We start from the raw sequence: 57,671 nt of genomic DNA on the forward strand, positions 1-57,671 counted from the left end.
CCAATCCGATTCGCCCGGAAAATCGTTATCACGACTGGGGCACGGACGGCGAGCCGAACACGTTCGATCCGGATGGTTCGGAAAACAATGGGTTGCGGGATCCCGGTGAACCGGCGGTTACCTTATCCGAACGCCGTGAATACTGGTATGAAAATGCCACTCCCAAATTTCAGATCAGTCCGCGGCTGGGAGTTTCATTTCCCATTACCGCACGCGGCGTCATTCATTTTTCCTACGGGCATTTTTTTCAGATTCCGCGGTTTGAGCTGCTGTATCAAAACCCGGATTTTGAGCTGGATTCCGGCACCGGGAATATCGGTCTGATCGGAAATGCCGATCTTGAACCCGAACACACGGTGAGCGGAGAAATCGGCTTGCAGCAGCAGATCACCGACAATATATCACTGGATGTGACCGGATATTTCCGGGATGTACGAAATCTGGCCGGTACACGCGCAGCGGAGATCGAGATTTACGGCGGTTCCGCCACTTATAGCAAAATCATCAACAGTGATTTTGGATTTGTCAAGGGGCTGATTTTGGCATTAAACAAACGATTTGCCAATCACTTTGGCTTTTCTGTGGATTATACCCTGCAGGTGGCCAAGGGAACCAACTCGAATCCCGAACAAGCACGAAATGCATTGCTGGGCGGATCTCTTCCTGAAGTGCAGTTGACGCCGCTGGAATGGGATCAGCGCCACACGGTGAACATGTCCGCCACCTATGGGTATGACACCTGGGGTGTGAGTGTCATTGGTCAGCTGGGAAGCGGATTGCCTTATACACCGCGGGCCAGTCAGGATATTACCACATTATTGACCAACAGTCAGAAAAAGCCTATGACCTATAATCTGGATCTGCGGGCGTTTAAAGATTTTTCCGTGGGTCCGGGAAATTTGAATGTATTCTTGCGGATTCTCAACCTATTGGATGTTATGAATGCTGTCTATGTGTATGATGATACCGGAAAACCCGGATTCACCCGGGACGAGGATATTGCCGCTGCCACCAATCCGCCTGAAACTGTCAATTCACTGGACCGGTGGTTCACCAATTCAACGCATTTTTCAGAGCCTCGTCGTATTGAATTAGGTTTTACTTACAGTTTCTAATTCTCCTGAAACAGGAATAGAGAGAAACAGGAGCTTGACAATGAAAAGATCAGTTTTAACATTATTTGTACTTTTATTAACCGTTAATATTGTTCGGGCACAAAGCGGCCAGGAGTTCAGACGCTCTTCCATTATGCGCGGAAATCTGGTAAAATGCGTGTTTGGAAACTGGGGTGTTCTTGGACAACCGGCGACCAAGGGGGCGCGCGGTGCCTGGATTTATGAAAATAACGGATACATCGGTGATGTCAGTCCCATGGTGGGCGCTGAAATTACCGTGGACGGTAAAACATTTCATTCCGTTGAAATCTGTCCGGCCGCCAGGCCTTCCCTGGACGCAGAAGTTTCTCCTTCCAACAAGCCCTGGGGATTTGAACCCAAGGCCGGGTATTTCAATGAATCTCAGCAGGGCGTTGCGCTTTACAGTGATCCGGCATCCTGGCCAGCGTTCTGGCCGGATAAAATGGATGATCCGGAAGATCCGGGCTGGTCCGGCTCCTGGAATGGATTCGCCGGCAAGACCACCACGGCATCCGAGGAAACCTATTTTGTGATGGATGACAATAACGACGAAGAATTTAACTTTGCCGATAATAATGTTCATAATGTGGCGTTCAAACCGGATTCCACCAATCCGAGCCGCAATGGATTGGGACTGGAAGTCCGGGTTCGGGGGATGCAGTGGTCCGATTTTCTGGCCCAGGACTGTATTTTCTGGCTGTATGAAATCACCAATACCAGTAAAACCGATTACGACAAGGCTGTTTTTGCCATGCTGGTCGGCACCTATGTGGGCGTGACCTCTACTGAAGATTTTGGCGAATACAATGATGATTATTCTTTTTTCGATGTGGAGAGGGATTTGACGTATACGGCTGATTTTGATAATAGCGCCAAGCGCAATCCCAATTGGACCGGTGATGTGGGTGTGGTCGGTTATGCTTTTCTGGAAAGTCCGGGCAACCCGTATGACGGCATTGATAATGACGGTGATGCGGCCGATAATCCGTTGGTCCCGGTTACAGCGCCTTTGTTTGGCCCCGAAGATTTTGAACCGAGAGTGATTGAGGCAGGCGACCCTATTGTGCTTATTGATAAAGACTATAACCGCACGGTCATCACCGTTGGCAGTGAAACACAAACCGTGATGACCCGCGGCGATACCATTGTCATTGAACCCGGGGTCACCGAGCTGGCCGAGGGCAATGAAATCCTGGTTGACGGGCGAAATGTGATCAATCCGAACGTTTATGACGGTATTGATAATGATCTGGACGGGTTGATCGATGAAAATTATTACCTGCATTATCGACAAATTCGCAAAGACGGGCAAGGTAATGTTCTTATTGACAAGCTGGCGCCGGTGCACCACGTGGATTATATCAATGGCGTGGGGCTGGACGATCTAATGATTGATGAACGCCGCGACGATGGCATTGACAATGACGGTGACTGGAATTCAGAGTTTGATGACGTCGGCGCGGACGGTATACCCAATACCGGAGACCGCGGCGAAGGAGACGGCATTCCGACGTTGGGCGAACCCAATTTCGACAAGACCGATGTTGAGGAATCCGATCAGATCGGATTGACCAGTTTTGAATATTTTACACCGGCCGGAGATATTAATCTTGCGGATGATGAAAGCCTCTGGGAACGTCTGCGTCCCGGTTATTTTGAGGTGCCTTCCTCAATCGTTAATAACAAACCGGAACGCGGTGAGGATGGTGATTTTCTCTACTCGTCCGGCTATTTTCCGCTGCGCGCCGGCGAAACCAAATATTTTTCACTGGCCCTGGTCTACGGCGAGGGCGGTGGTCCGGAAGTCGATATTGACGATTTATTAAAAAACCGCGAAACCGTGCAGAAAATTTACAACAGCGATTACAATTTCCCGCCGCCGCCGGAAACACCGACGTTGACCGCGGTTCCGGGTGACGGCAAGGTAACCCTGTACTGGGACCGGATTGCTGAAAAGTCGTTTGACCCGGTGTTAAAGACTTTTGATTTTGAAGGCTATAAAATCTACAAAGCCACAGATCATAATTTTAATGAAGTTTTCACCATCACGGACATGACCGGTACGCCGTCATTTTACGAGCCTCTGGCGCAGTTTGATCTCAAAAACGGTATCAAAGGATTTTTTCACCCGAGTTTTGAGTTGCTGCAGAACACCAGCGGGTCGTCCTTTGATCTTGGCAATGATACCGGACTGCAGCACAGCTATACAGATTACGATGTGGAAAACGGGCAACGGTATTTTTATGCGGTTGTTGCCTATGATCACGGAGACACGGACATTGATATTTTCCCCAAGGAAAACAGCAAACGGATCGACATTGCGCCCTCGGGCGAGGTTAGAACGTTTCAAAACACCGCAGTGGTGACGCCGAATGCTCAGGCCGCCGGTTATGAAGCGCCGGATGACAATCAGCTGTTGAGCGCCGAAACCGTGGGTACGGGCAGTGTCTCTTTTGAAGTGGTCGACGATCAGGCGCTAAAAGGTCACACCTATGAGGTCAGTTTTCTGGATACCGGAAATGACGGTCTGGACAATGATGGCGACTGGGATGTGCTAAAGCACGATGTGGGCTCTGACGGCGTGGCCGGTACAGATGACCCGGATGGCACGGAACAAAACGGCTTGCCGGACCCGGGAGAACCCAATGTCGATCAGAATGACCCGGATGAGTATTTTGTTCCCAAGACGCGTTTTTATCACGTCAAGGATAACAGCGGAGTGGAAACCACATTCCAGGCGCGTGATACGCTGTGGGTATCACTTGCGTATCAGAATATTATTCCGTCGTCCGTCGTTCTGCGTGATGAGGACGGAAAAGAGGTCTCGAAAGACTTGTGGGAGCTGAACGCAACCAGCGGACGAATCCGGGGTGTGACGTCGGGTGATTTAAAATACGGTAAACAATACACGCTGTTTTTTCAGTATTATCCGGTTTACCGCAGTCCTTATATGCAGAACAGTCCCTGGGTGAATGAAACTAAAGATACGGATGTCTTTGACGGCGTTCAGTTAGAATTTAACAATCATTGGCAAATTGTACTGGATACCACACGCACCTATTGGACAAACCGGAAAAAGGCCTATAATTTCAGTATTGAGATTATCAATACGAATATCGGATCAGAACAACTCATCGGTTATCGTCATCCGAGCAATTATCAAATAGAGTTTTATGACTCGATTGTTGATTCCTCCGCAGATTTGCCCGAGTATTTCGTAACCCCGATTCCGGTCAACTTTCGCATCCGTAACACAACCGACGATCGATATATCGACTTTGTTTTCAACGATACGGATCGCAGTGGCGGTCTGTCCCGTTTCGATGAATTGATCTTTTTAGAGGCCGGTCATAATGATTCACTTTTGTTCACCTGGGATATGTATTTCACCAGTACCAAAGACACGGTCTATACCTATGACAGTTCTGATACTCTTTTTGTCCGGTTTAAGAAACCCTTTCGGGCCTCTGATTCATTTGAATTTACAACCAAAGAACCGAAAATCGTGCAAAGCGAGGCAAAAACCGAGATGGACAATATCAAGGCTGTGCCCAATCCCTATGTGGTGGCTACCACCCAGGAACCGCCGCTTCCCCCGGCCATCACCAGCGGCAGAGGCACGCGAAAAATCGATTTTATCCATCTGCCGGTTGATGCTCAGATTCATATCTTTACCAGTCGTGGTGATCATGTGGTCACGCTGCAGCATGACGGCAGTATCTATTCCGGTACGTTGTCCTGGAATTTAAAGACCAAAGAAAATCTGGATGTGGCGCCCGGTGTGTATTTTTATGTCGTGGAATCCAATATAGGCGTCAAACGAGGAAAATTGGCAATCATTAAATAGAATGGATCGGAGTATATCTATGAAACGGTCGTCCTTTATAACATTATTAGTGATATGGATTTCGACCTTGATTGCAGCCAGTCATGTGCAAGCGCAATCCAAAGTTGGAACCAGCGCTGTTCCGTTTTTGGGAATGAGTGTTTCCGCCCGGGCTACTGCCATGGGGACAGCGTTTGTGGGTGTTGCTGATGATGCCACCAGCTTGTACTATAATCCCGGCGGAATCGTGAATTCCGGTCCTGTTTCTCTGGCAGCCAGCTATACGGACTGGATACTGGACACTCAGTTTAACTGGGTCGGTTTTATCTATAATGTAGACGGAAGCAATGCTCTGGGATTGAGTGTGACTTATCTGAATTACGGTGAAGAGCCAGTTACGACGGTTACGTCTCCCGAAGGTACAGGAGAAATGTGGAGTGCTGGCGATTTGGCGCTGAGCCTCTCTTATGCCCGCACTCTGACTGATAAATTCTCGATTGGAGGCTCTGCAAAGTATATTCAGAGCACCATCTGGAATGAAACAGCCACATCCTTTGCATTTGATGTGGGACTGCTGTTTACCACACCGTTTGACGGCATGAAACTGGGTATGAGCATTTCCAATTTTGGAACGGAAATGCAATACAGCGGACAGGATTTGATCAATCAGATCGATCTGGATCCTGACAAGCTGGGACATAATGAATCCATTGTTGCGAATTTAAAAACACAAACCTGGCCATTGCCTCTGTTTTTCCGGGTTGGTCTTTCAAAAACTATCTTTGAAACCTCTGAATATTCCTGGCTGCTTGCAATTGATGCCCTGCGTCCGAGTGACAATCAGGAGCAGGTCAATATCGGCAATGAAATCGGGATTTATGACCGCTTTTTTGTGCGCGCCGGCTATCAATCCCTGTTTGAAAAAGATCGTGAAGAAGGGCTGACCGCCGGTTTTGGTCTTTCCTGGCCCATGGCCAACGGCATGACCTGGAATCTTGATTATACTTATGCCACGTACGGCATTCTCGAAAAAAATATACACATGTTTGCATTGGGATTTGAACTATGACGATATATAGATTAAAAATCCATTTTACTAACCAATCAAGGAGGAAAAAATGAGAAACAAGCTAATGTTGACAGTTGTGGTTCTGCTGACAGTGACCGGACTGGTCGCTGCCCAGGATATGGTCACGGTGACGTTTTACGCCAATACCGCAACTGTCCCGGACACACTCAGATCCAATTCTATCGTTCAGGTTCGCGGGTCCGTGGCTCCATTAACATGGGGTGGAGACTCGCCTGTTATTCTTGAAAACGTGGAAGGCGATTACTGGATGGGAAGTTTTGAATTTCCCGCAGACACCACCGTTAATTTCAAATTCTATACCAACTCGATGCATGATTCCATTTATGCCGGAGCCGGCTGGGAACATGAAGGCTGGGAAGCCAATATCGGCGCCGGAGACCGTGTGCTGGAAACATCCGACTCTGATACGACCCTGCCGCTTCAGTTTGTAAACGGCCTGGAAAATGGATTGGATCAGTATTTCCGTCCTTTTGAGAGCAATGATTCCACGTTTGTGGTTTGGATTCGTGTGAATATGCAGGGATGGGAAGATTTCAATCCGGAGAACCATGTCGTGGGTATCCGCGGTTCCAATAATGATGACTGGGGCCAGACCGGAGAACTCGGCTGGGGAACAACCTATCCGCTGGAAGTTGAAGCCAATCATGCCAACGGCGGATCAATTCAGTACAACGGCGCCAATTTCTACAGCGCCCCGGTTCATGTGCCGAATCAATACGCGGATAATGGCATTGAGTTCAAGGTTGTTGTCCATAATGCGGGAAATCCCCTGGATGAGGACTGGGGCAACCTGGTTGCTGAAGAAGCAAACAATCGTCCCATTACCTTTACCGGAAGCGGAAATGATACCACAAATCACTGGTTCTGGTTTATGGATATGCAGCCCATTCCCACGGATCATGAGGATCAGGTGATTGTGGAATTCCGTGCGGACATGTCGGAAGCTTTGACGACAAAAGGCTTTTCTTTGGGTGACACCCTTGAAGTGAGAGCCGGTTATGCAGGTTCCGCCAATGAGACCGTCACCAAACAGATGCAGCGCCAGGGATTTTCCAATGTCTATGCTGCTGTGGAAACGTTGACCACAACAATTGGTAAAGATCTCTACTACCAGTTTTACAAAGTAGAGGATAATACCGATTATCGTGAGATTTTCTATAATTTCTACTATGAAGGAGATGATGTCAATCTGGCCGAACGCCGTGCCGTAGTGGTATCCGGTGAGGAAATGACCGTTGAAGACATAGAAGAAAGCAATGTCTCAATGCGGCGTATGCCGGTCTTCCGCAACACAGATGTGCTCGCTCAGGATGTGATGGTGACCTATACCTGTGATCTGCGTCCGGCGTTTTACACCGTTCTTTCCGGCAAGGTGCTCAATGACATTCAGGGTAATCTTGATATCTCCGATCCCGACAGTGTCATGGCCAAAGGCGTGGCGATGAACGGACCGGCTACCGGCAGCTGGAGCAACGATGTGGGCGCCGATTGGGGACCGCACCTGATGACGCTGGACAATAAACGCATGTGGGATGATGGCACACACGGCGATGCAGTGGCCGGTGACAGCATCTATACCATTCAATTCCAGTATTTCAAAGACAGCTCCGATGTGGTCGGACAGGAATTCAAATTCGGCGTCGGCGGCGGCGACAATGAAGGCGGCGAAGGCGGCTATGGAAACAATCATGTTGAAAACATAGATGATACCCAGTCCGAATTCACGATTGACGCGCAATTCGGCAGTATCAATCCTGCTTTTTATGATGCATGGGATTTTGATGCTCGCGAACCGCTGATCTCCGGTGTTGAGGAAAAAGGCCAGACTCCATTGCAGTTTGCCTTGATGAACAATTATCCGAATCCGTTCAATCCGGTTACAACCATCGAATACAGCCTTTCCAACACAGAAAAGGTTGAATTGAGTGTATACAATGTGATCGGTGAAAAAGTGGCCGAACTGGTTAATCAGGAACAAAGTGCCGGTGAATATTCCATACAGTGGGATGGTACGGATCAGATGGGCAACAAGGTAAGTACCGGTGTGTATATTTATCAGATCCGCGCCGGAAGCTTTACATCAACTCAGAAAATGGTTTTGGTTAAATAAACTATTTTCAATCTTGCTTGAAAAGGGGAGAGTTTCTCTCCCCTTTTTTTACAAAAGGGATATGGAATGAGGTTTTGGATTGTTTTTATAATTTGGGCTGCTGCTTCTCTCGCGTTCTCTCAGGACAGTGTCAATGTTGTCTTTCGCTATTCACCTTCATCTCAGGATGTAAAACGGGCGTTTGCGCCGGGAACCTTTAACAACTGGGGCCCGAACAACAATGGAAGGATTCAGCCGGACGCGCCTTCACAAATGACCTTTGTTGATTCTCTGAATTTATATATAAAGCCGATTTGGCTGGAAACCGGCGATACTCATAATTACAAATTTCATGAACAGTATGATGCAAGCGGCAGTGACTGGGCCTGGTTTACAGACCCCCTGAATCCCTTGATCAACACATCCGACAATAATAATAGTATTTTGAAGGTTGAACCGTTGATGGTTTTTCAGGTTGCGCCTCAGCCCGGAGCCATTATTCCCAAAGGTGAACGTTTTTTATCTGCCGGTATATTTGCTGCAACAGGTGATACGATTTTATTTGATCAGAGCACCGTAACGATCGATGATTCTCTGCAATTTCCACTCGCCGATTTTTATCTGCCCGACTATTCAATGCTGCATTTCCCGCTGTCAGACCTTGAAAGCGGCATGCACACCGGGTGCATCTCTGTCAAAACGACACAGGGCCGGACGCTGTCTAAAACAACATCTTTTACTCTCACCGGAGGCGAGGTGTTTTTTCAGACGCCGTCCCGCGACAGTGTGTTTGCCAGTCAAAAAACGGTTCGCTGGCAGGTTAATCAGGAACTGGATGAGCTTGAAAACGTGGTACTGCAAACGGTTGACGGACCGCCCTATGCATTCTCTCCGCGGGAGAATGGTGCCTATTCCTATACGGTTTCATTGAATCGGGGTATCAATCAATTTTTCATCCGGATTCACAAGCTCTCCGGTGACACGGTTCTCTCGGATACATTGACTCTTGTTCTTCCGGAAGCGCAGGCTCCGTCCGTCGATATTTCTATATCAGCTGATGAAAATAGAGTGATCCTGACAGGACATGCGTCTGATGTTCAGGATTCGACTTTGCATTATGCCTGGACTCAGCAGCCGTTGAATGCAGCGGCGCTGCCGGGCATTGACGAATATACAGGCTCTGCTTTGGAACGGGATATCCCTGAGCAGCCCGGACATTATTCCTTTAAACTGACGGTTACGGATTCTGATCAGAATCAGAACTCTCGGGTGCATTTTTTCACGGTGCTCCCCGACGGCAGCGTCGAAATTCCCATACATAAAACAGTTCCTTCCTGGGTGCATGACGCTCAGATTTACAGTTTGTTTTTACTCGGCTTTACGCAAGAGGGATCGCTGCAGGCCGCAATTTCCAGACTACAGCATATTCGGGATCTCGGCTGCACAGTTGTATGGGTTTTACCCGTCATGCAGGTGGAAGGGTCTCTGGATCAGCGCTATAACATCGGCTATAATATTGTAGATTTTTATTCTATCGATCCGGTGTACGGAAGCTCTAAAGATTTTAAAGATTTTGTCGATGCCGCGCATGATCTCGGATTGCGGGTTATTCTGGACGTCACCCCTAATCACAGCAGCCGTTCACATCCGATCGCCCTGGATGTCCGGGAAAAGGGCGTGTACAGCCCCTATTATGATTTTTATCAGCATGAAATTATTCCGCACAATGACAATGGGCTGGGTCAATCGGTCTCACAGGATGGCATTGTCTATTACAACGGATTTTCGGATGCGCTTTTAAACTGGAACTGGTCCGATGCGGAAGCCCGCGCTTATATGCTGGAGGTCTACAAACACTGGCTGCGGGAGTATGACATCGATGGTTATCGACTGGATGTATACTGGGGACCGCACCGTCGTTACGGCCGCAATGATTTTGATATTCCCCTGCGTCAAGCATTGCGTTCCGTGAAAAGTGATATTCTGATCCTGGGTGAAACTCACGGCACCGGCCCGGGCTCTGAAATCCAGTATGCGGATTTTCAGGGTGGAATGGATATGGGATATGACTGGTCCCTGAGCGGAAACCTTTATAATTACCCTTCTGTTTCCACGCTGCATGCCGCTTTGCGCAACGGCGGATACCGGCCGGGCGAAAGTTCATATTTTATGCGCTTTCTGGAAAATCATGATGAACTGCGTGTGGCGCACCGCTATAACAGTCTGGAAAAAACAAAACCGGTTTCATCCACTCTTTCTCTTTCCACCGGCATACCCATGATTTATCAGGGCCAGGAAGTGGGGATGGGATACAACATGCAGGGCAGCAAAGAATACCTGGCCCGGTCTGATGTTGCCTGGGAGTCCGAAGGCTCTTTTCTGCAGTCACATTATCAGTTGTATACCCATGTTCGCGATCAGTTTCCGGCGTTTCAACGTCAATATACCGACACCAACAAGGACGGGGTGATCAATCATTCTGACAAAGATGTGCAGCCCCGCCTGGATGCGTCCTCTCCTCATGTATACGCTTTTGCCAGGCCGTTTGAAAACCAAAACGGCCTGGCTTTGGTGAATTTCCGCGGCAATCCGGTGTCTGTTGCAACGCCGTTGCAATTATCCTATTGGGCGGAATTTTCCAAGGGGTTTCATCCGGATTCCCTGTATTATTTGAATCGTCTGGATCAAAACATGTCGCAGCTTTACACTGGAAGCGATCTGGATACGCTAAAAGTCGATTTGGCAGCATACGAGACTGCTGTTTATACAATCAGCAGGCAATCGGACAGCGTTCGGATTCAAAATCCGATAACCCGGGTGCGGGAGTATGGGAAAAAGCTGCCGACATCTTTTTACTGCACAGCCGGTTATCCGAATCCTTTCAATTCGTCGGTCCGATTTGAGTATTATTTGCCAATGTCAGGAACAATCGAGATTAATATTTTTAACGTTCTGGGGCAAAAAATCCGATCGCTTTTCAAAGGACAACAAGGGGCCGGCAGTTATGTGCTCCATTGGGACGGCCGTTCGAATCAGAATGAGCAGGTGCCGTCCGGAATTTACTTGATACAAACATTATATGAAGGACAGAAAAGAACACAAAGAATTTGTCTGATACGTTAACCAAGAGTTTTGGGAGAAGATATGACAGGTCTGGATTATACGATTGTGGTTGTTTATTTAACCGCGATTGTGTTTGTCGGAATGATGGCGCAGAAACGCGCATCAGCCGGAATTGATTCTTATTTTCTCGGGAACCGCGGATTGCCGTGGTGGGCGCTGGGCGCTTCCGGAATGGCCTCCAATCTGGATGTCGCCGGGACAATGGTTAATACCGCGTGGGTGTTTGCCTTGGGCGCTGCGGGCTTGTTTCTGGAAATCCGCGGTGGCGCAACTCTGATTATGGCGTTTTTGATGATTTTTATGGGAAAATGGAACCGGCGTTCTCAAGTGATGACCATGGCCGAGTGGATGCGCTTTCGTTTCGGCAAGGGCCGGGAAGGCGATCTTGCACGCTTGATCTCTGCAATCTCTACTATTGTGATTACGATTGCCATGATCACCTATATGGCGATCGGCTCGGGAAAATTTATCAGCACGTTTCTCGGATTTCCGGACCTTGGCACGGTCAAAGATTTTGTTGAACAGACTGAACGGGTGGAGCTGCAGGACTCCTGGGCAGGGCTTGAAAGCATGTATCTGAATCTGGATGAGGATATACGTGCCTCCCGGGCAGATATCCCGGAGATCGGCGCTGTGAAACGTATCTGGGAGGATACAGATCAGGCTTTTACACAGATGATGCAGGATCCTGCATCTATTCAAACGCTAAAGGATTTTAATGATGTATTGAACCGGATGGAAAACGGTTTGACCTCTTTGTCGCGTGCAGCCGAAGACACGGAGCAGGCAGCCGAACTTGTGCCCCGTATTCAGGCGGCATTTGAATTGACAAAATCCATTCGGCTTGATTTTTCCGGGATGACGGATTACAGGATTCTGTTAAAAGCGGAAACCCTGGCCGCCATGGTTATGATCTTTCTGGCCATGATATATACTGTGGCGAGCGGACTGTATGGAGTCGTTTGGACAGATGTTTTCCAGGGATTGATTATCTTTTTTACCGTTATGTTTGTATGCATGACCGCTCTGTTCAAATTTGGTCTGCCGGAGGTGTTTAATATCTCAATTCCCATGCGCGACGGTACATTTCAAATCTTTCAAATGTCAAAGTCCGCCTGGACTCATCCGCTGCCGCCCTGGAATCTGGGGTTCCCGGAAGGTTCTCTTTATTCCGTCTATAACCTGTTTGGCATTGCGATATTATTTTATCTTGTTAAAGTAACGTTTGAAGGCGCGGGCGGTGCAACCGGATATATGATTCAGCGTTATTTTGCTGCGAGAAGCGACCGGGAAGCCGGACTGTTGAGTCTGTTCTGGACGTTTTTATTAAGTTTTCGCTGGCCGTTTATCACCGCGATAGCGATTATGGGAATTTCATACGGCACGTCACAGGGCGTTATCAGTGATCCGGAGCGGGTTCTGCCGGTTGTGGTGAATGAACTCATCCCGGTGGGGATCAAAGGACTGTTGGTGGCCGGACTCATGGCAGCCGCAATGTCTACGTTTGATTCCACGGTCAATGCCGGTGCGGCGTACTGGGTCAAGGATATCTATCAGGCTTATATCAACCCAAAGGCCTCGGATCGCGCTTTGATGCTTCACAGCCGGTGGGCTTCGATTGTTATTGTTATCCTTGGACTGCTGTTCAGCCTGACCATAAGCAACATCAATGAAATCTGGGGCTGGATTACCATGAGCATCGGCGCCGGATTGATCGTACCCAGTCTGGTGCGCTGGTATTGGTGGCGGATGAACGGCTACGGCTTTGCCGTCGGCACCGCCGTGGGAATGACTGCCGCCATTGTACAGCGACTGATATTTCCGCATGTACCCGAATATGTCTCATTCAGTTTTGCATCCGGTCTATCATTCCTCGGAATGATTATCGCAACCTATGCAACCAAACCGACTTCTTCGAATGTGTTGCTGGATTTTTACAAAACCACGCGGTCCTTTGGATTCTGGGGACCGGTCAAGTCAAAATTGGCGAAAGGAACTCTGCAGGCTATCAAAAAGGAAAACAAACGCGATATTATTTCCATTTTTATGGCTGTGCCCTGGCAGATGGTGCTGTTCCTGACCTGGATGATGGTTATTATGAGAGAATGGACGTCTGTCGGCTGGCTGGCACTGCTGCTGGCAGGTCTTTCTGTCGGACTGTATTTTTCCTGGTTTCGGCATTTGTCTGCTGAGGTCAAGGTTGAGGATTAGGCATAAACCTTTCTGATTTGAAATCCAGAGTCAGAATATAACGATGTGAAACAACCGAGTAATTCTGAAAATAAAAATGTTTGAATTGACAGGATAAACGCTTAAGTTTAATAGATGAAACGATGTACAAGGATGGATAATGGATAAACGAGGAAGCGGACTACTATTACATATTTCTTCTCTGCCGTCCCCTTATGGTATCGGTGACTTTGGGCCGCGTGCTTTTGAGTTTGCTGATTTTATTAAAAAATCAAAACAACGGTTTTGGCAAATCCTGCCGTTAAATCCGACCAATGCGGGTACGGACTATTCACCCTATCTCAGTCAATCCGCATTTGCGATGAATCCTTTGTTGTTGAGTCCGGATATGTTGCAACGGGACGGGCTGCTGCTGGAACGTGAATGTGCAAAACGGCCCGAGTTCCCGGAGACAAAAATAGAGTTTGATAAAATTGTCTCGTTCAAAAAATCATTGTTCCGGAAAGCATTTGATCGGTTTAAAAAAAGAACGGATTTTGAAGAATTCCGCGGCTACTGTGAGGTTAACGGCTATTGGCTGAATGATTATGCCCTTTTTGTCTCTTTGAAAACATATTTTGACGAGAAAAGCTGGGTCGAGTGGCCAGCGCCCTATCGGGATCGTGATCCGGAAACCCTGAAAAACGCCAAGAACGATTTGTCGGATGATATTTATTTTGAAAAATTTCTGCAGTATCAGCTCTATAAACAATGGATGGGGCTGAAACATTATTGCAATGAAAGCAAAATAAAATTTGTCGGGGATCTACCCATTTATGTGGCTCATGACAGTGCTGATGTATGGGCCAATACAGACAAATTTAAGCTAAAAGAAAACAGATACCCGCAATTTGTTGCCGGCGTACCCCCTGATTATTTCAGTGAAACGGGTCAATTATGGGGAACACCGGTGTATAATTGGGACACGATGAGTCACGACGGGTACAGCTGGTGGCATAGCCGCATGGGACACAATCTGCATTTGTTTGATATCGTGCGAATTGATCATTTCAGAGGCTTTGTCGCCTACTGGCAGGTGGATGCATCCGAGGATACGGCTATAAACGGCGAGTGGATTCAGGCGCCGGCGCGTGATTTTTTCAGGCAGCTGCGCAACCGGTTCCCGGACCTTCCTATTATTGCAGAGGACCTCGGGTTAATTACCCCCGATGTGATTGATGTGATGCATGAATTCGAGTTGCCGGGAATGAAGGTCATTATGTTTGCGTTTAGCAAAGATATTGAGCATAATCCCCATATCCCCTTTAATCTCAGAAAAAACAGTTTTTTTTATACGGGCACGCATGATAACAACACGCTGCAGGGCTGGTATTATCATGAAATTGATGAGCAAGAGCGTGAACGGGTTAACCGTTACCTGGGCAAAAAGCCGAAACGCACGGAATTGCACTGGACTTTTATTCGTTGTGCCATGCAGTCAGTCGCCAATACGGTGGTGTTCCCTGTGCAGGATATTTTGGGCCTGGGCGGAGAGCATCGGATGAACAATCCGAGCAAACGCTCCGGGAACTGGCGCTGGCGCATGCCTGGCGGTCATCTTGATGATGAATTGGCTGAAACCCTGGCTGATATGGTCGAGATTTACGGGAGAACGGGTCAGTAAGCTCATATTTTATTGAAAAAAAGCCCCGATTTTTCGGGGCTTTTTTTTTATTTTGAATCACTTAGGGTCTGCTTCGGTTTTCATATTCGGGACGCTTCGGCTTGGGAGGAGCTGATTTCAATTCCTTTAACACATGTTCAACCGCACGTTTCAGTTGTGTGTCAACGCCGTTGGCCAGGGAACTTGGGTTCTCCGGCACGTGAATGTCCGGGGCCACCCCGTGCCCTTCCAGGAACCAGGTGCCGTCGGGGTTGTACATGCGGAACGTGGGTACAGTAATGAGTCCACCGTCAATCAGGCGGGGCGCGCCGGTTATTCCAATCAATCCGCCCCAGGTGCGCGTACCGACAAGCTTTCCCAATCCAGCTTTGCGGAAATAATCGGGGAATGCGTCTCCGCCCGAACCGCTCCAGCCGTTGATTAGCATGGCTTTAGGCCCGAAATGCGCCACCGGCGGCCAGGCCCAGTCTTTGCCGTCGCGTACAGCCCAGTAGGCCATCACGGGACGATCCAGTAATTCAATAAAGCGATCCGGAATTTGTCCGCCGCTGTTAAAGCGTTCGTCGATAATCAGCCCGTCCAGGTGATGCTGGGCTGCAAATTGGCGCACCAGTTCACTTTGTCCCTGTGTGCCGGTGTTCGGGACATAGATATAGCCGATTTTTCCGTCGCTTGCTTTTTCGACAAATTGGCGGTTATGCTCAATCCATTCGAGATGACGCAGACGCGTTTCCGCTTTCATCGGTTCAACGATAACCTTTCGTGCCCCCTCAAAAGTCGGACGGTCATTAACCGTTAACTCGACGGGGTGTCCCACAGCTCCCTGGAATGCGGCCCAGGGGTCCGTGTCGGTTTTGAGCGTTGAACCGTTTACCGCAAGAATATAATCGCCTTGTTCAACCTGCACACCTGATTCGCTCAACGGTGATTTGGTACTAATATCCCAGGGCGCGCCATGGATGATGCGCTTGACGCGGTACGTATCATTGTCAATATCCCAGTCGATACCCAGATAGCCCACAGCCGTTTGTTCCGGTTGCGGCTGATCGCCGCCCCATCGATAGGTATGCGATGCGTTCAATTCAGCAATCAACTCACCGATGACATAATTTACGTCCCCGCGGGTGACGGCATCATCAAGGAGTTTACCGTACTTTGCCCGCATAGCCGTCCAGTCTACACCGTGCATATTGGGATCGTAGAAAAAGTCTCTGGACAACCGCCAGGCATCATCAAAGAGCTGCTGCCATTCCTGTTTCGGATCAATGCGGGTTTCCAGCTCTTTTGTCCGCAATGGTTTTTCCAGTTTTTGATCGGCTGCTATATCAATGAGATAAAAATTTGATTCATTTTTGATCAAGAGTTTTTTTCGGTCAGCAGTGAGTTGAAAGGCATCTGCATCCTCAACGATGGTTTTTTCTTCCCGTTCCTCGAGGTCATAGTACATCAGCGGACTGTTGCTGTCATCCGGCATGCCGGTTCTGGGGGTGCGATGAAAAATAATTTTACCGGAAACCGCCTGCAATCCGGCAAAGTTTCCGTTTTTCACCGGAATGACCACAGCACGCTGTTCCAGGTTTTGCAAATCAATGTCCACGGTTATCGTAGAATCCTGTTCTTCCTTGTCTTTTTTCGAATCCGACTGAATATCGGTTTCATCATTTCTGGCTTTGAGCGGAGATTCTACATCGGTGCGCAGAGGGGCGGCGACGATCGTTGTGGTGTTGGCGTAGAGAAACGAATTGTCGACGTCACCATATATCGGGTCAAAATTGCGATTGGAAAGATAAAAGAGATACTTGCCGTCCGGATCAAAAACCGGAGAGTTGTCGCTGTAAAATCCGGATGTGACTTTTACTTTCTGTTTTTTTTGTGTGTCATAAATAAACACAGCGTTGTGTTCATTACCCAGACCGCGTGCATAGGCGAACCAGCGGCTGTCCGGTGACCAGTTGACCTGAAAGGTTTCCAGTTCCCCCTGGTATTTCCAGAGTGCCTGATCGACTTTGGTTGTTTTTCCGGACTCCATGTTGTACATGCGGATGGTCATGGCCTGGTCAATAAACACGAGTTTTTTATTGTCCGGCGCCCAAAACAGATGGTAGCGGAAACCGGGACCGTATTTTGTCAGGGTTTCGGGGGCTGATCCGTTTTGGGTATCGTATACTGTGAGCTCATATTCACCGCTTTGGTCACTCCAAAACGCCACTGTTTTGCCGTCCGGTGACCAGGCTGGAAATCGTTCGGCGCTTCCCGAGGAGCGGGTCAGGTTACGGATCACTCCGTGCTCCGCCGGTACGGAAAAGATATCTCCTCTGGCTTCAAAAAGAACCCGTTTGCCATCCGGCGCTGTCCAGAAATGCGAGATATGTTTGCTGACATTTTTTATCTTTGGTTTGAGAGTGGAGAGATCCGTCACCACCTCAATGTCAACGGGCGAGACCTTTTCAGTTTCGAGATCTAACAGATATATCTTGCCGCCGGCCTCGAAAACAATATCCTGAGGTCCCTGTTCAGGAAAATGAATATCGTAATCCGAAAAGGTGGTTACCTGGCGGTGGTTCTCGTTTTGCACATCATATGCCCAAATGTTGAAATGTTTTTCCGGTCCGCGATCGGATAAATAATAGATGGTTTGCCCGCACCACATGGGCTGTGAATCATTGGCGGGATTATCGGTTATTTTTTTTGATTGGTTACGGGTCAGATCAAAGATCCAGATATCCGGAGCCATGCCGCCTCTGTAGCCTTTCCAGGTGCGGAAATCTCTGGATATGGGAATATAGGCAAGTTTTTTGCCGTCCGGTGAAAAACTTGCATCCTCACCGTACGGGATAACCAGTTTATCCGGCAGACCGCCTTGCGGCATCGTTAAATAAAATTGATTATAGCGTTGTCTTTCGCTTTTCATGCTGGAAGCAAATAGTATTTTGGATCCATCGGCGGTCCAATCGAGCATCCGCTCTGTCATACCGTGATGTGTCACTCGCGTCAGATCGCCTCCTAATGCCGGAAGTGTGTAGATATCCGTATTTCCGTCGTAATTGGCGTTAAACGCTATGGATGAGCCGTCCGGTGAAAAGCGGGGAAACTGTTCATTGCCTTTGGGGGAACTGAGATGCTGGGCAACCCCGCCGTTTTTGTCAACAATCCAGATGTCACCGGCATATAAAAATGTAATGTGCTGTTCGGATACATCCGGATAGCGCAGCATCCGTCCGTCAATCTGAGCGTTAACAGGAAGAAAGTTAAAGAGAGAAAGTAAAAGCGCTGATTGCAGCATACGTCGAATCATGATCGACCTCCCATTTATTTGAATTTGATATCCATAAAGAGCAACAGAAAAAACGAAATATGAATTCCCGGTATATCTATAGATGATTTATGTGCTTACAACAGGTTTTGCAAATCGTCAAGTTTAAGCTTAAGCCGGCGCAGTTTCTGCGAATGGTGTTGTATTTCTTTTTCAAGTGCGTTCAAAGTGGACGCGTGTTCCCGAGTTTTCAGATCCTGAGACAGACGTAAGGAGGGCAGTGAAAAGAAAAAATATCCAGAGGTTCCGGCCAGCAGTGAAAGAGTGATCGGCCAAAACCAGGAGAACAAAGCAGGGGATCGAAATTTTATAAACAGGGTTATAAGGGCAGAGAACAGCAGCACGACAAAACTCACTGTGATGAAAATGCAAAACCGGGAAAGCCGGTGTTGGTTTTTCAAAAGATTTTCCACTTTGCCCTGGCGCTGCATCAGGTTTAACAGGATTTGCTCGTGGTGCTGTATTTGTTGATCAATTGAATTGAGCGAAACATCCCGCTTCATGGAGATGATATCACGCAGCACGAGCGCTTTTTCAAAATCGGGATTTTTACGCAGAGCGATACGATTGTAGACTGCCGCCTGCTGGAGGTCTCCTTCTTTGAGTTTATCCAGAGATTTACGATGATAAATATCTTTGGGCAGCCATTCGTATCGTTCTGCCAGTTTAGATCCCACCCGGGTCGCCGCAGAGATCACGGCGGAAGAGAATAACGGAATCATTGTTTATTTAAGAGCCAGAGCGCGTTCCAGGTATTCCACAGCTTTGGATATTTAACGCGCACCTCTTCCCATTCACCCGGTGTCAAATCGACGGGTTCCTTGCCGGTTGTTTCCAGAACGCCTGCATAGGCCTGTCGAATGCAGATCCCGGTTTGCATGCGCGATCCCCAGGGTGGCGCCTGCAATCTCCAGAACACCGTCGATAAAGTCCATCCCGGTCGCGCTTTCAAGGCCCCGTTCTACTATAAAACCGGCAATGCCGCCTATCATCCCTCTGGACGCAGATCGTCGTATTCTATTCATGTTGTTCTTTATCATTTTTTTCCTCTTTCTGTATGGATTGCAATGATTTTTTGATCAATTCATCTTTTTTTTGTACGACTTTTGTTAAACGCTTGACTTGCCGCTCAAGTTCACGCAATTTTCGATTTCCGAACAGTTTCCCCCATACTGCTTCCAGAATAATAACAATCGCGAGTGTAAAAACAACTCCAAATCCGAAACTAAACAATTCGATTTGCATAATAGTTTACTGTTTTGGTAAATATTTGATCATGACCAATTGATTACCATAGAGTGAGTTGCGAATATAATCCACTTTATCCATAGCACGGCGTATGATGTGCAGTCCCATTCCACCGCCCCGGCTCTTGGACGCCGCTTCGGTTATGTTGAATTCCGAAGCTTGTTCAGCATCAAATCCTTTTCCGTGATCCACAATGCTGATTTTGAGCATATCCTCCGCTTCATCGACGGCTACCTGGATTTTTGAATAGGGTGCGCCGCGCCGCGCGTGCTCAATGGCATTCAGGCAGGCCTCGTAAACTGCAATGTTGATGCGGCTGAGGTCGCCTTTGTTAAACCCCATCTCTTTTGCGTGTACGGCAACGAAATCGCAAGCTTTATACAGAGCGCTGTGCTCATAGGGAATGTCAATTACGCGATGCCTTTTAATTTCAGAGCTCGGGAGATTGGGATGTTCTTTTTGCGTGTCTTTTGTCTGTAGGGGCGATTCTGCAGGGGGGGGTACAGTTCGCGCTGCATGCGGCAGATGGGTTTCGAGCGCTTGAATCAGTTTTTCCTCATCCGGTGCAATTGACAGATAATCCGCCGGGTTAAATTCAGAAAGCGCTGACCTAAAAGTGCGCCCGGCGTTGACAATATAAAGATCGCCTCCCATTCTGCGGAGGGTTCCGGTGAGTTCGCACAGGAGAGCGGTGATTGCATCCGTCAGTGTGTCATTGAATCCGAAATCAATGATAAACGTATTGCTCTCTTTGCTATGGGTTTTTATTTTGTTGTAGAGAGATTGAATGAACTCGGTGTCCGAATCGATTCGGGTCGGGATTAGTTTTATGATTTCACCCTTTGGGCCCATTCGTTGTATCTGGATCGTATCTTTTTTTACCATAAATGTACTCTGGTCGATTGTCCAATAGAATATTTTGCTGCTTAAAAAATACGGTTATATCTTCTGGTTGTCAAGTTTTTTATTATGTATATGCCCGATATGACAAAAGTTAACAATATCACAGCAAAAAGTGATTGCACATTTATATAAAATTCATTATTATCTTATAGTTAAATGAATATGAGAGAATCATGGCAAAAGGCGAGCAGACGCGTCTGATTTTTGAGAACACCAACTCGACCCATCAATTGCTTGATGGTTTGGAATTAACCCGGCCACTTGTCGTGTTCGATTTGGAAACCACCGGGCTTGATATTGAACTGGATCGCATTATACAGTTTGCGTTTTTGCGGGTCAATCCAGACCGCTCTATTGAAGAATGGCAGGAATTGGTCAATCCAGCCATTCCTATCCCCCCGGAGGCTTCGAGAGTTCATGGTATTACGGATGATCAGGTAGCCGGTCAACCTGACTTTTCGCACTTTGCACCTGTTGTGCTACATTATATAAACAACAGTGATCTTTGTGGCTTTAACATTGCGCAATTTGATGTGCCGTTTCTGCAGGCCGAAATGCAGAGAAACGGATATCCTCTGGATACGGATCAAATTAGAATCATTGATGCAAAAACGATTTATCATATGAAGGAACCGCGCGATCTGGCTTCCGCCTATCGTTTTTATTGTCAGGCTGAACATAACGATGCTCATGATGCCATGGGTGATGTGCGAGTCACATTGGATGTGTTGGATGCTCAACTTAAAACATATTCTGATCTGCCCAGGACCATGAACGCGTTGGTGGCGTACTGTTCTCCCAGGGATGACCGTTTTGTCACCTCTGACCGCAAGTTTTACTGGAGACACGGCAAAGCATTGATTAATTTTGGTAAATATCGCGGCAAATCTCTGGAATTTCTTTCCTCCCATGATCCCGGCTATCTCAAGTGGATCATTGACGGAAATTTTGCCAAAGACACCAAAGACGTTTGCCGGGATGCATTGAACGGACAATTTCCCTCCCGTGAGGATATTTGACTGAATACAGGAGCAAAATCGGCAACCAAAACAGGACAAGCAACGAATTATGAAAACCAGTGTTATACTACCGCTACGGGGAAATCAGGAGCATTTGCGTAAAGCTATATTTAGTTTACAAAATCAATCATTCCAGCCGGATGAGGTGATTATCTCGGACGGGAATGCCGATGAAGAGGTGGTTGAATTCCTGAACCATGAAAAAGATAACTTTTCATTTGCGGTCCGCTATATTCGCCAATTGGAAAGCCGTGAAAACGGCGCACAGTGCCGAAACAATGCCATTCGGGCTTGCCGGGGGAGTATCCTGATTTTACTTGAAGAGTCGCTTGTTTTCAGCCGGGATTTGTTAAAGACGTTTATAGACAATGTACAGGAGAATAGCTTTGTCGTTGCTCATCCGGTCCTGCTGTCACAGGAACAAAGCGTCGGGATTACGCAGGAGGTCATCAAGGCTAATGATCTATTATCTGTGCTGAATGATAAACAGGCCAAACAACTGGACAAGGTCCTCAAAGACAAACAGTTTAAACGCTTTTTATTCCAATCCGGCTCTAGTGATATTGCTGCGGAATTGACAGAGGCTGCCTATTGCATCTGGAAACATGATTTGAAAAAGGTGAATGGTTTCGATGAAAAAATCACCGGCTGGGGAGGCGAATACATCGATTTGGGACGACGTTTATATAATGCCGGATTTCAGCGCAAGAATCCCGGGAAGAATGATTTTGCCTTGCGATTGTTTCGTGAATCACGCTCTGATAATAATCGAAATCACAACTATGAAAAACAACGTTTTGTTCAGATCAATAAAGGCGATTACGACTGTCTGTTCGGTCTGAGTAATCCCGTTAATGATAATATTACACTTTTCCTTGATATAAAGTAAAATACCATGAACGGGGCGGTTACTGCTACAATTATCACACTAAATGAAGAGGTCAATATCGGCCGCTGCCTGGAGTCTCTGAACTGGGCGGATGATATTGTGGTTGTGGATTCCGGATCCGGCGATGCAACGCTGGATATCTGCAGGGGCTTTAACTGCCGGATTTACAATATTGACTGGCGCGGATTTGGCGCCACCAAGCAATTTGCACTTGAACAGGCCGGGACCGAATGGGTGTTGTCCATTGATGCAGACGAAGAGGTCAGTGATGCACTGCGTCAGCAAATCAAAGATGTGATCAATGATCCGGCCTCTTTGAACGGATACAAAATTCAGCGCTGTTCCCGTTATCTGGGATCATTTATCCGTCACAGCGGCTGGGAACATGATCGTCCGCTTCGTCTGTTAAGGAAATCCTGCGGCAGATTCGACCTAAAGTCCGTTCACGAATCGATTCATCTGCAGGGGCCTGCTGGATTATTAAAAGCTCCGCTATATCATTACCCTTATCCGGATATTTCTACTCATATTGATAAAATGAACCGTTACTCTGAGCTGGGCGCCCAGGAACTGGCAAAAAAAGGGCGAAACAGTTCACCTGCTGCAGCTGTTCTGCATGGAACAGGCAAGTTTCTGAAAATGTATTTACTAAAGGCAGGTTTTTTGGACGGTGCGGCGGGCTTTGTTTTGGCAAAAAATTCTGCGTTCGGAGTTTATTTAAAATATATTAAATTATGGAAAATGAACCGCTGAAACTACTACATGTTGACGCCGGACGTGAGTGGCGGGGCGGCCAACAACAGATTGCCTATCTTTTAAAAGGTCTCTCTGAACGCGGATATTTACAGTATATGCTTTGTCCGGTCCAGTCCGGGCTCAACGATATTTGCCGTGAATACAGTATCCCCTGCTATAACGCATTGTTGCGCGGGGAATTTGATGTCCGTTCTATGCGAACCATTGCGTTGCTTTCACGCTTTTACGGTATCAATGTTCTGCATGCCCATTGCGCGCATTCCCTGGCTTTATGCCAGGGGTCGCGTTTTTTCTACCACAAACCGCGTTTGATTGCCGCCCGGCGTGTTGATTTTTCCGTGCGCAAAAAGGTCATCGGGGCATGGAAATACAAAAATCCCAGAGTCGATCGAATTATCTGTGTTTCAAAAGCCATTGAACGAATTTTGATACGTGACGGTGTGCCGCCCGATCGCCTCACCACCGTGTACAGTGGTGTGGACCTGCAAAAGTTTGCCGATTCTGTCCCGGTCAGGCGCGCTGAACTGGATATACCGCAACATCATTTCGTGATCGGGACCATTGCAGCGCTGGCCGATCATAAAGATTATCCCAATCTAATGCACGCAGCCAGACTTGTGCTGGATCAGCGTCGGGATATTACCTTTCTGGCCCTGGGAGACGGGCCGGAAAAAACCAAACTGGAACTCCTTGCCCGGGATCTTGATTTGGGAACACAGTTTAAATTTATGGGACATCAAACCGATGTCGGCTCGTTTCTAAAGGCTTTTGATCTGTTTGTGCTCGCCTCCAAAACAGAAGGTCTGGGAACCTCAATACTGGATGCCCAGGCCGCCGGTCTTCCGGTTGTGGCAACGCGAGCAGGCGGTATCCCGGAACTCATTCAGCATCACAGGTCCGGTCTTCTTGTCAGACCGCGTCAGCCGTTTGAATTGGCGGAAGCTCTGTTGAAACTGCTAAACAACAAGCCGCTGTGTGAAAAAATTGCCCGGCAGGGGAAAAAGCATGCCTCCCGTTTTGATTGGCGCCATATGGCCGGGAAGACGGCGGAAGTTTATCGAGAGGTACTTGACTCTGGCGATTATTAAAGATTCTATACAAATCATTCTTGTTCCGAGGTGTAGGGACTATCGAATCATTGATTTTAATATTGCTCTCAAAGACTGCGATATCAGCTGATTCTGCATGAAACAGAGTTTGATTCAGCGCAACTGGTACAGTTTTATGAAACGTACAGTCAGAGGAAAGCGTTTTAACTGGCCGCTTTTCCGATCATACCGAGAAATGTATTGTAAATGTCATCGGTAATTTTACTCTCGTTCTCGTCCAGCCCCAGCCGAACAATTACCATGTTCCAGCTGGGAATGACAAACAGATCATTGTTATTAAAACCTGAAGCGGCATAGGTATCCAAAGGCGCGTCCGGCCATTTTTTATTGCCATCCGGGCCGGTTCCGTTGATCCACCAATTGTAACCATAGGTGCCGGGACCTTTTTCCATGTACCCTGACAACGGCATATCGGCGGGAACCTGTACCTGAGTGGCCTGTGAAACCCAGGATTCATCAACGAGCTGCTCACCGCTCCAGTTTCCGTTGTTTAAAAACAACAGACCGAACCGGGCAAGGTCCAGGCTGGAAATTTTTAGCTGTTCATGATTGCCGGCACCGCAGACCACATCCCCGTCGTCTGCCGGCAGTTTTCCCCATTTCCAGTTCTCATCTGCAATACCAATGGGTTGTGCAATTCGATCGGCGAAAAGCTGATCCAGAGAGGTGTCGGAAATATGTTTTAATACATTGGCAAATTGATTCATTGCTGAATCCCAGTATGCAAAATGAGTGCCGGGATCAAACAGAGGATAGGGGTCCGGAGAAAAGGGCATCATGCTGGGTCCGTGTTTGTAACCGCCCTGAGGGTCGTCTCCAATGGCACGGTAGCCGGATGTCATGTTGGCAAAATGCTCCAGCGTGACTTGGGCATAGTAGGCATCGAGGGATGTGACGTATTCGCTTGCGTGTGTTTCCAGGGTGCATTTGCCGTCCTGAATCAGTAATCCCAGTATCGTGCTGGTAAACGTTTTGGCCACCGACCAGACACTATGAACATGATCTGCGTTCTCACCTTTCCAGAGTAGATAACCGTTTTTAACGATGACCAGTTCTTTACTGCTGTCACTGCCTGCATGTTCCGCAAGATACGATATGGCATTTTGCAGCTTGGCTGCGTCCAGCCCCAATTCGGCAGGGTCTTTAGTCTCCCAATCATTGCCTGGAAACACCTGGGCGTGAATGGATGTGGAATATATTAGAACGAGCAGGAAGAGAGTAAGTGTTTTGAAAAAGACTGAAAGTGGTTGCATGACATGTTCTCCATATTACCAAGTGTACCGGTATCAACACGGAGTAATAAATGAATCCCCGGTACAGTGCTGCGGGTCGATCAGTTGAAAGGACGCTGTAGAGTAGAAAAAATTACAAGCGGAATATAACAGGATTTTTAAACAATTGCAAAATATTCTACAAATATTTTGCATTAAAGTCAGTCCTTCGCTCTGCAATGATTATAATAGGGCTATTAAGTTGTTGAAAATAAATAGATAAAGTGCGCTTTTGGTTTTCCTGGGTGTGACAATTTTTTACACCTTGTGAAACAGGCTTGTCCACGATATGGCTAAATTCCTAAAGAAAAAAATCATTTGTTCTTTAAAATAAAACTGTTATTTTTACAATAGCTTAAAGCGGTTCAAAATTATGTATCAAGGAAAAGAGGAGAGCAAAATGAAAACATTTTCAAGGCGCGATTTTTTAACCACAGCCGGGGCTGCTGCGGGGAGCGTAATGCTATCATCTCCGGTGCATGGTTCGTCGCGTAAAAAACGTATAGTGCTGGTAGGCACCGGGGTGCGGGGAACAGGCTTTTGGGGCAGAAATATTGTGCAGCAATACTCTGACCTGGTCGAGTTTGTCGGATTATGTGATATCAATCCGGGGCGTTTAAAGTTTGCCCGGTCTTTTATGGGAATTGACTGTTCGGTTTACACGGATTTTGACACGATGATCCGGGAAACCAATCCGGATATGGTTATTGTGACCACAGTTGATGCAACACACCATCAATATATTGTCAAAAGTCTGGACCTGGGTCTGGATGTCCTGACGGAAAAACCCATGACCACAGACGAACGGAAATGTCAAGAGATACTGGATGCCGAAAGACGCAGCGGGAAAGAGCTTATTGTCGGATTTAATTACCGCTGGGCTCCGTATATGACAAAAATCAAAGATTTACTGCACAAACAGTCGATCGGTAATGTCCGGACCGTTGATTTTCACTGGTATCTGAATACGTATCACGGCGCTTCATATTTCAGACGCTGGCACGGACAGCGGGAATACAGCGGTACATTGTGGGTGCACAAGGCTACACATCATTTTGACCTGTTGAACTGGTGGATTGATTCCGAGCCTGTGGAGGTTTTTGCTTACGGCGACCTGGAGCATTACGGCAGCAACCATTCCTTCCGGGGTGATAAATGCCGGACTTGTCCTCACAAAGAAAAATGTAAATTTTTCTGGGATATTACTGAAAATGAGCATTATATGAATCTTTATGTCGCCAATGAAAAATATGACGGATATATCCGCGACAACTGTCTGTTCAGACATGAGATCAATATCTATGATAAAATGAGCGCGCAGATAAAGTATGCAAACGGCGTTATTGTCAATTATTCGTTGACAACCTACTCACCTTTTGAAGGGTGGAGGACGGCCTTTAACGGATTTGATGGCAGACTCGAAGCATGGCTGGATATTCCCTGGATCAGCGGAGCTTCGGTGGATCAAGCTGAAATGCATGCTGCAGAAATGGATCAGGGAGCCTCGGCCGCAGAACAATATGAACCGATTATTGTTCATAACAACTGGCAAAAGCATAATGTCATCAAAGTTCCGCATTCGCGCGGCGGACACGGAGGCGGCGATAAGCGAATGCAGGACCGAATCTTTTTAGACCCCAATGCTCCGGATCCGCTGGGTCACGCCGCTGGAAGTCGGGATGGGGCCATGTCTATTCTTATCGGTATTGCGGCAAGAAAAAGTATTGAATCCGGGGAAGCGGTGCGAATCGCTGAATTGACTGACCTGCAGCCGCGTGAGAAACGCTTGTAATTTATTCAACAGTGCAGCGGCTTTTGTCGCTGCACTGTTAACTTGATTTTTCCTGCTTTTTTGAATATATTAAAAACTCGTGTCGTTCCAAAGGGTTGATTGCCCCATTTGCGAGTGGTATTGCTTCGATTTGATTAAATCACTGTATAACCTTCAGGGTGCCATAAATGCTTACAACGGTAAAACGGCTATTTGTGCCTGCTGTCAATTATTGGGGTGCACGAAAAGAAACCAGACATTTTGACTATCCCCCTTTGCTGATCGGTGGATGCGGCAGATCCGGAACCACGATTCTGCTCTCGATTGTTTCCGCTCATCCCGCTCTGTTTACCATTCCTGAAGAGCTGGGGATGTTTAATCGCGCTGTAGAATCCGATGACGGCCATATTGTTCCCGGACGAATTGACAGGTTGTATCGGTACATTTTATTCAACCGAATCCCGTCTTCGTGCAGATTTTGGTGTGAAAAGACACCCAGGAATGTGCTCTACCTTGACAAGATCGACCGGTATTTTGGCGGACGGTTTAAATTTATTCATATCATTCGCGATGCCAGGGATGTCGTCCTGTCGCAACATCCCAGTGAGCCGGAGCGATACTGGGTGAGTCCCGAACGATGGGTTCGGGATGTTTCCGCCGGATTGGAGTATGATGAACATCCAAGTGTATTAACCCTTTATTATGAAAATTTGATTCTCGAATTCGAATCGACAGTCAATAAAATTTGTCAATTTTTAAATATTCCTGTAACCGAGGAGATTTTAAATTGGTATAAACATACGCAGGTCAAACAATCCCGCGCCTATTATGAAAAGGTTGAACAGCTTTTTCAAAAATCAATCGGGAAATGGAAACAGGAAAAACATCGCGAGCGGGTAAAGGATGTGCTGGGATACGTGCCGGCCAAAGAATTGCTGGAACGGCTCGGCTATTTGCAATCCTGATTTTTAACGGGTAGAGTAGATATGAAAAATAAAAAAGTGATCATTGGCCTGGGCACAGGACGATGCGGAACACAATCTCTGGTGGGACTTTTAAATCAGGTTCCTGATACGCATATTGATCATGAACGTTTTCCCATTCAGGCCACCTGGCTTGCCAATACGAAATATTTTGAAAGAATTTGCGCCTATCTGGAGCAGAGAGAGGAGAATATAGTCGGTGATGTCTCCTTTTACAATCTTCCCTATGTTTATCTGTTCATGGAACGCTACAAAAATATAAAATTTATCGGTCTCCGTCGGGATAAAGAAGCGACGTTGCAAAGCTATGACAGAAAAACCACGGGACGAAACCATTTTTCCTATCCAAATACAGATCATGAACACCGCTTGTGGGATGAAAAATATCCAAAATTTCTTGATCGGGATAAATACACTGCAATGTCGGATTATTATGATTTGTATTACGGACAAACCGCTTATCTTGAAAAACTCTTTCCCCACAAGGTGCGTGTGTTTGATATGGAGGATTTAAATTTCAGACAGGGCGTACAATCCATTTTCGACTTTTTGAAAATTAAATTCCCGCACATTGATGAGCATTTTATCAATATTCACCGGAATGTGACCGGTGAAACAAAAACCGGTTTTACTCCAGATCAGAGTTCGGTGTTCAAAAGGATGATTCAAAAATGGACCCGATAAAGGCGACCAACCATGAAGCTTTAAAAGCGTTTCAAAAGGCTCAGGAAGAGTTTCGTGCCGCAAATTTTGAAAAAGCGGAACAGTTATTGGCATTCTATCAAAAGAATATCGATGTCGATGCCTTTTCCAGAACGGATAACCGTCAACCGTGTACTGTTCTGGTTTCCGTGGTTATAGTGGCCTATGCCACAAATGAACTGCTGATTGAGTGTCTCGACTCTCTGTCCCGTCAAAGCGATCCACGTTTTGAGATTATTGTGGTCAATAACGGACAAAACGATAGAGTGAGGGAAGAACTGGACCGGAGGCCGCTGCTTCATATCCAGTGTCCCATGAACATGATTCTCTCCGAAGGCCGAAATATCGGTGTTTGTTACGCCCGGGGAACCTATGTTGCTTTTCTGGATGACGACGCGAGGGCCGGTTCAGGTTATATCGCTTCCATTATCTGTGCATTTAGCCGATACCGGATTGCCGCTTTGCGGGAAAGGTGCTGCCCAAGCAGCTTAAAGGGCATCACCGGCGTATTCGGCACTATGATCCGGGAGATGTCGCCATACCGTTTATGATCAACACTGAGGGCAACTCTGCTTTTCGCCGTCACTTGTACATCAAGATGGGAGGGATGAATCCGCTCCTTTTTGGTCACGAAGGTCAGGAATTATCTTTTAAATTAGCACAGGCTTTTGGCGTGGAAGCTGTAATATACTGGCCCGAGACGGTAATTTATCATGATTATTTTGATTCCAACACCGCGTCTGATATCAAACGCGCGCGTCATCGATTGATGAACGAATACATTGAACGAATCTGCCCGGGAATTAAAACATACCGAAAAAAGATCAAGAAACAACTTGGTAAACACCCGGATCAGCCGAATCCTGCTGCCGCGCTCAGGAAGCGCGCCGCGCATGCTGCCGCTTATGTGCACTCTGGAAGCTGGCCATCCCCTTCTCCCAGCTCGACATTCGTTATCTATAATGCCGCGGCACTGGCTCGTGTTCTGGATTCATGTTATTTATTTGTCCAGGCAGGAAGTCGCGAGCCGGTTGACCGGATTTGCCAACAGGATTTTAATATGCAGGTCCCGGACGGATTGCATATTATATCGATTCGTACGGTCTTGTCATCGCTCACAAAAAAGTTGCTCTACCAAAATTACAAACGCCATATCTGTGAGCTGGCAAACCAGGGGCTTGTCAGTGCGATGATCACTCGCCGCGAGACGCTTCTGCCGGTCCTGTTTCCAATTCAGGAAAAATATAAAATTCCTCTTTTATATGAAACGCATGATTTCTATGCTGATCTTTCCGTGCGCGATGATATCGATCCAGGCAAGTCCCGCCAGCAGACGCTGGAGCGGGAGTATATACCGCGTATTTCCGGTGTGATCGGACTACAGTCCCCGCAACTCGACTGGTATAGACGATATTTTCCACAACAGCGGTTTTTTCTGGCTCGAACCGGACTGATTCACCGGTATGAACCGGTTGATTCAGGAAAGTATGTGACCTACCTGGGATCCTGGGAACCGCATAAAGGCGTTGAAATCTTTTTGAACGCCCTGGCGCAATTAAAGCCGTGTCCGCCCGTGTTGTTCGTGGGAGGTAAAACGGAGAAAGAGGTCCAACAATTCAGGGAACGCGTCAGTCGATATATACCACTGAGCGGTGTCAAGATAACGGGTTGGGTGGGGAAGCAGCAGTTGGGCGCCTGGATGAGACAAACGGCTATCGGTGTGTTGCCGCTTATGCCGACATTTTTCAATCGCTATCTTACCTCCCCCTTGAAGCTTTTTGATTATTACAGCTATTCCATTCCGGTTGTCGCCTCGGATTTGCCGACCACACGGGATTTAATTGTTGAAAACGAAACGGGTGTGTTTTTCGATCCCGGAAATTCAGAGCAGCTTGCTGAACGTATCCGTGCTCTGTTGGAGGACAGAGAACATTTGGAGAGCATGCGGCGGCATGTGTACGAGTATGCGAAACAATTCATGTGGGCAAAACGAGCTGAAATTCTGTCAGATATAATCCACAAAGTTCAGATCCTCTGAGTCTGCGCCGGTCTGATCCTTTTGATAATTTCAGTTCCAACCGGCTCAGGATAAAGAGTTTTCATACATTTAAAATGTCCGAGGGGGCAGCGTTGGGATCCGTGTCGACTGCAGGGACGGCAGACCAGGTCTGTTTCGAATACTTTATCTTTGGAACGGAACGGATAAAATCCCAGAGACCGGTGCGTAGGGCCGAAAAATGCGATCACATCGGTTTGCACGGCATTGGCGATGTGCAGAGATCCACTGTCATTTCCCACAAACAGATTGCAGAGCTGTATGAGCGCCGCAGCCTGCAGCAGCGAGGTGGACCCGGCTGTGTTGATGGCGTTTTTGCAGTTTGATGTGTCAATGACCCGTTGACACAGGTCTTTTTCGTTCGCACTGCCGATCATGACGAATGTGACCGGCTCGCCGGCGAGCCCGGAGAGCAGGCTGACAAAATGTTCTTCAGGCCAGCGCTTGGTCGGCCATACCGATCCCGGAGCCACGGCAATGCGGTAATGCTGATCTGGAACTGCAGCCAGTCGGTCTTTAGCTGCCGTTCGTGATTGAGGATCAATTAAGATTTCGGTTTGGATGTCAAACCAATGTTGATGCAATGGAGTGAGCAGAGATAGATTGCGTTTGATTTCTGATATATCCTGTCGGTATCGGACACGGTCGGTCAGCAGAAGGCTCGGCAGTCCGGCACGAAAACCGATACGGCGGGGAATAGCGCTTTTTAAAAGTATTCGCATGCTGGTCAAAGACCGATGCGGAGAAATCGCCAGATCATACTTTACCTTTTTGAGCTTACTCACAGTCTCGGTAAACGCCTGTTTTTTGTTTTCGCGTTTGTCAAAAGTGTAAATATTCGATAAATGCGGATTGTGCCTGACAATATCACGGGTTTGCGGAATGACCAGCGCGTCTATGCGGCTGTTCGGGAACAGCTGTCGCACGGCCCGGATCAACGGGGTGGTTAAAACCAGGTCGCCCAGAAAGGCAGTCTGGACAATGAGAATGCGTTTATAGGTTGTCATGGGGTTTTTATCAGGTTTTCAAAAAATTGTTCGTATTTACGGATTGTTTCCTGAATGGAAAAGGTCTCAGTGGCCGTGTAACAACCGTTTCGGCTCAATTTTTTATACAATTTCTTGTCGTGCAAAAGTTTCTCAATAGTGCGCGCCAACCCTTCGCAGTCACCCGCTTCAAAAAAAAGACCGTTGACGCCATCCTGAATGATATCGATATTTCCCGCAGCACGGGTCGCAATAACCGGCACATTTAATGCCATGGCCTCCAGGATCGCCTGGGAAACCCCTTCTGTCACAGACGGAAGAATTTTTATGTCAAACAATTTATAGTAATACAGTGCATCTTTTTGTTCAATATGACCCAAATAATGAATCGTATGTGGTAGCGTGTATTGATTTGTGATTTGTTTATATTCCGGCCGTTCCGTGACTCCGATCAGGAATAAGGTTACCGGACGGTTCAAGTGTTTCAGCGCCTGCAGCAGCTGCTCCTGCTGCTTTTTTCGGGAAACACACCCCAGTATGGTGGTGTCGGGTTGAATATTAAAAACCGTTTTTAATTCGTTAATTCGTTCGCAATGTTCAAGTTTGTATTTTTCCGGCGGTGTCCCGTTATGGATTACGGTTATGTGGGATGGAGGAATGCCAAGCTCTACCAGCGCATCCCGGACACCGTAGCTTACGGCTACAATTTGCCGGGTGCCATGCGTGTAAAACCAGTTTTGTAGAAAAATACCCGAACTGGCAGGTATCTGGCGTCTGGTGTGAACAACCGGACAATGTAGGGCATAAAGCCAGTTGGCGAGTATTGAGGTGTAGCGGTCCTTGCCGGACTGGGCGTTGATCAATTGAATGTGTCTGGATTTGACGATATTGCGGATATGTCGAATATTGCTTCTGTCCGTTTTGCTGCGGAACCTCATACCAATGGCCGTGGCCCGGGACTGACTGACGAGTCGATATAAAAGAGATTCTTTGGGACAGCCTACATAGACCTTGTGACCGCGCTCCGCAAGGCCGGAAGCCAGATAATGGATGGAATAAGTGGAACCCGCCCCACCGCCTTGATATGTCAAAAATAATAAATTCATAAAGAATTATTTTGCCTTTAATCCATTTTTATGCTTAAATTTACGACTAAATTAAAAACTTTTGCAATGAACACAAAGGTTTTTTCTCACTAAAAGACCTGATTGAGCATGAAATGAACCTTTATAAAAGAGTATTCTCTTATCTTTTCCCTTATTGGAAGCACATGCTGCTTGCCCTGCTGCTGACCCTGGTTTATGTGACATCCAATTACGCTTCCTACTGGATATCCGCATCCTTTATAAAAGAGCTCTTTAATCCGACAAAGGTTGAATCCGTCGAACCCAAAAGCAGCGATGAAACCGGTTTAACAGAAAATGTCACTGATAATGTTTTCAAATCCGAGAAAGGTGATCTGGAAAAGCGAATAAACGATTGGATAAAATCCGTGCTGGTGGCGCCGGACCGGGAACGAACGCTGATCAATATCTGTTTTGTGATATTTATGGCGTTTTTTGTCAAAAATTTATCTGCTTATCTCAGACGGATAACTATTTTTTATATTCAGCTGAACATTGTGATTAGGTTGCGGCAGCAAATTCATGAAACCCTGATGCGATTGCCGTTGCTTTTTCTGGGAACGCGGCATACCGGAAAATACACCTCGGTTGCCTTTAATGACGTGAATGCACTGCAGCAGGTGCTGAAAGACAGTTTTATCAAACTGATCAATCATCCCATTCAGCTGATTGTAAATATCGTTCTGCTGTTTATGATCAGTTGGCGCCTTACGCTTATCTCGATCCTGATTGTTCCGGTCAGTGCCTTTATTATTGTAAAAATCGGTCAGAGCCTGAGACGAAAGAGCCGCAGAGTGTTTCGGCAGATTTCCGTGGTCATGTCCGCTTTTCAGGAATCCGTATCGGCGGTTCGAATCGTCAAGGCATTCACTTCTGAATCAAAAGAGCAGGGACGCTTTGAATCCGCGAATCATAAATATTTTAAAAAAGAATTTCGGGCCAAGCGATTAAATTTTCTGACCAGTCCTCTTAATGAGACGCTGGGTGTCGGAATTTTTGTTGTGCTGCTGTGGTATGGCGGTAATCAGGTTTATGCGGGCACCGGATTGTCTGCGGAAAGCTTTCTGCGCTATCTTGTCATGATGTTTGCGCTCTTTCAGCCGCTACGTGAATTTTCCGGATTGAATAATAAACTGCAGACAGGCATGGCAGCCGCGGAACGGATTTTCGAACTCATTGACTCGCCAAAAGAAGTTTACGATAAACCCAAAGCCAAACGCCTGAATCGGTTTAAGCAGTCCATCGAATTGAAACATGTGACATTTGCCTATGAACCGGGACACACTGTGCTCCGGGATATTCATTTAACAATCAACAAAGGTGAAATGGTGGCGTTTGTTGGACACAGCGGCGCCGGAAAATCTACTCTGGTTGATTTGATCCCGCGTTTTTACGAAATCGAATTCGGCGAGATACTTGTGGACGGGATTAATGTTAAAGAATATACACTCAACTCTTTGCGCGACAAGATTGGTATGGTATCGCAAGAGACTGTTTTGTTCAATGATACCGTACGCATGAATATCGGTTATGGGGTCAATTCCTATACTGATAAAGATATTATCGCCGCCGCCAAGCATGCCAACGCGTGGGAATTTATCAAGGACCTTGAACATCGACTGGATACCGTGATCGGCGAGCGGGGATCGAATCTTTCCGGAGGCCAGCGGCAAAGACTTTCTATCGCGCGCGCCATTATGAAGAACACGCCTATTATGATTTTGGACGAAGCCACCTCGGCTTTGGACACCCAGTCTGAAAAACTGGTTCAATCGGCTATTGATAATCTAATGAAAAACAGAACGGTTCTGGCGATTGCGCATCGGTTGTCAACGGTAATACATGCAGACAAGATTGTGGTCATGGATCAGGGGCGAATTGTCGCGATGGGCAAGCACGAGGAACTGCTCAAACAAAGTCCTGTTTATCAAAATCTCTATGAAATGCAATTCAATAATGAACCCGGCTCATAAATTGTTTGCAAATTTTCATTCTATGTTCTATATTATTGTATAACTATGGTTTAAACGAGATGGGTTGTCCAATCATAAAAATAAATCAAAAAACTCCCGAACATGGTAAAATTGAGCGCGCCGCCCAGGTATTAATTAATGGTGGTGTGATTGGTTATCCTACTGAAACGGTTTATGGCCTGGGGTGTAATGCCTATAACAGCCATGCGGTGGAGCGCATCTATAAACTGAAGCAAAGAGACCGTCGAAAAGCGTTGATTCTGATAGCCGGGGACATTATGCAGATCAGTGATATGGTGGAAACCATCCCTGAATCTGCAGAGCGTCTGATCAATAATTTTTGGCCGGGTCCTTTGACCCTGATTTTCGAATCTTCCTCCCGTATTCGTGAATTTGCGTTTGGGCGTTCAAAGACGGTTGCCATTCGCATTCCTGATTCACTGATCTGCCAGGAGTTAATCAAAGAAACAGGCTTTCCCCTGGTATCCACCAGCGCCAATCGAAGCGGTGAACCGGCGGCAACTACGGCGCAGCAGGTTAAAAAAGTGTTTCAATCAGAAATCGATTTGATCATCGACGGCGGAAAGACTTTTGAAACCACTCCTTCAACACTGGTTGATATTACCAAAACACCGGCCCGAATTGTGAGGGAAGGCGCCATTTCGAGTCTTGAAATCAATACCGTACTAGAAACCGTTTAAATTATTTTGAATATTTTATTTATTTGTTCCGGAAATATCTGCCGCAGCCCGGCGGCAAAAGCCCTTTTACAAAATCATTTGCCCCGGAGTGCAGGTGATAAGGTTAAAGTAGATTCAGCCGGTACGCTCGGGATTGAAGGACAGCCTGCCCCTGATGCCTTGATTACCCTGTTTGCAGAAAAGGAAATCGGACTTTTTCAGCACCGTTCAAAGGGGGTCACGGATGAACTGGTTGAAGCGGCCGATCTTGTTCTCGGTATGGCGCCGGAGCATTTAAAATACCTGATGAATCAATTTCCGGGAATTGAAAAGAAACTGGACCTGCTGGGGCACTATGGCAGACCGGAACCCTATGCCCGCAAGCATATCATTCAAGATCCTTACGGGGGATCAATCCAGGAATATAAACAAGCCGTGGATCGGATTGAACAGGAGGTTGCCCGAATCACGCCAATTCTCCTAAAACAACGATCTGATTAAAAAAAAGCTTGTTTCTTTTTAAAAAAATTTTAGTTTATAAGAGTCGCGACTCTTTAAATCATTTAACTATTCACCATATCTTATGGGGGCTATTATGGCTTTCGACAGCAAGGGAACAGTAAACAAGGTTATTCTGATCGGAAGATTGGGACAGGATCCGGAACTCAAGTATACCGCAAGTGGAGCTGCTGTTTTAAATTTATCCATCGCCACCAACACGTCCTACAAAGACAGAGACGGGAATTATGTTGACAACACCGAATGGAACCGGGTTGTGGTTTGGCGTAAAATAGCAGAAGCAATCGCCAATATGGCCAAGAAAGGCAGCCGCGTTTATGTGGAAGGTCGTCTTCAGACTCGTTCATGGGATGATCAAAACGGTAATAAACGTTATACGACAGAAGTACAGGCGGATCAGATTCAAATGCTGGAAAGCTCCGGAGGAAGTGGCGGCAACTATTCATCCAATAATTCAAATTCCGTCCAGGACTCCCAGCAGGCACCGCCTCCGGAACCTGATGTTCCGGAAGCACAGGAAAAGATGGAAGATGATCTCCCGTTTTAGCGGTTAGAGATTCTCCCGTTAAATGCTTTAATCCAAAACCTGGACTTTTGTTCAGGTTTTGGATTTTTTCAAGGCTGACTATGGATACTCATCGATTGATAGAGCTGGCCATTCAGGCCAGAAAGCCGGAATTGGCGCCTTACTCCGGGTTTTCGGTTGGAGCTGCTTTGTTGACGCAAACCGGTCATGTATATACCGGTTGTAATATTGAATCCAGCTCCTATGGATTAACGATTTGTGCAGAGCGTGTGGCCTTGTTCAAGGCGCTGTCAGAGGGGGAGACAAAATTTTCAGCCATCGCTATAGTCGCGCCCGGCAGCAACGGCGCACCGCCCTGCGGCGCCTGCAGACAGCTTTTAAATGATTATGCCCCCAACCTTTTTGTGCATATCGCATCGCTCAATGGTGAGGTTAATACAGAAACCATCAAAGACCTGCTGCCGCTTGCGTTCGACGGAGGGTTTTTGTCCGATGAATAATGAGCAATCTATAAAGATTATCGGGATCGCCGGGAGCTCTGGTTCGGGAAAAAGCTTTTTTGCACGTGTTTTAAGTTCCGCCTTTCCTGAGCATAATGTGATCATACTATCCCAGGATCATTATTATAAAGATTTGTCCGAGGTGCCGGAGCAGGAGCGTCAGGCTTTGAATTTTGATCAACCCGAGGCCGTAGATTTTGAATTGCTTGGAACTCATCTCTATGCGCTGAAAAATGGCGAGCCTGTCTATCAACCTCTCTATGATTTTGCGCACCATAACCGATTATCCGAAACCCGCTATGTCGAACCCAAAGACATTATAATACTGGATGGTATATTGGTTCTTTCCGTTTCATCCATTCGCGATTTGTGTGATATAAAAGTGTATGTCGATACTCCTCTTGATTTGTGTTTTATACGACGGTTGCAGCGGGACATTGTTGAGCGGGGCCGGACTGTCGATTCGGTCATTCAGCAGTATTGTAAAAGTGTACGTCCGATGTTTTTAGAATATGTACAGCCCTGCCGGGATCATGCTGATGTGGTTGTAAAGGGACAGGGGGATATGCTGGCCGATCGTGAGCGTATTTTGGAATTGATGAACCCGGTATGTATGGATAACAAGGCATAGAATGCTGATATCAGCTGCGAAAGGAAGGCGTTCGAGGAACTGAATGAATATCGGAAAATGGTTAATCCTGTCCGGGGTCGCGTTGATTGGGATCGGCATTCTGGTGGTATTGCTGCAGAAACTTGGAATTCAGCCGGGCAGGCTGCCCGGTGATATTGTGTGGCGCGGAAAACATACCACTGTTTATTTCCCAATTGTAACAGGTCTTTTGCTTTCAATTCTGTTAACCCTTTTATTCAAATTGTTTAAATAAAGGTTTTTTATGATAAGTGTCGTACCTAATGATATGGGCTGGATCGAGATGATTTGCGGTCCCATGTTCAGCGGTAAATCCGAAGAGTTGATTCGTCGATTACGGCGGGCAGAGATTGCGAAACTCAATACCGCTATTTTTAAACCCGAGATTGATAATCGATATTCCAATAATCATATTGTATCTCACAGTGAGCAACGAATTGAATCTATTTCCGTCACCGGCGCTCAGGATATTCGGGAGAATGTCGGGAATGCTCAGGTTATCGGAATCGATGAAGCGCAGTTTTTTGATATGGACCTTGTGGATGTGTGTCAGGAACTGGCCAATAAGGGCAAACGAGTCATCGTGGCGGGACTGGATCAGGATTACACCGGAAAACCCTTTGATCCGGTTCCTCAACTGCTGGCAGTGGCAGAGTTTATTACGAAAACTCTGGCCATTTGTATGAAATGCGGCAATCCGGCGGATCGGACCCAGCGATTGACTCATGATTCTCAGCGTGTTATTGTCGGGGCCTCGAATATTTACGAGGCCCGCTGTCGTTTTTGCCATATCGTGGAAAAATAACTATCCCTGTTTCGGAGGACCGGTATGCGGTTTATTGGTATTTTAGGCTTGTTGGCTTTTGTATTGATCGCTTATGCGTTTTCCACAAACCGCAAGGCGGTCAAGTTACGGATTATCCTGTGGGGTATGGGGCTGCAGATTCTGTTTGCATTCATTATTCTCAGTGAAACATTTTTGTCCTGGGCGGGGATGGGTGTGTTTGGCATCCTGCTTCTGTTTTATTTATTCTCGGACAAACTTTTGGCAAAACCCAAATGGACGGACAGTCTGATACCCGGCCTAACTGCTGCGCTGATCGCCGTGGCGGTCGCCGGACTTTCTTATTGGCTCTATCCTGTAGGCATCACCTCTGTTGTCTTTTATCTCAGCCTGTTTGCCTGGGTTGTGGCCATACTGATGAAAAAACCGGGATGGGTTCGTTATCTGTTTGCTGTATTGATGTTCACCGGTCTTGGTTTGCTTATGAGCCGCGGTGTATACGGCTATATGATTTTTGACAAACTTGCCGACGGTGTGGATCGCTTTTTAAAACTGGCGGATCTGGGGAGTACGTTTTTGTTTGGGAATCTGGCAAAACAGGAACATTTTTCCGGGACCGATACCTGGCCCGGATTTGGATATCAGTTTGCATTCTCTGTTCTTCCGGTTATCATCTTTTTTTCCGCCTGCATGTCCATTTTGTATTATTTGGGAATCATTCAGCGAGTGATCAATGTGATGGCGCATTTTATGCGCTGGACCCTGGGAACCTCAGGTGCGGAAACCCTGTCCTGTACGTCTAATATATTTGTCGGACAAACCGAAGCCCCTCTGCTGATCAAACCTTTTCTGGAAAACATGACAAAATCCGAGCTGCATGCTATTATGACCGGTGGATTTGCAACCATTGCGGGGAGCGTCTTGGGCGGCTATATTCGTATGGGGATTGATCCTCAACATCTCATTGCCGCCAGTGTATTGTCCGCTCCTGCAGCCTTGGTAATGGCCAAAATCTGGATGCCCGAGACCGAGCAATCCGAGACCGCCGGAGATGTGCAAGTGCCGGATGTCGGACGTGCCGATAATTTATTGGATGCCGCCTCCCAGGGGTGACTGACGGCCTGAAACTTGCCTTGAACGTCGGGGCCATGCTGCTGGCATTTATTGCATTGATCGGTCTGGTGGATATCGCTATGGGATGGATGGACAAGCTGGTGGATCACCGGCTGCTGGGCGGCGCTTTGAATCCCGCAAAGCAGGAATACAATGGTGTTTTCCCGGGAAGTCTCAAAACGTTGTTTGGTACACTGTTCTCTCCCCTTGCTTTTTTAATGGGTGTGCCGTGGAAAGATGCCATGGACGTGGGGAATTTGCTCGGGATTAAAATTGCTGTGAATGAATTTGTGGGATACGCCGAGCTGGCCAAACATGTGGCCGCACAGGACCTGTCTCCGCGCTCGCTGACCATAGCTACGTATGCCTTGTGCGGATTCGCCAATTTTTCCTCGATCGGCATTCAGATCGGTGGTATCAGCGCGTTAGCTCCCGGAAGACGTTCTGATCTTTCCCGGCTGGCGATGCGCGCCATGTTTGCAGGCGCGTTTGCATCATGGATGACCGCCACCATTGCCGGTATTGTACTTTGATTTCATCGATACTGAAAGTCCAGGCCAGTTGATGGTTTGGTGATTTGTAATAAACAAAGCATTTGTCCGCTTTCTGGAGGAGTCACATGAAGTTAAAAGATAAAGTTTCGGACGCCCTTGAAATAATCCGTAAACAGATTCCAGAGCCGCCGGAAACAGCGGTTGTTCTCGGCTCCGGTATGGGAGGATTTGCCCATCTGCTGGATGATGCTGTAATCCTGAACGCCTCCGATATCCCTCATTATCCGGTATCGACCGTTCCCGGGCATCAGGGACGATGGGTGTGCGGATCTCTGAATAAACGGCCTGTCCTCTGTGTACAGGGTCGCGTGCATCATTACGAAGGATATTCCCTGGCCCAGGTGACTTTTTATGTTCATCTGCTCGCCAGTATGGGAATCAAAAACTTGATTTTGACAACCGCCAGCGGTGGATTAAATCCTGATTACAAGCCCGGCGACATTATGCTGATCAAAGATCATATTAATTTTGCCTTTCGAAATCCTTTGATCGGACCATCCGATGATCAGCTCGGCCCGCGTTTTCCGGATATGAGCGAACCCTATGATGCCGGTTTGCGCCGGATTGCGGAACAGGCGGCAGGGCGTATAAATCTGCAGTTGCGGCAGGGCGTGTTTGTCTGGGTGATCGGTCCCAGCTATGAAACCGCGGCCGAGGTCAAGGCTCTGCACATGCTGGGCGGTGATTCGGTATCCATGTCCACGGTTCCGGAGGTTATTGTCGCGCGACAGCGTTCGCTGCGGCTGCTGGGATTGTCTCTGATCACCAATTTGGGCACCGGGTTGTCCGGAAAACCGCTTTCGCATGAAGAGGTTAAATTGACGGCGGAAGCGTCAGCCGCTACGCTGCAGACCCTGATCACGGAAACCCTGAATCTGATGCCCTGAACAGCCAGTGCCGGTGAACAGGGATTTTTTGGAGCTTTTGGAAAACCATCGAATAAAATCGACATAAATTCTGTTATCTGATAAAAACTGACCTTGAGGGAATATCATGCTGACGGAACGAATCAAAGTTGCCCGGGGAGAAACGAAAGCTGATCTCTTGTTCACCAACGGACGTGTTATCGATGTTTACGGCAACAGTATTGTCCAACAGGATGTTGCTGTCTGGCAGGACCGTATCATTGGCATCGGACCCGGATATCGGGCCAAACAGACGGTTGATCTTCAGGGCGCTTGTATCTCGCCGGGTTTTATCGACGCTCACGTCCACATCGAAAGCTCCATGGTGGAAATCCCTCAATTTACACGCGCTGTTCTTCCTATCGGCACCACAACCGTGGTCACCGACCCGCACGAAATCGCCAATGTACTCGGCTATGAAGGTATCCGCTATATGATGGATTCCGCCAAACACAATCCCCTGAATGTGTATTTTATGCTGTCCTCCTGTGTTCCGTCTACGCATCTGGAAACATCCGGTTCTCAGCTTCGGGCGTTTGATATTTTGCCGTTGCTGGAGAGCAAATGGATTCTGGGGCTGGCTGAAATGATGAATTATCCGGGTGTGTTGAATCGGGACCAGGATGTGATGGACAAGCTGGGTATCGTGGGTTCGAAGCGGGTTGACGGGCATGCTCCCGGATTGAGCGGCAAGGATCTGAATGCTTATATCGCAGCCGGAGTCGAATCGGATCACGAATGTACCACCGCTGAGGAAGCTGAAGAAAAGCTAAGGTGCGGCATGTATATTATGATTCGAGAAGGTTCCGGAGCCAAAAATTTGCAGGCTTTGCTTCCGCTTGTGAATCAAAACAACGAACGTCGATTTATGTTCTGCACCGATGATCGACATCCTCATGACATTCTAAAGGAAGGGCATATCAACTATATTATCAGACAGTCGGTGCGCCTCGGACTGCCGCCGATCACGGCTATCCGTATGGCGACGCTGAATCCGGCTGAATATTTTAATTTACGTCTTTTGGGCGCTATTGCACCCGGCAAGATGGCAGACCTGGTGATCTTTGAGGATTTCGAGTCCATGGCGATACAGCAGGTGTATAAAAACGGCAAATTGGTGGCCTCGAAAGGAAAGCCGGTGTACAAGGTTCCGGATTACAAGGTAAATCCGGTTCGAAGTTCTGTTAATATTAAATGGCTCGAGGGTGGAGAATTCCAAATTCCCGCAACCGGGAAAAAAGCCAGGGTGATCGAAATTATACCCGATCAGATCGTGACAAAAGAGCTGATCACGCCTGTTTCCTCTTGCAACGGATTAGTAGAATCCGATACCGAGCATGATATTCTGCACTTTTATGTGCTGGAGCGGCATCGGGCGACGGGTAATATCGGCAAAGGTTTGGTCAAGGGATTTGGACTCAAACAGGGGGCAGTGGCCACCACGATCAATCACGACAGCCATAACCTTGCGGTGCTGGGTGTGGATGAACATGATATTGAAAAAGCAGTGATTACGCTGAACAAGATAGGTGGCGGAATCGCTGTTGTTTGTAATCGCGAGGTGGTTGATGTTCTGGAACTGCCGATTGCCGGACTCATGTCGCATCAACCTCTTGAAACGATCAGCAAACGCATGCACAAGATTACAGAATCCATCAAAGCGCTGGGGTGCGAACTGGACGACCCGGTCATGTTATTGTCCTTTCTTGCACTGCCGGTTATTCCCCAACTCAAACTTACTGACAAGGGATTGGTTGATGTATCATTGTTTAAACATGTTGATCTGTTTGTTAAATAATGTTAAAATGGCCGCATCCTTCTGATATCTCTTGACTTTTTTCAAAAAAATGCTTAAACTTAACATCCTTATTGTAAGGAAAAAGATAGTGCTGGTTCGGCATTAACCTTTGTAATTAAAAGATTTCTGCCGATTTTTTTATGTATCAAAGATAATATGGAGGCTGGTAAAATGGCAACAAAAATAGCTATTAATGGATTTGGAAGAATTGGACGCCTGGTTTTCCGTGTCGCTCATGCACGAGATGATATGGAAGTGGTTCAGGTTAACGATATTACTGATTCAAAGACATTGGCACATTTGCTGAAATATGATTCCGTACAGGGAAAATTCCCCGGTGAAGTCAAGACTGATGGTGATAACCTGGTGGTTGACGGCAAGGTGGTCAAAGTATCTGCCGAACGTGATCCGGAAGCATTGCCCTGGAAAAGATCTTGGAGTTGATATTGCAATCGAATCCACCGGCGTATTCCGTAATCGTGCACAAATTGAAAAACATCTCAAAGCCGGCGCTAAAAAGGTAATCCTGACCGTTCCGGCCAAAGATGAAATTGATGGAATGATTGTACTGGGTGTGAATGACAGTGACTTGAAAGCAGCTGACAAAATTATTTCCAACGCATCCTGTACCACCAACTGTCTTGCTCCGGTTGCCAAAGTTCTGAATGATAAATTCGGGATTGAAAGCGGATTGATGACAACGGTTCACGCTTATACCAATGATCAGAATTCGCTTGATGCGCCTCACAAGGATCTGCGACGCGCGCGTGCGGCCGCTGTGTCTATTATTCCCACAACGACCGGCGCTGCAAAAGCGGTGGGTAAAGTGATTCCCGATTTGAATGGTAAACTGGACGGATTTGCAATGCGTGTTCCCACTCCGGACGGTTCTGTGGTTGATCTGACTGCTGTTCTGAGTAAAGAGGTGACAGTTAAAGATATCAATGCAGCGATGAAAGAAGCGGCTGAAGGTCCGATGAAAGGTATTCTGGAATACACTGAAGATCCTATTGTTTCCATGGATATTGTCGGTAATCCGGCCAGTCTCCATTTTTGACGCTCTGTCTACGATGGTCATGGGCGACAAAGGCAAACATATCAAAGTCTTATCCTGGTATGATAATGAGTGGGGTTACTCGAACCGTGTGATTGATCTGGCTGCCAAAGCCGCTGCAATGTAAATATTTGACATCTGGGCCGGTTTGCCGGCCCAGATTATATGAAGGAAGAAAGGATTTATTCATGAGACGTCGTATCATTGCTGGAAATTGGAAAATGAACAAAACGGTGGAAGAGTCCGTTGAATTGGCAGAGGGCATTAAAAACGCTCTGAACCATTCGGATGTCGATGTTGTGCTGTGTCCTCCGTTTACAAACTTGTATGCTGTCCATCAGGTGATAAAAAATGAACCGATCGGATTGGGCGCGCAGAATATCTTCTGGGAAGACAAAGGCGCGTTCACCGGTGAAATATCCGCTGATATGCTGAAATCGGTCGGCTGCCACTATGTCATTATCGGTCACTCGGAACGGCGGCAGTATTTTAGTGAAACTGATGAAACGGTGAACAAGCGAATAAAACAGGCTCTTGCCAATGATTTGACGCCTATCGTGTGTGTAGGTGAACTGCTTGAAGAACGTGAATCCGGTGATACGGAAAAGGTTGTGGAAACTCAAATCAAAGGCGCGTTCAAAGATATTGAAAAATCCGATGCGGCAAAGATGGTTGTCGCTTATGAGCCGGTATGGGCAATTGGTACCGGAAAAGTGGCAACTCCCGAACAGGCTCAGGATGTTCATAAAATGATTCGTCGGTTGTTGTCTGATCTGTACGGCGCTGAGGTCGCGGATGCGATTCGAATTCAGTATGGTGGGAGTATGAAACCCAAAAATGCGAAAGAGTTATTGGAACAACCGGACATTGACGGTGGTTTAATAGGCGGTGCCGCTCTGGAAGCGGAATCGTTTTTGGGCATTATAAACGCATAACGAAGGTTGGTGAACTAATATGTATAGCATCTTGATTGCTCTTTTTATACTTGTTGCACTTTTGATGATTCTTGTCATTTTAGTCCAGTCCGGTAAAGGCGGTGGATTGGCAGGTATTGCCGGAGGTGGTGATATGGGAGGCGTGTTCGGAGGAAAAGGCTCCGCTCCCTTTTTGGTAAAAGCGACAACGATATTGGCTACTTTGTTTATGCTTATAGCGTTGGTTGTGGGCATAATGACCCGCGGTTCTGCTGATCAAAGTTCTATCATGCAGAGAGAGCGCGAACAACGAATGTCTTCTCCGGCGCGCACCTTGCCGGAAGTGCCGTCTGAACAACCGGCGCCGGGCCAGATGCCGCAAAATTAATAGAGTTGCCGAAGTGGTGGAACTGGCAGACACGCTATCTTGAGGGGGTAGTGCCCTACCGGGCGTGCGGGTTCAAATCCCGCCTTCGGCACAAAACATCTTATTTGTGAACAATGTTTGGGAGAACATTTATGAACACGAAAAAAACAAAATATTTTGTATTGCCTCTTGTTTTGTTATTCATGGCAAGTTTTGTCTTTGCACAATCAAGTCAGGAGCTGCAGCAAGAGTATAATGAAAAACTCCAACAGCTGAAGCAGATTAACGCTGATATGAGTGCGCCTGATATTACCAAGGAAAAATATGATCAGCTTAAACAGCGATACGATGAGTTGCAGAAGGAAATTGCTCAGCTCAAAGAAAAGCTGAATCAGGATAAAGCCTATCAAGACCGTATGAATCGTGCAAAGTTGGCTTATAACAATGGAAATACGTTTTACAAACAAGGCCAATACGACAAGGCTTTGGAAGCCTATGATAAATCGATCTCGATTGATTCCAGCAACGCCAGAGCCTATTACGGCAAAGGTTTATCCTTTTACAGGCAGCGCAAGTATTCGGAAGCGATTGAGGCGTTTCAGAATGCAGTGGACGTGGATCCGACCTATTACAGCGCCTATTCTACGTTGGGATCCGTTTATCGCTCCCGACGGATGTATGATAAAGCCATTGAAGCTTATCAAAAAGCGATTGATTTAAACCCCGATCGTCATACTTATGTTTATAATCTGGGTACCACTTATCTCAGTGCAAAACAGCTGGATAATGCGGTCAATGCGTTTCGCAAGGCCATCCAGATTAAATCGGATTATGAAAAGGCCTACAATAGCCTTGGTGTTGCGCTCCTACAGAGAGGCGATACTCAGGACGCGATTAACGCCTTTCAGAATGCGATCAGTATCGATGATGAATATGATGAAGCGTACTGGCGTTTATCCTCTGCCTTGAACCAGGTCGGTCGTCATCAGGAAGCGTTGGAAGCTGCGCAAAATTGTCTTGAAAACACACGCCGTTTTAACGGCGCCGCCAATTATGAAGCGGGGTTGGCGTGCAAAAACCTGGGTAGAACGCAACAGGCTATCGGGTATTTTGAATCCGCGGCTCAAGACCGCAACTGGAGAAAGAATGCAGAATATGAGTTAAAACAGCTTCGCGGCGAATGATTTAGGATAAAAATGTAAAGCCCACCCAAGGGGTGGGCTTTTTTTTTATCTGAATAAATAAAGCAAGAGGTGTACTATGAAACATGTGAACAGACGTCATTTCCTGAAAGAGACTGCGGCGGCAGGGGCTGCACTTTCTCTGCTCTCGGCATCACCTGCCGTTTTTGCCCAATCCCGGTCTGATATAGTGGTTGTCAAGAATGCTTCGCCTGTAGAACTGGTCAGAACCGCTGTCGAAAAGTTAGGTGGCATGCAGAGGTTTGTGAAAAAAGGCGATCAGGTTTTGCTTAAACCCAATATCGCCTGGGACCGAAGTCCGGAGCAAGCCGCTACAACCAATCCGGAGGCTGTGGCAGAAGTTGTGAAAATGTGCCGGGAGGCCGGTGCAAAAAATGTACTGGTTTTGGATCGAACCTGTAATCAGGCGCGACGTTGCTACCGAAACAGTCAGATTGAAAAAGCGGCCAAAGAAGCGGGCGCCACAGTGCGTCACGTCATTGATGCGCGTTTCGAAAAAATGGACATTCCGCAGGGTGAATATGTGAATTCCTGGGATGTGTATCGGGATGTAATGGATTCCGATGTGATGATCAATATGCCGATTGCCAAAACGCACGGTATTTCTACGCTGACCCTGGGAATGAAAAACCTTATGGGTGTTTTGGGCGGCAATCGCGGAGGACTACACCGTAATTTTCATGAAAAAATTGTGGATATCAATACGGCTATCGTTCCTGATTTGACCATTATAGATGCTTATCGAATTTTAACAGCGAACGGACCTTCCGGTGGGAATCTGGAAGATGTAAAATTGACAAAAACTGTCATTGCCGGTACCAATACCGTGTCTGTTGACGCCTGTGCCACAGGACTGTTTGGTCTCAAACCAACAGATATCGGATTCCTGGTCACTGCTCATGAGCGCGGTATGGGGGAAATCGATTTGAATAAACTGGCAATCGAAACTGTTGATCTTTCTGCTTAAACAGACAGCCGGCGTTACAGCCGGCTGCATTTTTTATCTGCCATCTAAGCTGGGAGTGTTTTATCCATGAGAACGGCCCGTAGAATTTCACAAGTTTTCTTTTTATTGTTTTTTCTCTTTTTGTTTTTTCAAGCGCGTTATCCCTATGAGACAGCTCTTTCTTCTGATTTGTTTTTACGCGCCAGCCCTCTTGTAGCTTTTTCCACCTTTTTGGCCTCCCGATCGCTGGCTTCCAGCATGTTCATTGCATTGGGTTTGCTTTTGCTTACCATTCCTTTGGGACGTTTTTTTTGCGGATGGATCTGTCCGCTCGGTACCACCATTGATGCAACGGACAAGATGTTTAAACGGAAACATAAAAAGCCTGCCACACGTTTTCGTTCCTGGAAATTCTTTATTCTTGCATTTGTTCTGGCGGCATCCGTGTTTTCAGTTCAGCTCATCTGGTTTTTTGATCCCATTGCATTGTTTACGCGAACGATGACAACCGTGATCTATCCGGCATTTTCTTTTGTGTTGTTTGGTCTATTCAACACCTTGTTCAGCTGGGGTGTGCTGGAAAACGCGGTTTATACAACGTTTGATTTTGCTCAACGTACGGTTTTGCCCTTTGAACAACCCTTGTTCTACCAATCTCTGGGCGTGTTTGCGGTATTCGTGGTGATTATTGGTCTTGGTGTTGTGAGCCGCCGGTTTTGGTGCCGCAATCTGTGCCCTTTGGGCGCATTGCTGGGACTTTTTTCCAAGTGGAGACTGACGCAGCGTTATGTTTCCCAAGCCTGTACGCATTGCAGTCAGTGCCAAAAAAGCTGCCGCATGAATGCCATTGAAGATGATTACACAATCAACAATACGGTAGAGTGTATTGAATGTGCGGATTGTGTCGCGGTTTGTCCGCCCAATGCGGTTTCTTATCGATTCGGTAAAAATCCCGGACTCAATGAGATAGATTTCAGCAAACGGCATTTTCTTCAGGCCGGCGCAGCCGGTCTTGCCGGGGTTGCGGTGGTTAAAACCGCTCAGGCTGATGTCTATAATAAAGGCAAGGCAATCCGTCCTCCCGGAGCGATTGAAGAAAACAGGTTTCTCGACAAATGTATACGCTGCGAAGAATGCGTAAAAATCTGTGCATCCACCGGCGGCTGCCTGCAGCCTGCTTTGCTGGAAACCGGCTGGGAAGGCATGTGGACACCCGTTTCTGTTCCCCGGAAGGGATACTGTGAATTTAATTGTAATATGTGTGGTCAGGTTTGTCCGACCGGAGCGATCCAGGAACTGGCCCTGGAAAAAAAGAAAACAATCAAACTGGGTCAGGCCTATTTCGACAAAAGCCGGTGTATCCCCTGGTACAGCCAGGAAGACTGTCTGGTATGCGAAGAACACTGTCCGGTTTCGGATAAGGCGATCAAGTTTGATGAACGGGATACGGTCGGCCCGGACGGAAGCCCGAGAACTGTGAAATTTCCATACCTTGAGGAAAATTTATGTATTGGCTGCGGCATCTGCGAAAACAAATGTCCGGTTGTCGGCAAACCGGGAATTTTTGTAACCGCCTCGGGCAATCAGCGAGTTCAATTTAAAGGATAATCACGTGTTCCCTTTCCTGTACAGGCAAATAGAAAATCTTGTTTCATTTGTCTCGCCCAAAAAGCAGGAAGAAAAGGATCAGTGTGCATTTCCGTACGCACAAAAGCCCTGGTTTTCCCAATACGCGGCCGGAGTCCCAAAGTCTATCGAGATACCGAATCTCACATTGACTGATATATTTGATCAGGCCGTCCGGTCGAATCCGCAAAACGATGCGGTTGTCTACTTTGGGCGCAGATTGACCTTTGAGCAGCTTCAGGACTATGTTCTTCGGGCGGCGTTTAGTTTTGATGACTGGGGTGTTGTAAAACGCGATCGAATTGCCTTGATTATGCCCAACATTCCGCAATTTTTAATTTGCTACTGGGCCTTGCTCAGGCTGGGTGCGGTTGCGGTGCCTATTAATCCGTTTTTGGCGCCAGACGAGATCCGGCAGCAGCTTAAGATCAGCGGTTCCCGTATCGTGATTGTGTTCGACCGGGTGTCTTACAAACTACAGGCTTCCTCGCTGCAAAGAGTGATCAAGGTATGTGCCGGATCCTATATGCCGTTTTTCCCCAAGACAGTATACAAGGTTCGCAAGAAATTCATGCCCGGCGCGGCAACCGCCCGGCTGCGGGTTCCCATCAACGCCTTTCGTCGATTTCTGAAACAGCGTCGATTGGAGTATTCTACACCCGTTAATCCTGATGATGCCGCGGTTATGCTGTTTACAGGGGGTGTAACCGGTATCCCCAAAGGGGTCATGTTGACTCATAAAAACCTGGTGGCCAATACGCTTCAATGTCAGGCCTGGGTGGCGGATATTCAAACAGCCCGGGAAAAAGTGCTGGGGGTGCTTCCGTTTTTTCACAGTTACGGATTATCCGCTTGTCTGCATCTTTCGATATTTATCCGGAGCACCTTGCTGCTGGTTCCGAAATTCAGTACCGGTAAAATCATCGATTTGATCAACAAATATGAAATATCGATTTTCCCCGGTGTTCCTACCATGTATTCCAATATTGTCAGACGCTTATCCCTGTCCCATGTTTCGATACATCCGGTGCGGATCAGCATCAGCGGCGGTGCTCCCCTGTCTTATGAAATCCAGAACGAATTCGAAACCCTGACGGGCGGGCGTCTTGTGGAAGGCTACGGATTGACCGAAGCGTCGCCGATCACCCATTGCAATCCCCTGGACGGTACGGCACGGCCTCAAAGTATCGGCCTGCCCTATCCCAATACAGAGGCCAGAATTACCCGGCCTGAGAGCAATACCTGTGTTCCAGTGGGTGAGGTCGGTGAACTGCAGGTTCGGGGGCCGCAAGTCATGCCGGGATACTGGAATGCCGCAAAGGAAACCGAGCATATCATGACCGCGGATGGATGGATGCGCACCGGAGATCTGGCGAAAATGGATCAGGATGGGTTTTTTTATATTGTTGATCGTCTCAAGGATGTCATCTTGTTTGGCGGTTTTAATGTATATCCGTCCGAAGTGGAGCGGGTATTAAACCAACACCCCCATATACAAGAAAGTGCAGTTGTTGGTGAACCCGACCCGGTGTATGGTGAAATCGTCAGTGCTTTTGTGATCCCGGTCCAGGGCAAAGTCACTTTGAGTCAAGTCAAACTTTTTCTTAACGATAAACTGGCGCGATATAAAATGCCGCGCAAGCTGACCTGTGTGGATCAACTCCCGAGAAATTTTATCGGTAAAATCCTGCGTCGTCATTTAATACAGAATGAAACCTGAATCCGGATTAATAGTCAAAGGAGGTGAAATGAGCAAAGATTTTAATAAAGTACTCAAAGATGCCTTTAAGGAGCTAAGAGAAACCCTTCTGGCTTTTATCAAAGCACCAAGAGCCTTATGGGGAATCAATCTGCCCTATGTCCTGGAGGGTCTGACTTATTTTGGAATTCTCACAATTTTGGGGAAATTCTGTTCTGAAAATGTCAGCCTGAATGATCTGCACGCCGGCTGGGTGTACGGCGGTGTAACCGGAGGCATTACCTTTGCCATGCTGCTGTTCGGAGGCGTATCCGACCGTATCGGCATTCGTAAATCCCTGGCGCTTGCATTTGGCGGCATGGTTGTCGGGCGTTTATTGGTCTCACTGGCCGGAACTCTGCCGCTTGGCTCCGGAATGGGATCGCCCATGTTTCTGCTCATGTCGCTTGGACTTTTAATCATGGTTATCTCTTACGGAACCTATCAACCGGCTGCTTATGCCGGCGTTAAACGCTACACCACCCCCAAGACCGCAGCCATGGGATACGCAGTGGTATACGCTTTAATGAATCTGGGCGCCTTTCTTTCCGGCCCGATTGCCACATTTACACGACAGGCATCGGAAACCACTTTTCCACCGAATGGATTAACGGCGATTTTCTGGGTGTTCACCGGAATCACCTTGCTTTCTCTGCTGGCTACAGCCACTATTATCACAAAGCGGGTTGATCAGAGAGCGGTTGAGCGCGTGGCCCGGGAAACCCGGGAAATCGCTAAAGATCGGGAACCGCTAAAAGACAAAGACACCAAACCGGCACAATTAAAGAAGAATCCGTCAATAACGGACCGTTCTTTCTTTATCTTACCGGGACATTGGCCGTGCTGGTGGTTCTGCTGCGGTTGAATAACGCAGCATCAAGTCTGAAAATAGCGATGATTGCTCTGTTGACAGGCGGAGTCTTGCTCTCCGGGTGGGAATTTCTGCGCAAGCGTCCCGATCATCCTTTTCGGGATGTCCGGTTTGTGTTTTTTATTTTTATTCTTATTCCGGTTCAGACGCTGTTTGCACATAATTGGCTGACTATTCCCTATTATCTGGATCGGGCGTTTTACGGCGGCTGGGTGAGTGATTATTTTGAGGTACTGGCGAATCTCAATCCGATTATCATTTTTATTATTACACCGATTATCGCTGGTCTGACAGCACGCGCCAATGTATACCGCATGATGATTATCGGAACCTTTGTTATGGCCGCTCCGACCTTTTTGCTCGCTATAGGTCCAAGCGCTATATTGTTTATTATTTATATTTTGATCATGTCCGTTGGCGAGGCCATGTGGCAGCCCCGGTTTCTGCAATGGGTGGCGGAAATTGCACCGGAAGGAAAAACCGGAGCTTATATGGGGATCGGGCAGTTTCCCTGGTTTTTAACCAAACTCGTCACGTCGTTTTATTCCGGATGGTTTGTTGCAAATTATATCCCCAAACCCGGTTCCGGTCTGCCGGTGCGTTCCGGTGAAATGTGGCTGTATTATTCTCTCATTGCCATGATAACACCCTTTGCCCTGGTCCTGGCGCGAAAGTGGATGTTAAAAGCAAAGAATATGAACTGAACACAGGGATACGCTATTGAGCGTATCCCTTTTTTCTTAACAGCGTGCGTGTCAGACGCATACTTGTATACAACAAAAGAATACAAACCAGTAAAATCCCCGCATAGATATAGTTGTTTCCCACGAGTTCCTGAGTGCTTTTTAATTCATCAGGATAAAAATACCCGACCGCAAAACTGAATCCATTGGCAACAGCGTGTACCAGAACAGTTGATAATAATGATCCTGTAATATAATATAGCCATCCCATATAAAGCCCGAGACCGAAAGCGCTGATAAATTGCCAGGGGTTCAGGTGCATGACTCCGAACAGGACAGCTGACCAGATGATTGCTTTTTGAGGGGTGTATCGTTTTAAAAAACCGTCAAGAATGATTCCCCGGCACAGCATTTCTTCAAGCACAGGGGCGGCAACGACAAGCAGGAGAAAGGTGGGAACATTGTGTTTGCTCAATAGCTCTAAAAACATGTTTTCAAGAAATTCCGGCATGGGTAATAATTCAATGAGGGGATCGAGGATAAAGTAAATGCTCAGGGTTGACAAAATGATCAGCCCCGCCACTGCCGGAGAAAAAGAATTGAATGAGTATCTGTATCCAGGCTCTTTTCTTTTTTATGCGTCATGCCCCACCAGAGTGTGAGAAGAAACGGTAAAGTGTAAAGAATCAGGGTGGTCCATGAATGGGTCAAAAACGCAGTTCCCGCAGCTGGATTTCTCGATGAGAGCACCAGACTTGTGGCCATGGCTCCGATTGAAATCAGAATGGTGAACAAGATGATGAATCCCAGTAGACCAAACGATTGTTTTATAGATGGATAACTTTGTGCCTGCATGCTTTATTCCTGTGGTTAATGTTGTGTTCTTTCCATGAATTCTTGCGGTATTTTAGCAATTTTATGATTTTTTAGGTGGAAAAAAGCACCCTGCTGTTCGCCATGGCAGTGAACCGTTTCCCCGGTTTTAATATCAATAGTTATACTCCAGCGGATACGTGTCAAACGGGTTAAGGTTAAAATACCTTTCGGTTGATCATGAATGGTAAGGGGTTTATAATACTTGATGCACGTTTTAACCAAAACAGGGGAATACCCTTTTGCAATCATTTCTGAAAACGGCATCATGTTATCAAGAAACGCCATGCGCAGGTCTTCGAACCACCTCAGATAGACGACATTGTTGACGATCCCCATGACATCGATATCGTATCCCTGAACCTTGAGGGGCTGCTCAATTTTTAAATCCATTGTTTACTTTTTTAGAATCCTGACATCTCCGGATCGCTCCGTAACGTCGGTTTGATCGAAATGTAATAATAACGCCAGCGCATATTTTCGGCTGCTGCCGATCATATCCCGAAATTCACTGACCGATAAAGTGTTTTGTTTATCCAGCTTTTCCATGATATTTTTTCGCGCCGCATCGACTGCTTCACGGTGCATATAAATGCCTTGTTCGAGCTTTATAATGTGTCCGGATGTCCGGAGACTGTTCAACAGTTTACTGACGTGTTGAATGGAAAGGTTTAGCTCTTTGGCGATTATTTTTTCCGGGGGGGTGCGGTACGGATGTTGTTTAAGCAATTTGATGATCTGATCGGCCTGTTTCTGCTCTGTATCACTCAGATGAGCGCTATGACGGCTTTGTTTGAGAACCTGACCAGCGCTGATGATTTTGCCCCGGTTTTTGAGGGTCTGGATGACCGTGTTGAACAGATCAGACTGATCAGGAAAAATATTTGCCTGAATATCTGCACGTTTGACACCCGAAAGATGCGGGTATGTCCGATGAAACGTCTTTATCCTGTCCAGGACCCGCTTTAACAATATGTCAAACGTGCTCTGATGAATGTATTGATTGTCCTTCACTTTAATAACCTTGTTTTGTTGAATCAGGCCGGACAGAGTTTGCTCAATGATGTCCGGTAAAAGTCCGGATAGACGCACCAGCGTATCAAACGTTACCGGGACTTTGTACGCGTGGATCAACAAAGAGGAAAGCATGGTTTCCGGCGCACCCGAATCCAGGCATTTGAGGTGGTCAATCAGGTTGGTTTTTTTCATCCAAAGTCCGGCGGCAGGGTCGAGAATTTTGCCGCCGCCCAGCGTGTTCAAGGGAGAATATCGTCTTAGAATAAATCGGTCTCCCATTCGGACAGCGGTTTCTTTTTCCAACCGCAGACGCCCATAACAGGATTCTCCGCCTGTACAGCGCTGCATATTCAGGATACGGATACGTCCTATGATTTCTGCCGTACCCAGATGAATGCGCAGGCGCTGGTTTTGCTCAAGAGCCGGTGCCCCCGGCAAAAGTGTGAGGCGGGCGTACATGTTGCTGGCCGGAACAGCCTCCCCCGGCGCTGAAGCGATATCACCCCGCCGGATGTCTTTATAGTCAATTTGAGCCAGATTCAGAGCTGTCCGATCGCCTGCTTGTGATTTTAATGGTGATTGACCATGCACCTGTATTCCCCGAACCCGCACGCGCTGTTGCTGAGGCAACAGCTCCAGAGTGTCACCGTTGTTCACAGACCCGGAGACAACAGAGCCCGTGACCACAGTACCATGTCCTTTGATGCTAAAGGAACGGTCCACCGGCATCCAGAAGGGACGCGGGTCGTGAGACCGGGACAGGCAACGGACGCTGTCATGAATCAGTTCAGACAGAGCTTTGATTCCCTGGCCGGTGAGCGCAGATACCGGCTGTATGGGGGATGATTCGAGAAACGAGTCCTTGATCATTTCACGAATATCATGCTCCACAATTTTCAGACGCTTTTCATCCACAAGATCACATTTGGTCATGACAACGATCCCGGATTTGATGTCCAGCAGTCGGAGAATATCAAAATGCTCTTTGGTCTGCGGCATAATGGAATCATCGGCGGCCACGACCAGTAGCGCCATATCCACGGTTTGCGTCCCGGCTACCATGTTTTTGATAAAGCGTTCGTGCCCCGGTACATCAATCATGGCAATTTCATCGGATAGAAAAGCAAATCCCAAATCGATAGTCAATCCTCGTTCTTTTTCCTCTGTCAAACGATCCGGATCCGTGCCGGTCAACTTTTGCACAAGCAAGGATTTGCCGTGATCAATATGGCCGGCTGTGCCGATTATGATGTGCCGCTGCATATTACTCGATGCCCAGTGTATCCAATAGAGTGATAAACGTACCGGCGGTCCAGCCCATTACGGGTGTGTTTTCAACATCTTTTGTGTATTGGTGACGCTTGTTCTTGACATCATACCATTCCCACATTTCTCCCGTATTTTTATAAATATCATATACCATATTCAGCCAGTTTGTGCCAATGTCCGCTGCATCTTCCATAAACTCGTAATCCGACAATCCCTTGACAACAAAGTAAATATACGGTGCGCAGGTCAGCGGATAATTCCAGGGCGAAACCGACTCGGAATAGGGTTGATCGGTAATGGTTAATCCGCCCGGCGCCCAAAAGTGTTTCAGATTGGTGAACAACGCCTTGGCACGATCCTGGTCAATCATTTTGGTGAACAGCGGCATGAATCCTGACAAGGCCTTGACCGGACTCTGAGTTTTGGCTTCAAAGTTATTATCAAAATAGAATTGTTCCTGATGGTTCCAGCAGAGTATTATTAATTCTTTGATTTTATTTCCTATCTTGAGTATGGCGGCACTGCCATCGCGGTTGGCTTCTTTTTCCAGATCAAAAATGAGCCTGGCATTTCGATAAAGCAGTGCATTCAAGTCAACAGGATTGTAATGACTGACATTCTGAAAGCGTGCGGACTGCAGCCAGCATGACTCGGATTCAGCATGCTGCTCTGTTTCTTCCGCTGCGGGCGCGGCGAACCGATAAAGACCGGACGGCGAGGTATGAGGCTTTGTGGTCCAGTATTTAAATTCGTTGATCACGTCCGGCAGCATGCGGTTCAGCCATTCTTTGTCTCCGGTCGCCCGATAAATATCTCGGATGATCCAGGGGAGCAGAGGGATTTGAGAATAACCCAGAGAGGATTGATGCGTTGACGCGGGAATAAAACCGAAACGTTTCTGAAGTGAAATCAGGTTTTCAGCATTGTGACGCGCCTGTTCAAGCTTTTTGAGGCGAAGCAGACCGAGATTGATAAAATATGTGTCCCAATAGTAAAGAGCATCGTTTTTATCCGGGCCTGGTGTTGTATAGGGGTAGGGACACCCGATCAGATTGTTGGTGTCTTCTGACTGTTCACGTACCAGATCTTGAAGTTTTTTTTCCAGTTCAGGTATGATAGAACGATAGTTTGACATAAGACTTTCCTCTCGTATACAAGTTCTGATTGTATTTCTTTTATTTTTTCATATGATGTTTCTGATAATAATGCCACAGGGGCCGCATCAGCTGATATCGCAGGGTTGAGCACAAGTATTTCTGATAATGCAATGATCTTAGCGTGGTGAGATAGCTTTTGAAAAAAGCCGGAACATCCTGCAGCGTGACCGGCTGGATTTCCAGAGTCAGATAACCCTTAAAGCCGGATGACTTTATTGACTTTAGTAGTTCCTTGTACGGCATCACCCCGCCTCTGTCAAAGGGCAAATGCACATCTTCTTCCGGGTAACAGTCGGAGATGTGAATAGCTCCGATTTTGTCCTGATATTGTTGAAACTGTTCAACCGGATTTTGGCCGGAAATGAGAAAATGAGGACCATCATAGCACATACCGGCCAGCTGATCTCCCAGTTTGTCTTTGGCTCTGTTATAGATATGGTCATATTCATCCTGTTTGATGCCGGGAACATTTTCCAGGTAGACCGGCACGTTCAGCTGGCTCAAGGTGCAGAATAAATAGTCTTCCGAGGATTCCAGATTTCTATCCAACAAGTGCGGTTCCGGCGGATGTGCAATGCAATGTTGGATATGCAGTTTACAGCGGTATGCATTGATGGTTTTGATAATTTCGCGGATATCCTGTTCATAGGCCGGACATGAAAAATCCCAGCCGTTTTCACTCATAATGGGCAAATGAATGGCTGTA

Annotated in this window: 48 protein-coding genes, 1 tRNA gene and 2 pseudogenes (2 of these 51 cut by a window edge); 37 read left to right on the forward strand and 14 right to left on the reverse strand. The window is 47.2% G+C overall.

From position 1 onward, the window contains the following. From U5R06_24125 to malQ, 7 genes are all read left to right on the forward strand, one after another. Positions 1-1,115, forward strand: partial view of a TonB-dependent receptor gene (locus U5R06_24125; GenBank protein MDZ7725826.1) — the end only. It extends 1,831 nt beyond the left edge of the window; 1,115 of the gene's 2,946 nt are visible here — the last part of the coding sequence; its start codon lies beyond the left edge, outside the window; it ends in the stop codon at positions 1,113-1,115. Between the two features lie 40 nt (positions 1,116-1,155). Beyond that, entirely contained in the window at positions 1,156-4,983 is a 3,828-nt protein-coding gene (locus U5R06_24130; GenBank protein ID MDZ7725827.1) for a hypothetical protein, read from the forward strand. A gap of 19 nt (positions 4,984-5,002) precedes the next feature. Further along, complete coding sequence (locus U5R06_24135; protein MDZ7725828.1) at positions 5,003-6,031, forward strand: PorV/PorQ family protein; 1,029 nt, start codon at positions 5,003-5,005, stop codon at positions 6,029-6,031. A 49-nt stretch (positions 6,032-6,080) separates the two neighbouring features. Further along, positions 6,081-8,162, forward strand: coding sequence for a T9SS type A sorting domain-containing protein (locus U5R06_24140; GenBank protein MDZ7725829.1), 2,082 nt, complete (start codon positions 6,081-6,083; stop codon positions 8,160-8,162). Positions 8,163-8,228: 66 nt separating this feature from the next. Next, positions 8,229-11,264: an alpha-amylase family glycosyl hydrolase gene (locus U5R06_24145; GenBank protein ID MDZ7725830.1), complete on the forward strand. Its 3,036-nt coding sequence runs from the start codon at positions 8,229-8,231 to the stop codon at positions 11,262-11,264. Between the two features lie 21 nt (positions 11,265-11,285). Continuing rightward, positions 11,286-13,475: a hypothetical protein gene (locus U5R06_24150; GenBank protein MDZ7725831.1), complete on the forward strand. Its 2,190-nt coding sequence runs from the start codon at positions 11,286-11,288 to the stop codon at positions 13,473-13,475. A gap of 139 nt (positions 13,476-13,614) precedes the next feature. Beyond that, complete coding sequence (gene malQ / locus U5R06_24155) at positions 13,615-15,117, forward strand: 4-alpha-glucanotransferase (protein MDZ7725832.1); 1,503 nt, start codon at positions 13,615-13,617, stop codon at positions 15,115-15,117. Positions 15,118-15,178: 61 nt separating this feature from the next. Here malQ and U5R06_24160 read toward each other — a convergent pair whose 3' ends face one another. The 5 genes from U5R06_24160 to U5R06_24180 form a co-directional block, all read right to left on the reverse strand. Continuing rightward, the gene (locus U5R06_24160; protein ID MDZ7725833.1) at positions 15,179-18,412 is read right to left on the reverse strand and encodes a PDZ domain-containing protein; all 3,234 of its coding nucleotides are present in this window, start codon (positions 18,410-18,412) and stop codon (positions 15,179-15,181) included. Positions 18,413-18,507: 95 nt separating this feature from the next. Beyond that, positions 18,508-19,107, reverse strand: a complete 600-nt coding sequence (locus U5R06_24165; protein MDZ7725834.1) for a hypothetical protein — start codon at positions 19,105-19,107, stop codon at positions 18,508-18,510. Positions 19,108-19,148: 41 nt separating this feature from the next. After that, a complete protein-coding gene (locus U5R06_24170) occupies positions 19,149-19,382 on the reverse strand; it encodes a hypothetical protein (protein ID MDZ7725835.1) in 234 nt (77 codons plus the stop codon). A gap of 65 nt (positions 19,383-19,447) precedes the next feature. Beyond that, positions 19,448-19,675 carry a hypothetical protein gene (locus U5R06_24175; GenBank protein MDZ7725836.1) on the reverse strand — a complete coding sequence of 76 codons (228 nt, stop codon included), beginning with the start codon at positions 19,673-19,675 and terminating at the stop codon, positions 19,448-19,450. 6 nt (positions 19,676-19,681) lie between these two features. Beyond that, positions 19,682-20,563, reverse strand: a complete 882-nt coding sequence (locus tag U5R06_24180; GenBank protein MDZ7725837.1) for an ATP-binding protein — start codon at positions 20,561-20,563, stop codon at positions 19,682-19,684. A 191-nt stretch (positions 20,564-20,754) separates the two neighbouring features. Between U5R06_24180 and U5R06_24185 the strand changes: the two genes are divergently transcribed. Genes U5R06_24185 through U5R06_24200 form a run of 4 tightly spaced genes read left to right on the forward strand, consistent with a single transcriptional unit; the run spans position 20,755 to position 24,333 of the window. Further along, positions 20,755-21,600 (forward strand): 3'-5' exonuclease, encoded by an 846-nt coding sequence (locus tag U5R06_24185; GenBank protein ID MDZ7725838.1) that lies wholly within the window; start codon positions 20,755-20,757, stop codon positions 21,598-21,600. A 49-nt stretch (positions 21,601-21,649) separates the two neighbouring features. Next, complete coding sequence (locus U5R06_24190) at positions 21,650-22,489, forward strand: glycosyltransferase (GenBank protein MDZ7725839.1); 840 nt, start codon at positions 21,650-21,652, stop codon at positions 22,487-22,489. 6 nt (positions 22,490-22,495) lie between these two features. Beyond that, entirely contained in the window at positions 22,496-23,242 is a 747-nt protein-coding gene (locus tag U5R06_24195; GenBank protein ID MDZ7725840.1) for a glycosyltransferase family 2 protein, read from the forward strand. Then, positions 23,224-24,333: a glycosyltransferase gene (locus U5R06_24200; protein ID MDZ7725841.1), complete on the forward strand. Its 1,110-nt coding sequence runs from the start codon at positions 23,224-23,226 to the stop codon at positions 24,331-24,333. Before U5R06_24195 ends, U5R06_24200 begins: the two co-directional genes overlap by 19 nt. A 164-nt stretch (positions 24,334-24,497) precedes the next feature. On the opposite strand, the gene U5R06_24205 is transcribed toward U5R06_24200, so the two are convergent. Beyond that, positions 24,498-25,607 (reverse strand): serine hydrolase, encoded by a 1,110-nt coding sequence (locus tag U5R06_24205; GenBank protein MDZ7725842.1) that lies wholly within the window; start codon positions 25,605-25,607, stop codon positions 24,498-24,500. Positions 25,608-26,025: 418 nt separating this feature from the next. Here U5R06_24205 and U5R06_24210 point away from each other — a divergent pair, with 418 nt between their 5' ends. The 5 genes from U5R06_24210 to U5R06_24230 all read left to right on the forward strand — a co-directional run bounded on the left by U5R06_24210 (position 26,026) and on the right by U5R06_24230 (position 31,119). Next, the gene (locus U5R06_24210; GenBank protein ID MDZ7725843.1) at positions 26,026-27,417 is read left to right on the forward strand and encodes a Gfo/Idh/MocA family oxidoreductase; all 1,392 of its coding nucleotides are present in this window, start codon (positions 26,026-26,028) and stop codon (positions 27,415-27,417) included. 167 nt (positions 27,418-27,584) lie between these two features. Then, positions 27,585-28,361 (forward strand): sulfotransferase, encoded by a 777-nt coding sequence (locus U5R06_24215; GenBank protein MDZ7725844.1) that lies wholly within the window; start codon positions 27,585-27,587, stop codon positions 28,359-28,361. A 21-nt stretch (positions 28,362-28,382) separates the two neighbouring features. Beyond that, a complete protein-coding gene (locus U5R06_24220) occupies positions 28,383-29,063 on the forward strand; it encodes a hypothetical protein (protein MDZ7725845.1) in 681 nt (226 codons plus the stop codon). Beyond that, positions 29,051-29,632: a glycosyltransferase family 2 protein gene (locus tag U5R06_24225; protein MDZ7725846.1), complete on the forward strand. Its 582-nt coding sequence runs from the start codon at positions 29,051-29,053 to the stop codon at positions 29,630-29,632. Before U5R06_24220 ends, U5R06_24225 begins: the two co-directional genes overlap by 13 nt. Beyond that, entirely contained in the window at positions 29,554-31,119 is a 1,566-nt protein-coding gene (locus U5R06_24230; protein MDZ7725847.1) for a glycosyltransferase, read from the forward strand. The genes U5R06_24225 and U5R06_24230 overlap by 79 nt, the downstream gene beginning before the upstream one ends. On the opposite strand, the gene waaF is transcribed toward U5R06_24230, so the two are convergent. Together waaF and U5R06_24240 are read right to left on the reverse strand one after the other, a co-directional pair. Then, positions 31,107-32,144, reverse strand: coding sequence for a lipopolysaccharide heptosyltransferase II (waaF, locus tag U5R06_24235; protein MDZ7725848.1), 1,038 nt, complete (start codon positions 32,142-32,144; stop codon positions 31,107-31,109). The genes U5R06_24230 and waaF overlap by 13 nt on opposite strands. After that, on the reverse strand, positions 32,141-33,229 hold the full coding sequence (locus U5R06_24240; GenBank protein MDZ7725849.1) for a glycosyltransferase family 4 protein: 1,089 nt from the start codon (positions 33,227-33,229) through the stop codon (positions 32,141-32,143). The genes waaF and U5R06_24240 overlap by 4 nt, the downstream gene beginning before the upstream one ends. 113 nt (positions 33,230-33,342) lie before the next feature. On the opposite strand from U5R06_24240, the gene U5R06_24245 reads away from it, so the two are divergent. The 21 genes and pseudogenes from U5R06_24245 to U5R06_24345 all read left to right on the forward strand — a co-directional run bounded on the left by U5R06_24245 (position 33,343) and on the right by U5R06_24345 (position 52,670). Beyond that, positions 33,343-35,220, forward strand: coding sequence for an ABC transporter ATP-binding protein (locus U5R06_24245; protein MDZ7725850.1), 1,878 nt, complete (start codon positions 33,343-33,345; stop codon positions 35,218-35,220). 59 nt (positions 35,221-35,279) lie between these two features. Further along, a complete protein-coding gene (locus U5R06_24250; GenBank protein ID MDZ7725851.1) occupies positions 35,280-35,921 on the forward strand; it encodes an L-threonylcarbamoyladenylate synthase in 642 nt (213 codons plus the stop codon). Positions 35,922-35,927: 6 nt separating this feature from the next. Beyond that, the gene (locus U5R06_24255; GenBank protein MDZ7725852.1) at positions 35,928-36,401 is read left to right on the forward strand and encodes a hypothetical protein; all 474 of its coding nucleotides are present in this window, start codon (positions 35,928-35,930) and stop codon (positions 36,399-36,401) included. 94 nt (positions 36,402-36,495) lie between these two features. Then, positions 36,496-36,966 carry a single-stranded DNA-binding protein gene (locus U5R06_24260; GenBank protein ID MDZ7725853.1) on the forward strand — a complete coding sequence of 157 codons (471 nt, stop codon included), beginning with the start codon at positions 36,496-36,498 and terminating at the stop codon, positions 36,964-36,966. 80 nt (positions 36,967-37,046) lie between these two features. Continuing rightward, on the forward strand, positions 37,047-37,445 hold the full coding sequence (locus U5R06_24265; GenBank protein ID MDZ7725854.1) for a cytidine deaminase: 399 nt from the start codon (positions 37,047-37,049) through the stop codon (positions 37,443-37,445). Further along, entirely contained in the window at positions 37,438-38,076 is a 639-nt protein-coding gene (gene udk, locus U5R06_24270) for a uridine kinase (GenBank protein ID MDZ7725855.1), read from the forward strand. Before U5R06_24265 ends, udk begins: the two co-directional genes overlap by 8 nt. Positions 38,077-38,119: 43 nt before the next feature. Continuing rightward, entirely contained in the window at positions 38,120-38,329 is a 210-nt protein-coding gene (locus tag U5R06_24275; GenBank protein MDZ7725856.1) for a DUF2905 domain-containing protein, read from the forward strand. A gap of 9 nt (positions 38,330-38,338) precedes the next feature. Next, a complete protein-coding gene (locus tag U5R06_24280; protein ID MDZ7725857.1) occupies positions 38,339-38,899 on the forward strand; it encodes a thymidine kinase in 561 nt (186 codons plus the stop codon). A gap of 24 nt (positions 38,900-38,923) precedes the next feature. Continuing rightward, positions 38,924-40,524, forward strand: a pseudogene (locus U5R06_24285) (nucleoside transporter C-terminal domain-containing protein). A gap of 86 nt (positions 40,525-40,610) precedes the next feature. Next, positions 40,611-41,432, forward strand: coding sequence for a purine-nucleoside phosphorylase (locus tag U5R06_24290; GenBank protein MDZ7725858.1), 822 nt, complete (start codon positions 40,611-40,613; stop codon positions 41,430-41,432). A 106-nt stretch (positions 41,433-41,538) separates the two neighbouring features. Next, complete coding sequence (ade, locus tag U5R06_24295) at positions 41,539-43,248, forward strand: adenine deaminase (GenBank protein MDZ7725859.1); 1,710 nt, start codon at positions 41,539-41,541, stop codon at positions 43,246-43,248. Between the two features lie 171 nt (positions 43,249-43,419). Continuing rightward, positions 43,420-44,429: pseudogene (gap, locus tag U5R06_24300) on the forward strand (type I glyceraldehyde-3-phosphate dehydrogenase). A 61-nt stretch (positions 44,430-44,490) separates the two neighbouring features. Beyond that, entirely contained in the window at positions 44,491-45,237 is a 747-nt protein-coding gene (gene tpiA / locus U5R06_24305) for a triose-phosphate isomerase (protein ID MDZ7725860.1), read from the forward strand. 19 nt (positions 45,238-45,256) lie between these two features. Next, complete coding sequence (gene secG, locus U5R06_24310; protein MDZ7725861.1) at positions 45,257-45,604, forward strand: preprotein translocase subunit SecG; 348 nt, start codon at positions 45,257-45,259, stop codon at positions 45,602-45,604. Between the two features lie 7 nt (positions 45,605-45,611). Next, positions 45,612-45,695 (forward strand) — tRNA-Leu (locus U5R06_24315). 40 nt (positions 45,696-45,735) lie between these two features. Further along, positions 45,736-46,767 carry a tetratricopeptide repeat protein gene (locus U5R06_24320; protein ID MDZ7725862.1) on the forward strand — a complete coding sequence of 344 codons (1,032 nt, stop codon included), beginning with the start codon at positions 45,736-45,738 and terminating at the stop codon, positions 46,765-46,767. A 76-nt stretch (positions 46,768-46,843) separates the two neighbouring features. Beyond that, entirely contained in the window at positions 46,844-47,752 is a 909-nt protein-coding gene (locus U5R06_24325; GenBank protein ID MDZ7725863.1) for a DUF362 domain-containing protein, read from the forward strand. A gap of 66 nt (positions 47,753-47,818) precedes the next feature. Further along, the gene (locus U5R06_24330) at positions 47,819-49,339 is read left to right on the forward strand and encodes a 4Fe-4S binding protein (GenBank protein MDZ7725864.1); all 1,521 of its coding nucleotides are present in this window, start codon (positions 47,819-47,821) and stop codon (positions 49,337-49,339) included. A 4-nt stretch (positions 49,340-49,343) separates the two neighbouring features. Then, a complete protein-coding gene (locus tag U5R06_24335) occupies positions 49,344-51,077 on the forward strand; it encodes a long-chain fatty acid--CoA ligase (protein MDZ7725865.1) in 1,734 nt (577 codons plus the stop codon). A 28-nt stretch (positions 51,078-51,105) separates the two neighbouring features. After that, the gene (locus U5R06_24340; protein MDZ7725866.1) at positions 51,106-51,960 is read left to right on the forward strand and encodes an MFS transporter; all 855 of its coding nucleotides are present in this window, start codon (positions 51,106-51,108) and stop codon (positions 51,958-51,960) included. Beyond that, positions 51,936-52,670, forward strand: a complete 735-nt coding sequence (locus tag U5R06_24345; protein MDZ7725867.1) for a hypothetical protein — start codon at positions 51,936-51,938, stop codon at positions 52,668-52,670. Before U5R06_24340 ends, U5R06_24345 begins: the two co-directional genes overlap by 25 nt. Positions 52,671-52,683: 13 nt before the next feature. Here U5R06_24345 and U5R06_24350 read toward each other — a convergent pair whose 3' ends face one another. The 6 genes in view from U5R06_24350 to U5R06_24375 are tightly spaced (at most 40 nt apart) and all read right to left on the reverse strand, a layout consistent with a single transcriptional unit that may run on beyond the window. Further along, a complete protein-coding gene (locus tag U5R06_24350) occupies positions 52,684-53,214 on the reverse strand; it encodes a CPBP family intramembrane glutamic endopeptidase (GenBank protein MDZ7725868.1) in 531 nt (176 codons plus the stop codon). 5 nt (positions 53,215-53,219) lie between these two features. After that, a complete protein-coding gene (locus tag U5R06_24355; protein ID MDZ7725869.1) occupies positions 53,220-53,504 on the reverse strand; it encodes a hypothetical protein in 285 nt (94 codons plus the stop codon). Positions 53,505-53,519: 15 nt separating this feature from the next. After that, positions 53,520-53,915 (reverse strand): thioesterase family protein, encoded by a 396-nt coding sequence (locus U5R06_24360; protein ID MDZ7725870.1) that lies wholly within the window; start codon positions 53,913-53,915, stop codon positions 53,520-53,522. Between the two features lie 3 nt (positions 53,916-53,918). After that, complete coding sequence (gene selB / locus U5R06_24365; protein MDZ7725871.1) at positions 53,919-55,802, reverse strand: selenocysteine-specific translation elongation factor; 1,884 nt, start codon at positions 55,800-55,802, stop codon at positions 53,919-53,921. 1 nt (position 55,803) lies between these two features. Then, entirely contained in the window at positions 55,804-56,943 is a 1,140-nt protein-coding gene (locus U5R06_24370; protein MDZ7725872.1) for a trehalase family glycosidase, read from the reverse strand. A 40-nt stretch (positions 56,944-56,983) separates the two neighbouring features. After that, positions 56,984-57,671 carry the 3' portion of a sugar phosphate isomerase/epimerase gene (locus U5R06_24375; protein ID MDZ7725873.1) on the reverse strand. Its footprint extends 164 nt past the window's final position, so only the last 688 of its 852 coding nucleotides appear in the window; its start codon lies off the right edge, out of view; it ends in the stop codon at positions 56,984-56,986.

The organism is candidate division KSB1 bacterium (genome assembly GCA_034521575.1).
Taxonomy (GTDB): domain Bacteria; phylum Zhuqueibacterota; class Zhuqueibacteria; order Residuimicrobiales; family Krinioviventaceae; genus JAXHMJ01.

What these genes read in the sequence shown, in the direction of transcription:
- U5R06_24130 (MDZ7725827.1), top strand. Translation starts at nt 1,156, where the DNA reads ATGAAAAGATCAGTTTTAACATTATTTGTACTTTTATTAACCGTTAAT.
- U5R06_24135 (MDZ7725828.1), top strand. Translation starts at nt 5,003, where the DNA reads ATGAAACGGTCGTCCTTTATAACATTATTAGTGATATGGATTTCGACC.
- U5R06_24140 (MDZ7725829.1), top strand. Translation starts at nt 6,081, where the DNA reads ATGAGAAACAAGCTAATGTTGACAGTTGTGGTTCTGCTGACAGTGACC.
- U5R06_24145 (MDZ7725830.1), top strand. Translation starts at nt 8,229, where the DNA reads ATGAGGTTTTGGATTGTTTTTATAATTTGGGCTGCTGCTTCTCTCGCG.
- U5R06_24150 (MDZ7725831.1), top strand. Translation starts at nt 11,286, where the DNA reads ATGACAGGTCTGGATTATACGATTGTGGTTGTTTATTTAACCGCGATT.
- malQ (MDZ7725832.1), top strand. Translation starts at nt 13,615, where the DNA reads ATGGATAAACGAGGAAGCGGACTACTATTACATATTTCTTCTCTGCCG.
- U5R06_24160 (MDZ7725833.1), bottom strand. Translation starts at nt 18,412, where the DNA reads ATGATTCGACGTATGCTGCAATCAGCGCTTTTACTTTCTCTCTTTAAC.
- U5R06_24175 (MDZ7725836.1), bottom strand. Translation starts at nt 19,675, where the DNA reads ATGCAAATCGAATTGTTTAGTTTCGGATTTGGAGTTGTTTTTACACTC.
- U5R06_24180 (MDZ7725837.1), bottom strand. Translation starts at nt 20,563, where the DNA reads ATGGTAAAAAAAGATACGATCCAGATACAACGAATGGGCCCAAAGGGT.
- U5R06_24185 (MDZ7725838.1), top strand. Translation starts at nt 20,755, where the DNA reads ATGGCAAAAGGCGAGCAGACGCGTCTGATTTTTGAGAACACCAACTCG.
- U5R06_24190 (MDZ7725839.1), top strand. Translation starts at nt 21,650, where the DNA reads ATGAAAACCAGTGTTATACTACCGCTACGGGGAAATCAGGAGCATTTG.
- U5R06_24195 (MDZ7725840.1), top strand. Translation starts at nt 22,496, where the DNA reads ATGAACGGGGCGGTTACTGCTACAATTATCACACTAAATGAAGAGGTC.
- U5R06_24200 (MDZ7725841.1), top strand. Translation starts at nt 23,224, where the DNA reads ATGGAAAATGAACCGCTGAAACTACTACATGTTGACGCCGGACGTGAG.
- U5R06_24205 (MDZ7725842.1), bottom strand. Translation starts at nt 25,607, where the DNA reads ATGCAACCACTTTCAGTCTTTTTCAAAACACTTACTCTCTTCCTGCTC.
- U5R06_24210 (MDZ7725843.1), top strand. Translation starts at nt 26,026, where the DNA reads ATGAAAACATTTTCAAGGCGCGATTTTTTAACCACAGCCGGGGCTGCT.
- U5R06_24215 (MDZ7725844.1), top strand. Translation starts at nt 27,585, where the DNA reads ATGCTTACAACGGTAAAACGGCTATTTGTGCCTGCTGTCAATTATTGG.
- U5R06_24220 (MDZ7725845.1), top strand. Translation starts at nt 28,383, where the DNA reads ATGAAAAATAAAAAAGTGATCATTGGCCTGGGCACAGGACGATGCGGA.
- U5R06_24225 (MDZ7725846.1), top strand. Translation starts at nt 29,051, where the DNA reads ATGGACCCGATAAAGGCGACCAACCATGAAGCTTTAAAAGCGTTTCAA.
- waaF (MDZ7725848.1), bottom strand. Translation starts at nt 32,144, where the DNA reads ATGACAACCTATAAACGCATTCTCATTGTCCAGACTGCCTTTCTGGGC.
- U5R06_24240 (MDZ7725849.1), bottom strand. Translation starts at nt 33,229, where the DNA reads ATGAATTTATTATTTTTGACATATCAAGGCGGTGGGGCGGGTTCCACT.
- U5R06_24245 (MDZ7725850.1), top strand. Translation starts at nt 33,343, where the DNA reads ATGAACCTTTATAAAAGAGTATTCTCTTATCTTTTCCCTTATTGGAAG.
- U5R06_24250 (MDZ7725851.1), top strand. Translation starts at nt 35,280, where the DNA reads ATGGGTTGTCCAATCATAAAAATAAATCAAAAAACTCCCGAACATGGT.
- U5R06_24260 (MDZ7725853.1), top strand. Translation starts at nt 36,496, where the DNA reads ATGGCTTTCGACAGCAAGGGAACAGTAAACAAGGTTATTCTGATCGGA.
- U5R06_24265 (MDZ7725854.1), top strand. Translation starts at nt 37,047, where the DNA reads ATGGATACTCATCGATTGATAGAGCTGGCCATTCAGGCCAGAAAGCCG.
- udk (MDZ7725855.1), top strand. Translation starts at nt 37,438, where the DNA reads ATGAATAATGAGCAATCTATAAAGATTATCGGGATCGCCGGGAGCTCT.
- U5R06_24275 (MDZ7725856.1), top strand. Translation starts at nt 38,120, where the DNA reads ATGAATATCGGAAAATGGTTAATCCTGTCCGGGGTCGCGTTGATTGGG.
- U5R06_24280 (MDZ7725857.1), top strand. Translation starts at nt 38,339, where the DNA reads ATGATAAGTGTCGTACCTAATGATATGGGCTGGATCGAGATGATTTGC.
- U5R06_24290 (MDZ7725858.1), top strand. Translation starts at nt 40,611, where the DNA reads ATGAAGTTAAAAGATAAAGTTTCGGACGCCCTTGAAATAATCCGTAAA.
- ade (MDZ7725859.1), top strand. Translation starts at nt 41,539, where the DNA reads ATGCTGACGGAACGAATCAAAGTTGCCCGGGGAGAAACGAAAGCTGAT.
- tpiA (MDZ7725860.1), top strand. Translation starts at nt 44,491, where the DNA reads ATGAGACGTCGTATCATTGCTGGAAATTGGAAAATGAACAAAACGGTG.
- secG (MDZ7725861.1), top strand. Translation starts at nt 45,257, where the DNA reads ATGTATAGCATCTTGATTGCTCTTTTTATACTTGTTGCACTTTTGATG.
- U5R06_24320 (MDZ7725862.1), top strand. Translation starts at nt 45,736, where the DNA reads ATGAACACGAAAAAAACAAAATATTTTGTATTGCCTCTTGTTTTGTTA.
- U5R06_24325 (MDZ7725863.1), top strand. Translation starts at nt 46,844, where the DNA reads ATGAAACATGTGAACAGACGTCATTTCCTGAAAGAGACTGCGGCGGCA.
- U5R06_24330 (MDZ7725864.1), top strand. Translation starts at nt 47,819, where the DNA reads ATGAGAACGGCCCGTAGAATTTCACAAGTTTTCTTTTTATTGTTTTTT.
- U5R06_24340 (MDZ7725866.1), top strand. Translation starts at nt 51,106, where the DNA reads ATGAGCAAAGATTTTAATAAAGTACTCAAAGATGCCTTTAAGGAGCTA.
- U5R06_24355 (MDZ7725869.1), bottom strand. Translation starts at nt 53,504, where the DNA reads ATGCAGGCACAAAGTTATCCATCTATAAAACAATCGTTTGGTCTACTG.
- U5R06_24360 (MDZ7725870.1), bottom strand. Translation starts at nt 53,915, where the DNA reads ATGGATTTAAAAATTGAGCAGCCCCTCAAGGTTCAGGGATACGATATC.
- selB (MDZ7725871.1), bottom strand. Translation starts at nt 55,802, where the DNA reads ATGCAGCGGCACATCATAATCGGCACAGCCGGCCATATTGATCACGGC.
- U5R06_24370 (MDZ7725872.1), bottom strand. Translation starts at nt 56,943, where the DNA reads ATGTCAAACTATCGTTCTATCATACCTGAACTGGAAAAAAAACTTCAA.